Genomic DNA, 45,368 nt, shown 5'->3' with positions numbered 1-45,368 from the left:
GCAGGACCACCAGCTCGGTGTCGTCACCCGTGCCGGCCAGGAAGCCCTCGCCGGGCTGGCCGTCGAGCAGGGCACGTCCGTCGACCAGCAGGACCAGCCGATCGGTGCGCGCCCCGTAGGCGCCGGCGGTCAGGGCGTCGGGGAAGTCCGTGCCCGTCGCGACCAGCAGCTCGGTCAGGTTCGCACCGTTCGCTGCGGCCCACTCGAGGATCGTGACGGCGGTGGCGTACCGCGTCGCGCCGCCGAGTCGTTCGGCGACCTCGACACCGGCCTCGGCCAGGTCCTCCTCCACGCCCTCGTCCACGGCAGCGGTGCCGCCGACGATGATCACGCGGTCCACCCCGTGGGCCGCCAGGGCCTCGGTGGTGGCGCCGCTCAGGCCATCGCCGCCCGTCAGGTAGATGGGCAGCCCTTGCGCCGCCGCGATCGGGGCGATCGCGAGGGCGTCGGCGAACGATCCGCCGGAGGCGATGACGGCGGTGCCGTCAGGTGCGCCACCGATCGCGTCCGCCACCAGGGCCGCGGTCTCGGTCCGGTCGCCACCGCCGATCCGCTCGACGGTGAGGCCCGCCGCGGTCAGCTCGGCGACGACCTCGTCGGACACCGCCGCGCTGCCGCCCATGACGACGACGCGGTCGGCGCCGAGTCGACGGATCTCGTCGAGCACGCGGGCGTCGAGTGCGCCGGACGGGGTCAGGAGCAGCGGGGCGTCGAGCTGGCCGGCCAGCGGCGCGGCCGACAGGGCGTCGGCGAAGCCGTCGGCGGTGGCGAGCACCACGTCGCTGCTCGAGTCCCACCCGGACCGCGAGGTCTGCACCGCGGTGCTGACCCGGTCGGAGCCGGCGATGCGGACCGCACCGTTCGCGACCCGGTAGGCGTAGAGCGTCGCGCCGTCGGTGACGGGGATGGTCAGCTCGCGACCGCCGTCCTGGGCGAAGCTCGTGCCCTCGGCGAAGCACCGCACGGTGAGCGTCGTGCCGTCGGGGGCGACGGCGATCAGGCAGATCCGGCCGTCCAGCTCGGTCGGGAACGTGACCGTCCCGTCTCCGCCGACGGTCCAGGACCCGAGCAGCTCGCCCAGCCCGAGGGGGTCACCCTCGGTGCCGAAGTCGGTCAGCTCCACCTCGCCGCCGGACGGTGTGAGGCTGGGGTCCTCGGGGTCCGGGTCGGGGTCGGGGTCCGGGTCCGGACCGGGGTTGGGGCCAGGGCCGGGGTTGGGACCAGGGCCGGGGCTGGTGTCGTCGGTCGTGATCGTGAACGTCACCGATTCGATGTCGGAGGTGTTGCCCGCGGCATCGGTGCCGCGGAACTCGACGGTGTGCTCGCCCTCGCCTGCGACGTCGAAGGGCTGGTCGTAGGCGACCCAGTCGCCGTCCGGATCGTCGACCCGGTACTCGATGGTGATGCCGTCGTCGTTGCCCGCGGGGGCCGCGACGGTGACCACGCCGTTCTGCGCCTGGCCGCCGGGCAGCGAGTGCAGGCCGCAGAAGTAGGCGTACTCGCCCGGCTCGTCGAACGTCCGGGTGTAGGTGCCCTCCGTCTGGCTCGGGCTGTTGAACAGACCCGTGTCGCTGATGACGTTGTGGGTCTCGGACCCGGTCCAGGTCCACAGGACCGCGTCGCCGGCGGTGATCGCCGTCTCCGACGGGGTGAAGGAGTTGTCCCCGACCTCGACCTCGGCGGTGCCGGGGTCGTTGGCGGAGAGGGTCACGGTGACCGGCCCGTCGACGACCTCGCCGTTCGCATCCGGCGCGGGGTCCAGGCTGGCGGTCACGACCGGTGGGGTCTCGTCGACCGCGGGCTCCTCGGCGATCGAGAAGGTCGCCTCCACCGGCTCGGCGGTGTTGCCCGCCACGTCGGTCGCGCGGGCGCCGACGGTGTGGTCGCCGGGCTCGGAGACGGTGAACGGCTGGTCGTAGGCGACCCAGTCCCCGTCGTCGAGCTGGGACTCGATCGAGTCCACACCCGACCCGTCGCCGTCGTCGGCGGTGATGACCACCGTCTGCGGGCCGTCGGGCGCGAGGTCGACACAGGCGATCGGGGCACCCGGCGCTTGGTGGTCGTGGACCATGATGGACAGCGGCTCGGTGCGGGCGATCCAGGTCGCCGACCCGTTGCCGTTGGCGGTGCCGTTGGAGTTCGCCGCCAGGCCGGCCATCGGGTCCTGGTTCGAGGACAACCAGATCTCGTTGGGCGGTGTCGGGTCCCCGGATGGGTCGTCCATGTAGTGGCCGGTCGCGGTGGTGCAGGTGCCGGCGTGGAGGTGGGAGGGATAGGTGGCGCCGGGCGTCAGGCCGGTGACCTGGATGCTCGCGGTGGTGCCGTCGTCCGTCCGGGACAGGGTCGCCGTGCCGCCGATGCCCTGCGGGCCCTGCGGGAGCGGGGTCACCGCACCTGCGAGGTCACCGCGGAGCTCGATCTCGACCGTGGGCGGGGTGGTGTCCCCGCCGCCCTCACCGAGCAGCCGGAAGTAGTCGAACTCCGCGTCGAAGGAGTCGATCCGCGGGTCGTTGCCCTGGCCTGCGCCCAGCGTGAAGACGCCGAAGGCCGCATCAGGGGACTCCATCACCGCGGTGTTGGTCACGGCCTGGGCGAACGTCGTCCAGGTCTCGCCGCCGTCGAAGGAGTAGCTGCCGTAGAACGAGCCGCCCTCGCGGCGAAGTCGCAGGGTGACCTCGCTGCTGGTGGTGTTGGCCTGGGGCTGCGGGTCCTGGACGACGGCACCCAGCTCGCTGCGGAGCTCCACCCGCGCCGGGCCGGACGTCGCTTGGCCGCCGGCGACGAGGTCGAGCTTCACGTACTGGTCGTCGTCGACGTAGGCCAACAGGCCCGCCTGCTGGTAGCGGCCGACGAGCTCGGCGGTGACGTGGGTCTCGATCTCCCAGTCGCCGTCCGGCATGGGCTGGAGGATGAAGTTCCCCGGCTCACCGTTTGGGGTCTGGTAGATGTCGCCGTCGGGGCTGGTGAGGACCAGGTGCCCGTCGGTGACCTCGTAGCCCTCGGGATCCTCGCGGACGATCGCCGACCAGCGGCACCTGTCGAGGCTGTCGCCGTCGAACTCGTCGCTGACCGAGGGGGCCTCGGTCGCCGGGCCCGTGACGCGGATCCAGTCGAAGGCGGCATCGATCTGCGGGGCGGTGTTGTTCCCCGTCAGGGCGAACGGGCCGATCTGGGGGTTGGCCGGGATCGGCGACGGGTTGCCCACCGTCACCCACGTCTCACCGCTGTCGGTGGAGTAGGAGCCGACCATCTCGGTGCCGTCGCTGGTGATCCGCAGCAGCAGGGTGGTCGAGACCTCGGCCCCCAACGTCGGACCGTTGCCGGCGGTCGGCGTGCCACCGACCTCGCGGAGGAACTCGACGATGCGGTTGCCGTTGTAGACGACATCCAGCTTGGTGTAGTTGTCGTCGTCGCCGTAGACGATGATCCCACCCTGCTGATAGGTCGCCGTCGGGTTGACGGTCACCTGCGTGGTGATCTCGAAGACGTCGCCCGGGGCGGGCTGCAAGATCACGTTCTGGGCGTTGTTGGTGTTCTGGTACAGGTCGCCCTGGCTCGTCGTGAGGATCAGTTGGCCCCCCTCGACCCGGTACAGCCCAGGGTTGTCCCGGACGATGCTCCAGGTGCCGGTGTCCAGCTCCGTGCCCTCGAACTCGTCGGACCCGGGAGCCAGGCAGACGGGGGGTGAGGGGTCGACCTCGACGGTGATCGGGACCTCGTCGTAGCCGGTGGCACCACGGGAGTCGGTGGCGGACAGCCGGGCCGTGTACTCCCCCGGGGTGACGTAGGTGTGCGACGCCTCGGTCCCCTCCGCGGTCGTGCCGTCACCGAAGTCCCACTCGTAGCCCGCGACCGTGTCCTCGGGGTCGGGATCGACCGCGGATCCGTCGAACTCGACCGTGAGCGGCGCGATCCCACTGGTCGGGGTGGCCTCGGCCGTCACCACGGGCGCGGCGTTGGTCGCGCTGCCCCGGCCCTCGAACCGCAGGTTGTCGATGCTCACGTCGGTGCCGGACGCCAGCACCAGGTGGTAGGCGTCCGTGCCGACGGGGTCGGTCACGGTGGCGGGCGCGCTGGTCGCGAACTCGCCGCCGCTGTCGGTCAGCTGCACCGTCGCGGCCGGGGGGCCGTCGACGGCACCCTTGCGCAGCTCGAGCACCGCGTCGCCGGTCGAGCGGTAGCGCACGGCGAGGCTGTCGACGCCCGCCAGGTTCACCGGGTCGTAGCTGAAGGCGTCACCGGCAGAGCCGACCACGACGGCCAGTCCCTCGGCCATCTCGTCGGAGGTGATGACGAACCCGTCGGCGTCGTCGAAGTGCTCCGCCTGCCGGGTCTTGGGCTGGAGCTGGACGATGTCGTTGTCCGACAGGGACGGCGCGTCGCCCTGCGCCTGATCCAGGTAGGTGGCCTCGACCACGAAGAAGAGGTTCTCGGTGACGCCGTGGCCACCGTCACCGCTGGTCGTGAAGGTGCCGTCGCAGCCGGTCGTGTTCTGCAGCGCGTGGGCGTGCTCGTCGTGTCCCAGCAGCAGGCGGACCTGCACGTCGTCGCAGTCGATCGTGTCGGCGGTGCTGCCGTCCTCGGCGTCGGTGACGGTCACCGACCACTCGAACTCGTCACCGAAGTGGACGAACCCACCGGCCGCGGGGGCGGTGACGGTGACGACCGGGCGGGTGTTGCCCGCCGTGATCGTCGTGCTCGCGATGCCCACGGCTCCCAGGGTGTCGGTGACGGTCAGGCTGGCGGTGTACTGGCCGGCCTCGTCGTAGGTGTGCGTGGGGTTCGGGTCGGTCGAGTCGATGGTGCCGTCACCGTCGAAGTCCCACTCCAGGGTGTCGATCTCGGCCTCGGGTGCGATCGCCTCGGTCCCCTCGGAGGAGAACTGCACCTCGAGCGGTGCCGGGCCGTTGTCGGGGGTCGCGCTGATCCTGGCAACCGGGCGGAACGCGCCGCCCGTGTAGCCGATGCGGTACACGCCCGAGTCGGCGTTGTTGCCCCCGAAGCCGGAGCCCCACTCGATCAGGTACATCGCCCCATCTGGGCCGAAGCGCATGTCGTGGGGGCGGCGGAAGGTCTGGTCGTCGAGCCAGGGCGCCACGTGCGTGACGGCCCCGGTGCCGTCGGAGTGCACCTCGTAGATGTCGTTGTTGTTCCACTCCATGAGGAACGCGACGCCGTCGTAGTACTCGGGGAAGGCGTCGGGGCCGGCGTTGGGCGTGTACTCGTAGACCCCGCCGGCCATGGGCGCACCGCCCCGACCGATGACGGGCACGTTGTTGTTGTTGGCGTTGTAGCCCCACCACAGCGTGGCCGGCTGCGCTGGCGGAAGGTTCTCCAGGCCGGTGTTGTTGGGCGAGTCGTTGACGGGTGCGCTGCAGTCGAACTGGTCACCCGAGGTGCTGGTCGCGAAGTCGTAGTCCGTGAAGGCGACGTTCCCGCTCACGCAGTACGGCCACCCCTGGTTGCTGGGGCCGCTGACCGCGAGCCACTCGACCCGACCCTCCGGGCCACGGTTGGGGTTGGCGCTGTTCGCGTCCGGCCCGTACTCGCCGACCATCAGTCGGTCGTGGGTGGAGTCCCAGTTGATCGAGAACGGGTTGCGGAAGCCCATGGCCCAGATCTCGGGGCGGGTGAGCGGGTCGTCGTCCTCGAACAGGTTGCCCGCGGGGATCTCTGGTGGACCGGTGTCCTGGGGCGTGATGCGCAGCACCTTGCCGCGCAGGTCGTTGGTGTTGCCCGAGGTGCGCTGGGCGTCGAAGGACGACCGGCCGTCGCGCTCATCGATGGGGGTGTAGCCGTTGCTCTCGAACGGGTCGGTGTTGTCGCCAGTGGCCAGGTAGAGGTTGCCGGCGTCGTCGAAGGTCAGCGCCCCGCCGGCGTGACAGCAGTTGTTGCGCTGGGTCGTGACGCGGAGCAACTCCACCTCGCTGCCCAGGTCCAGGGTCGGACCGCTGACGTCGAGGTGGAAGCGCGACAGCACGTTCTCGCCGCACGTGGTCGCCGCGGGGTCGCTCTCCGGGCATCCCACCGTCGCGGGGTCGGAGTAGTACAGGTAGATCCAACCGTTCTCGCTGAACTGGGGGTCGGCGACGATGCCGAGCAGCCCGTCCTCGTGGGTCTGGGAGACCTCGAGCTGACCGGCGGTCTGCGGGATCTGGACCTCGGGGTCCCACACCCGGACCCGGCCGTCGCGCTCGATGTACAGCACGGTCCCGTCGTCGGCGATGTCGAGCTTCATCGGGTTGGAGGTCTCGTCGTCGACGACGGTGCGCTCGAACTCGTCCTCCACGGTGGCGCCGCAGTCGGCGATCTGCGCGCCGGCGGCGGTGAGGATCCCGCCCTCGATGTGCTCGAGGAAGTCCGCGTTGGTGAAGCTCGCGGCGGTGTGACCGCCGCCGGTGTACCAGCTGCGCCCGCCATCGAAGTCGTGGCACCACGCGATCGGGTGGTCCGGACCCATGCCGCTGCCGCTGTAGCTCGTCGTGTCCATGCTCGCCAGCACGTGGACGTCGCCGCGGGGGTTGTCCTGGAAGTAGTACCACTCGTCTACTCGCTGCCAGCGGGCCGGCAGGTGCGCGGTCGAGGGGTGGACGTGGTCCGCGACCTCCACGGTCGCCGCGGGCGTCCCCGGCGGGTGGTTCTCGAAGTAGGCACCGACCAGATCGCCGTACCACGCCCACTCGTACTCGGTGTCGGATGCGGCGTGGATGCCCGCGTACCCGCCGCCACCCTGGATGTAGCGCTCGAAGGCGGCCTGCTGGGCGGCATCGAGCACATCCCCCGTCGTGCTCAGGAAGACCACCACGTCGTAGCCCGCCAGGTTCTCGTCGGTGAAGGCGCTGGCGTCTTCGGTAGCGTCGACCGTCCAGCCGTTGTCCTCACCCAGCTGCTCGAGGGCGTCGACAGCTGCGGGGATCGAGTCGTGCCGGAACGCGGCCGTCTTCGAGAAGACCAGGACCGTCGTGCCGGCCCCCTCCTGGGCATCAGCGGCCGGCAGGGGTGGCACCGCGAGCAGCACGGAGGCCACCAGCGCGATGAGCAGCGCACGCATGAGCAGCGCGCGTGACGAGGACGAGGACATGGCAGGGACCTCCGTGGTCGGCTCGGCACCAACTCCGCGACAGCGTGTGCTGTTTGTTGATGCGAACTACAAACTAGGCAGACGCTTGGAGGTCGGTCAAGGAGTTGCCTGCGTCGCCGCCCGAGGACGTCACCCGGGGCTCATCGTCGACGGTCAACCAGACACCTCGACACATGGCCCCGCCCACAGACGCAGGTTCAACGTGATGGCACGACTGCGCGCAGCACCGTGCCGCCGCGCCCCCCGATCGAACGCGGCGGTCAGGACCACCCTCGAATGGTGATCATGTATGTGCTGTGCCTGGACAAACACAACCACGGAGGACGGTGGTTGGCAAGGGAGCGTTCAGGCCAGGATCGCGCCGAACTTCGCCATCAGGCGACGCAGGCCCCGATCGCGCCGAACCTCGGCGCCCGACCTCGGCGCCCCGGCCCCGGACGCACGACGCCCCTCCCGGGCGGCGCCGGGAGGGGCCAGGTGGAGGGAGAGCGGGGCTACGCGCTGCGGTTGCGACCGGCCGTGCCCTCGGCGATGCCGAGCAGGACCACCGCGGCGATCACGGCGACGACGAACCCGAGGATGTTGAGCTCCATGATGTCGCCCGTGCCGAGCAGGCTGGCGATGACGCCGCCGATCACGGACCCGACGACGCCGAGCAGCAGCGTGCCCAGCAAGCCGATCTTCTGACGTCCGGGCTTGAAGAGGCGCGCGAGGGCGCCGATGACCAGTCCGGCGATGATGAACCCGATGATTGCCATGACCTGACCCTCCCCTGACGGCCCGGCCCGGACACACCACCATCTGACGGCACACCCACCCCGGTCACGTGGAAGCGCTCCCACATCTGCCGACGAGCGTGCGCGAAACAGGCCCTTGACCGGCGCCTCCCCGCCGGCCTAGCGTGAGAGCGCTCTCACCGGGAGGAGCCGCCCATGAGCCTGACGCTGGACGATCTGGCGTCCCTGAGCGGGGTGTCGCGCGCGACGATCTCGCGGGTCCTGAACGGCGGACCCGTCGCCGAGGCGACCCGCCAGAAGGTCCTGGCCGTGCTGGCCGAGACCGGCTACTCCCCCAACCGGGCGGCGCGGACGCTCGCCTCGGGCCGGTCCGGCGTCGTCGGCGTCGTGATGCACCTCGAGCCCGCGCTCCTCTTCGGCGATCCCTACTTCAGCGGCCTCCTGCAGGGCATGAGCGACGCCCTCGCCGAGCGGGCCACCGGGATGATGCTGTGGCTGGGCAACCGGTCCAAGCAGGAGACGCTGCAGGACATCGAGCGGATCGGCCTCGTCGACGGCGTGATCGTCACCGCCCACTGGCAGGACGACGCCCTGGTCGACGGCCTCCTCGCCTCGCGCATCCCCACCGTCCTGATCGGCCACCGCCGCGAGGACCGGACCGCCAGCTACGTCGACGTGGACAACGTCGCCGCCGCCGCGATGGTGACCCGGCACCTGATCGACCTCGGCCGCCGCCGGATCGGGCACATCAGCGGACTGGCCGGCAGCGTGGCGGGAGAGGACCGCCTGACCGGGTACACCCAGGCCATGGCCGCCGCGGGCCTGCCCACGGATGCCCTCGTCGTCCGCGGCGACTTCAACCCCGCCGCTGGCCGGGCCGGGGTGCCGCCCCTGCTCGAGGCCGGGGTGGACGCGATCTTCTGCGCCAACGACGCGACGGCCAGCGGGGCGCTCGCGGCGCTGGTCGAGGCCGGCGTCGCGGTCCCCGACGACGTCGCGCTGGCCGGCTTCGACGACCTCGACTTCGCCGCCGGGCTGACCCCGCCCCTCACCACGATCCGCCAGAGCGTCGCCGCCCAGGGCGCGGAGGCGGCGCGGGTCCTCCTGGACCTGCTCGAGGACCCCGACGGCGGGCCCCGGCGCATCCTGCTGCCCACCGAGCTCATCATCCGCCAGTCGACGACAGGAGGGACGCACGGCGCGTGATGACGCGGGGGCCACGTCGCCCCCGAGGTGACCTGCGGAGGTCACCGACCCACAACGCACACGTGGGGCTGCCAGAGGTCCAGTCCGACAGCCCCACCGCCAACCCCACCGCCTGGAAGCAAGAGGAGATGGCATGACCATGGTATTCACGCGCGCCCGCACCACCGTGCTGCTGGCACTGGTGCTGGCCCTCGGCCTGGCCGCCTGCGGCGGCAGCGACCCCGTCGAGGAGGATGCCGGCGCCGGCGGCGACGACCCCACCGAAGCCGCGGCCGACACCACCGACGACACCGGCGAGGCCGACGCCGACGAGACCGACACCGCAGCCGACACCGCCGACGACAGCGCCGACGCGGGCAGCGGCGACGCGGTCGAGATCCGCTGGTTCGTCGGGCTCGGCGCCGGCGGCCAGCCCGAGCAGATCGCGGCCCAGGAGGCGGTGGTCGACGCGTTCAACTCCTCCCACGACGACATCCAGATCGTCCTCGAGGTGGTGGAGAACGACGTCGCCTACGACACCCTCTCCACCCAGATCGCCGGCGGGAACCCGCCGGACATCGTCGGACCCGTCGGCCGGGACGGCGCGAACTCCTACGCCGGGCTGTACCTCGACCTCGAACCGCTGATCGAGCAGACGGGCTACGACACCTCCCGCTGGCCGGAGGAGACGGTCGAGAACTTCCGCGAGGACGACGGGACCCTCCCCGGGCTGCCGTTCGCCTCGTTCCCCTCCTTCATCTACTTCAACACCGAGCTGTTCGACGAGGCCGGCCTCCCGTACCCGCCGCAGAGCTACGGCGACGACGGCACCGCCACCTACGGCGAGGGGACCGAGTACGAGGGTCCCTGGGACTACGCGAAGGTCGCCGAGATCGCCGAGATCCTGACCGTCGACGCGAACGGCACCGACGCGACCAGCCCCGACTTCGACCGCTCCCAGACCGTGCAGTGGGGCTACATCAACCAGTGGACGACGCTGATGTTCGCCCAGGGCACCCACTTCGGCGCCGGCTCGCCCGTCGCCGACGACGGCACCGCCGACATCCCGGCCGCCTGGGAGGAGGAGTGGGCCTGGTACCACGACGCGGTGTGGGAGTCCGGGTTCGCGCCCAGCCAGGAGCAGTTCGACTCCGACCTGCTCGCCGGCAACCCGTTCGCGTCCGGCAACGTGGCGATGGCGAACTCCCACCTCTGGTACACGTGCTGCATCCGCGACGACGACGGCAACGGCTACGACTTCTTCGACATCGCGGTCATGCCCTCCCACGACGGGGTGGTGACGGCCAACATGCACGCGGACACCTTCCGGATCCTCGAGTCCACCGAGCACCCCGAGGAGGCCTTCGAGGTCCTCAGCCACCTGCTGGACGACGCCGCCCTCGAGCTGCTCAACGCCTACGGCGCCGCGCCGGCCGACCCGTCGCTGACGGAGGCGTTCTTCGCCGACCTCGACGAGGTGTTCCCCCAAGGCGTCACCTGGGAGGTCGCGATGGACTCCGCCGCGTACGCCGACGTCCCGAGCGCCGAGCAGGCCGTCCCCGGCTGGGACGAGTACAAGCTGGCACTGGCCGACCTCGAGAGCGCCCAGCTGAGCGACCCCGACCTCGACATGGCGGCCGCCGTCGCCGACCTCGAGGCGGAGCTGACCGACATCTTCGCCGCGAGCGCAGAGTAGGCGTGTCGACCGCGGCACCGGTCCGCGGCGGGGCGGGCCGCCCCGGGCTGTCCGCCCCACCGCCCAAGCCGGCACCACCAGGAGGTCGTGCCTCGCGGCTGCGACGACGCGAGGGGCGGATCGGCCTCGCGTTCGTCGCGCCGTGGATCCTCGGGTTCGCGCTCTGGTACGCGATCCCGATGCTGGCCAGCCTGTGGTTCTCCTTCACCGACTTCAGCCTGACGTCCCCCGAGCCGGCGGAGTTCGTCGGCCTGCGCAACTGGGAGCGGCTCCTCGGCGACCCCGAGGTGATCGACTCGGCGCTCGTCACCGTCAAGTTCGGCGTCCTGTCCCTCCCCCTCACGATCGCGGTCCCCCTCGGCTTCGCGTACCTGCTCACGGCGAAGCAGCTGTGGGGCCGGTCGATCTTCCGCACGCTCTTCTACCTGCCGAGCGTCATCCCCTTCGTCGCCGCCGTGCTGGTGTTCAACGGGGTCCTGAACTCCCAGACGGGGTGGGCGAACCGCGCGCTGGGCGCCATCGGCGTGCCCGGGCCGAACTGGCTCAACTCCGAGGTGTGGATCTACCCGACGCTGACCCTCATCGCCCTGTGGGGGGTCGGCAACGCGATGATCATCTTCATCGCCGGGATCAACTCGGTCCCGACCGACCTGTACGACGCCGCGGACGTCGACGGCGCCTCGTCGTGGCAGGCGTTCCGCCACGTGACCCTGCCGATGATCTCGCCGGTCCTCTTCTACAACGTGGTCGTCGCGCTGATCGGGCTCTTCCAGTACTTCCTGGTGCCGTTCGTGCTGAAGAACGGGTCGGGCGACCCGGGCGGCGCCACGTTCTTCTACTCGATGTACTTCTTCCGGACGCTCTTCCGGCTCCAGGACATGGGGTACGCCGCCACGCTCGCGTGGATGCTGTTCCTGGCCGGCGTGGTCGTGACCGGCCTGCTGTTCTGGTCGGCCCGCTACTGGGTGCACTACGAGTTCGGGGAGCGCTCATGAGCGCGGCAGCGATGAGGGGACGCCGCCTCTTCCGCGAACCGCGACGCCGCCTGCGGGATGCCGACGCGGGCATGAAGCGCCTGCTCGCCGGCGGGATGGTCACGATGGTCGCCACCGGCGTGCTGGTGGTGTACCTGGCCCCGCTGGCGTACATGGGGGCGACGTCGCTCAAGAGCGAGGCGATGATCCAGGACTTCCGCGCGCCGCTGTACCCGGCGGCGCCGGGCACCTTCGCCTGGGAGGGGGAGGAGCACGAGGTGTTCCAGGTCCCGGTGCCCACCGCGGACGGCGGCGAGGAGCTCCGCGAGCTCGCCCTGGTCCGGCCCGGCCGCCAGGTCAGCGAGTTCATCGACCCCGCCGATCCTGCCGCCGGCCCCGTCGAGTGGGAGGGGAACTGGCGCCAGCTCGTCCCCGACTACGACTGGGCGCCGCAGACCTCCAACTACGCCGCGGCCTGGGAGCAGATGGACTTCCTCGTGCTGCTCCGCAACACCGTCGCGATCGCCGTGATCGGCATGCTCGGCACGCTTGTCGCGTCGACGCTGGTCGCCTACGGCCTCAGCCGCTTCGAGCTGCCGTTCAAGCGGACGATCTTCGTGGTGCTGATCGCCACGATCATCCTGCCGAAGTTCGTGACCCTGGTACCGACCTACGCGCTGTTCCACCGGATCGGCTGGGTCGGCACCTGGCTGCCGCTGATCGTCCCGCACTTCTTCGGCAACGCCTACAACGTGTTCCTGCTCCGCCAGTACTTCCTGACCCTCCCGAAGGACCTCGACGAGGCCGCCGCCATCGACGGCGCCGGACCGCTCCGGACCCTCTGGTCGGTCATCCTCCCCCAGGCCCGCCCGGCCCTGGTGGCCGTGGCGATCTTCCACTTCTTCTACGCGTGGAACGACTTCTTCGAGCCGCTCGTGTACCTGTCCACCCGCCGTGACCTGCAGCCGATCGCCGTCGGCCTGCAGATCTTCAACAGCCTGTTCGACACCTCCCCCCACCTGATCCAGGCCGGCGCGCTGCTGGCCATGGGCATCCCGATCATCATCTTCTTCTTCGCCCAACGGGTCTTCCTGAAGGGCATCGACCTCTCCGGAGTGAACAAGTGACCGACACCGCCCCCGCCCCCTCCCCCTCCCCCATCGAGATCGACCTGCCCGCCGGGTTCTCCTGGGGGGTGGCGGCGTCCGCCCACCAGATCGAGGGGGCCGTCGACGAGGGCGGCCGTGCCCCGTCGATCTGGGACACGTTCAGCGCGACCCCCGGCAAGGTGGCCGGGGGCCAGACCGCCGCGGTCGCCTGCGACCACTACCACCGGGTCGCCGAGGACGTGGCGCTGATGGCCGACCTGGGGGTGGACACCTACCGGTTCTCCCTCGCCTGGCCGCGGCTGATCCCGTCCGGGGACGGCGAGGTCAACCCGGACGGGGTCGAGTTCTACCGACGCCTCTGCGAGCTGCTGGCCGACGCGGGCATCCGCCCGCTGGTGGCACTGTTCCACTGGGACCTGCCCCAGGTGCTGCAGGACCGCGGCGGCTGGGCGTCCCCTGAATCCGTCGAGTGGTTCGCCCACTACGCGGGCACGGCCAAGCGCGCGCTCGGCGACCTCGCCTCGGACTGGCTGACGATCAACGAGCCGTACTGCGCGGCGTTCCTCGGCCACGGGTCCGGGCACCACGCCCCGGGGATCGCCGATCCCGGCACGGCGTTCCTCGCCGCCCACCACATGCTGCTGGCCCACCACCGCGCGGTCGCGGTGCTCCGGGAGACCGTCGCCCGGCCCGAGGACACCGTGACGATCGCGTTGAACCTGATCCCCGCCCAGGGCCAGGACCCCGACGGAGCAGACGACGCCGTCGCCGAGGCCGTGGACCTGATCCACAGCCAGATGTGGCTCGACGGCGTGCTCGAGGGTCGGTACCCCGACGCAGTCCTCGCGCTGCACGACCGCTACGGCGTCGCCGACCGGGTCGACGTCGACGAGCTCGCGCGGGTGCACCAGCCGATCGACCACCTGGCGGTGAACTACTACAACATCACCCACGTCCGCCACGTCGAGGGGGCTCCGGCACCCGGCGCCTACCCGGGCGCGGACGGGGCGGTGGAGGTCACCCCGCCCGCCGAGCTGACCGAGATGGGTTGGGGGGTCGAGCCGGAGGGGCTGGCCCGCGTGCTGCGCCGGGTCGGGCAGGCGTACCCGGACCTCCCGCTCGTGGTCAGCGAGAACGGGGCCGCGTTCGCCGACGAGGTGGCGGCTGACGGCGTGGTCCACGACCCGCGTCGCATCGACTACCTGCGCCGGCACCTCGAGGTCATCGCCGAGGCGGTGGCTGACGGGATCGACGTCCGCGGGTACCACGTGTGGTCGCTGCTCGACAACTTCGAGTGGGCGCTGGGCTTCGACAAGCGCTTCGGGCTGATCCGCGTGGACTTCGACACGCTCGAGCGGACCCCGAAGGACAGCGCACGCTGGTACGCCGACGTGATCGCCGCCCACCGTGCGCGCCATGCGGGCTGAGGACGTCGCAGGCTGAGGACGTCGCAGGCTGAGCAGCGCCCTCAGCCGCGCCGCTCCCACAGGCCGCGGACGTACGCGGCCTGCCCGGTGTGCTGCAGGTTGTCGTTGACCACGCTGACCAGGCGCACGCCCGCCGTGACCGGCGGGTCCCAGGACTCGTCGACCACGCGGTCGAGGTCGTCGGGGGTGAGGGTGTCGAGGAACGCCTTGGTCCGGTCGCACACCGCGTCGAGGTAGGCCAACAGCGTGGTCGCGTCCTGAGGGACATGGGCGGCCACGTCGTCGCGGTCGTGCCCGTACCCGATGTCGGACTCGTCGGCCGGCATGCCCAGGCGCTCGGCCCAGCCGTGGGTGACGTACAGCTGCTCGTGGCTGGCGAGCGCGGCGACGTGGTCGTCCTGGATGCGCGCGGTGTGCCAGGCCAGCCAGCCGATCGGGTTGGCCTCGTCGTCGGGGCGGAACGCGAGCGCCTCGGCCTCCAACCCCTCCACCGCGTCGCGGAGGGAGGAACGGATCCGGTCGATCGCGTCGGTCAGCAGTGCGGCGACGTCCATGCCCGCCAGCCTTCCCCGCCACCGGCCGACGGCACACGGTTCCGGCGCACGGAGCGGGGAAGGTCATCCACCCCGGCAGAGGAGGCCGACATGGACAGCACCCAGGCAGTGACCGACCAGGTGGTCCCGGACCCCCAGCTCCCGGACCCCGAGGTCCCGGATCCGCTCCCGGAGCCCGAGCCGACGCCCGTCCCGGACCCGGGCGAGCCGACCCCGGTGCCCGACCCGGGACGCCCCGAGCCGATCCCCGGGCCGGGTGACCCGGACCCTGGGCCCGATCCCCAGCCGTCTCCGGGCACCCCGCTGCGCTGAGGGGCACCCAGGGGGTGGAGCGTCAGAGGAGCGGCCGGACCTCGTCGGTGAAGAACGCGATGGTCCGCTCGACGTCGTCGTTGACGGGGATGAGGGAGAGGTGCTCGAACCCGGCGTCGACGAAGGTCCGGATCGTCTCGGCGTAGCGCTCCGGATCCGGGCCGTAGGGGACGGCGTCGGCCATGTCCTCCGGCGAGGTCATGGCCGTCGCCGCGTCGAAGTTCACGGGGTTCGGCAGCTCCGACATGACCTTCCACCCTGGCAGCGCGAAGCGGAGCCGCTCGTGGGCGAGCGCCAACCCCTCGTCGTCGCTGGGGGCCCACGCCATCGGGATCTCCGACCACGTGTACCCGGCGTCGCCGCCGCGGTCCGCCCACCCGCTGGTCAGGTCCTCCTCGGGATCGGTGGCCATGATCCCATGGGCGCCGACGGCCTTGGCGAGGTCGAGGGAGGACTCGCCGGACACGCCGACGACCAGTCGGATCGGCTCGTCGGGGAGGTCGTAGACGCGCACGTCGTCGGCGGTGAAGTGGTCGCCCCGGTAGGTGTGGAACCCGCCCTGCCACAGCAGGGTCATGATGTCGCACGCCTCGTGGAGCATCTCGTGGCGGACGTCGACGGACGGGAACGGCTTGCCGGTGACGTGCTCGTTGAGCCGCTCCCCCGCGCCGACCGCGAGCGTGAACGGCTTGTCGGACATGCTGGCGACGGTCGCGGCGGCCTGGGCGATGATGACGGGGTGGTAGCGCCCGATCGGGCACGTCAGACCGGTGGCCATCTCGAGGTCGGTGGCGGCGGCCACGCCGCCCAGGACGGACCAGGCGAACGGCGAGTGGTCGTGCTCGGGCAGCCAGGGGTGGATGTGGTCGGAGATGGCCACGAACTCGAGGCCGGCCTCCTCGGCGGCCCGGGCGTGGCGGAGCAGCGTGCGGGCGTCGTAGAGCTCGCACATCAGCTTGAGGCCGAAGCGGGTCACAGGCGCACCTCGCCGTGATCGCCCTCGCGGTCGGTGTCGATGGGCTGGCGGGTCACGACGCTCTTCGCGACCCCGAACGCGAAGGAGGCGAGGTCGGTGCCGCTGACGTCCCACCACTCGCCGCTCTCCAGGTCGACGTCCATGACGCACAGCTGCGGGTCGTCGGGTCCGTCGGGGAACCAGGCGCGCATGGGCTCGGACCACAGGTCGGCGACCGCGCCCCGGTCCTGGTGCACCCTGGCCGAACCCGTCGCGGCCACCCACCGGGTGGAGGACTGGAACGTCAGGACGACCGGGTCCCCGGCGGCGACCTCCTTGACCTTCGCCGCGTCCACCGCGGTCACGAACCGGAGGGTGTCGCCGTCGCGCTCGGCGACGTGCATCGGGCGGCCGTGCGGCGTCCCGTCGCGGGTGAAGGTGGTCATGATGCAGGTGTCGAACTCGTCGAGCACCTCGAGGAACTGGTCGCGATCGCTCATGGGGGGTGTCCTTCCCGACGCGTTCCCCCGGTGAACCCGCGTCCCGCGAACCCGGTCAGGTCAGGACGGCGATCGCGTGGATGACGAGACCCGCCAGGGCACCGACGACGGTGCCGTTGATGCGGATGAACTGGAGGTCCCGTCCCAGCAGCAGCTCCAGGCGGTCGCTGGTCTCCGCGGTGTCCCAGCGCTCGATCGTCCCCGACACCAGGCCGGCGAGCTCCTCGCGGTAGGTCTCGACGCCCGCACGGGCACCCCGCACGATCAGGTCGTCGACCCGGTCGGCGGTGGCGGGATCGGTCAGCAGGCGACGTCCGAGGCCGATGACGGTCCCCTCCAGGCGGGTTCGGAGGACCGACTCCGGCTGGGCGGCCTGGGCCTGGATGCGCTGCTTGAGCTCGTCCCAGATCGAGGAGATCCAGGCGCGCACCCGCTCGCTCTCGAGCAGCTCGCGCTTGAGGTCCTCAGCCCGCTCGGCAAGGACCGGGTCGTACTCGAGCCGGGTGACGAAGTCCTCGATGGCGGCGTGGATCGTGGGTCGCAGCCCGTGGGACTCCGTCGCGGTGCCGCTCGCGTCCGCCAGGATGTTGCGGACCCCCTGGAAGAGGCGCTGGAAGATGGCCTCGTCGACGGGTTCGGGCAGCCACCAGGGGGCCTCGGCGGTGAAGCGGCGGCGGAGGTTGGGCTCGGCGTCGAGGAGGAAGCGGTCGAGGATCTCGAGCAGCTCGTCGAGCAGCTGCTCGTGGTGGCCCTCGACGGTGAGGATCCGCAGGAGCCGGCCGGCCGCCGGCGCGGCGTCGACCTCCTCGACCCGGCGGCGGAGCTCGGACTCGATCAGGCTGATCGCGTCCTCGTCGCGGGCCTCGGCCGCCAGGCGGGCCACCAGCTCGGCGAGGTGGCCGGCCGCCAGCCGGGCGTTCGCCGGCGTGGTCAGCCACCGGCCGGCGCGGCGGGCCAGGTCGGCCTCGCCGAGGCGTTGGCCGACCACGTCGGGGGACAGGAAGTTCTCCTGGACGAACTGCCCGAGCGTCACGCCGAACGCGTCCTTGCGGGAGGCGACCACTGCGGTGTGGGGGATCGGCAGCCCGAGGGGGTGGCGGAACACCGCGGTGACGGCGAACCAGTCGGCCAGCCCGCCGACCATGCCCGCCTCGGCGGCGGCGATGGCGTACCCGGCCCAGGTCTGGTCGCCGGTCCAGACCAGCAGCGCGATCCAGACGAGCGCCACGATGACGAGGAGGCCGGTCGCGCGGGCCTTCATGCGGCGCAGGTCGTCTCGACGCGCCTGCTCGCTCTCGGGCGCGGCGGTCGGGACGGGGGCGGCGGTGGTGGACATCGCTGGGCTCCTACCCCTCCCCCGCGACGAGGGCACGCGAGTAGACGATCGTCGCGACCGCCACCGGCGGGGTGCCGGGGTCGTCGACGAAGACCCGGGCGGCCATGGGCACCTGGGTGCGGCCGAGCTTCAGCAGCTCGACGTCGACGACGAGGTCGCCGGTGGTCGGGCGTCGCAGGAAGTCCATGGACAGGTGGCTGGTGACGGCCAGCGCCGCGGGGCCGAGGTGGCCGAGGACCAGGGCGTACCCGCCCTCATCGACGGCGTGCATCAGCGTCGGCCCCGACACCGTCCCGCCCGGTCGGACGTCCGCCGGCCCGGTGCGGCGGACGAACCGCGCGAACCCCGGCTCCAGCTCGACGAGACCGTCGGCGAAGCTGCCCGCCGCCTCGGGCCAGACCTCCGCCAGGTAGTCGCAGACGCCGTCGCGGTCGAGCGCGAGCGGCGGGTGGGTCATCAACGCGTCGGCCTCCGGGGCGGTCTCGGGGTCGGTCTCGCGGGATCGGCCCCGCGCCGGCGGCGGGGTGGGCGCATCCTACGCGCCGCGTCACAGGGTCGTCGTAGCCTGCCGGGGTGTCACGCAACCGGCCGCCGCTCACCGACGTCCCGATGTTCGCGCCCTGCCCGGCGTGCGCCCAGGTCCTGCGGGCGCGGGTCGACTTCACGCGCTCCCCGTCGCGCGGGTCCCTCGCCTGTCCATGGTGCCGACGCCAGGTGACCGTGACCGCACCCCGGGGCCGCTAGGCTCTGGCGGCGATGACTCCCGCCAAGGTCTGGACGTTCCTCCGCTGGCCGATCGCGATCCTCGGCCTGCTGGCCGTCGTGAACTACGCGCTGCCGCGGCTCGGCGAGGCCGCGTCCGGGATGATCGAGTTCGACGCGAGCGGATCGATCCTGGCACCCGACGAGGGCGCGTCGGAGAGCGAGGACCCCCTCGACATCCCCGTCGCCGACATCCCCCAGTCGACGTTGCAGGCCGGGACCGGGCCGGTCACCGACGGCTCCTCGACCCCGATCGCCGACTTCACCGTCAACGACTCGATCGCCGACATCGACGGGGAGTCGCTCGAGATCTCTGACGACCCCGCTGACGCGATCGTGGTCGCCTTCGACATCCCCCAGGGCGACCCGGCGTGCATGCAGGCGGTGACGCTCAGCATGACCGTCGACGACCTCGCCTCACCGGTCCAGCTGGGCGTGTTCCCCTCCACCGTCGACCAACCCGTCGACGTGGTCGACAACCAGGCGATGGATCCGGAGCTGCGAGCCGGCGACGAGATGGCGGGCACGCTCGTGGACGACGAGGGTGAGGTGACGTTCGACCTCACCGCGGGCTTCCAGGAGTACTTCACCCTCGGGTTCCCGTCGGACAAGCCGTTCGTCCTGACCCTCGGCCCGACGGCGTTCGTCGAGACCCAGGGCGGCGTCAGCTTCGTGGCCGCCAACGCCGAGGTCGAGGGCGAGGTCCCCACGCTGCTGTGGACCGGCACCCCCGGGTGCGGCGGCGCGGACGCCCTCCCCACCGAGGGTGCCTGACCCGGAGGTCGGCCGGAGGGGCGCCGATCAGCGGTCCCGCTCCTCCCAACCCGCGCGGATGGAGACGTCCAGGCGGAGGGGCGTGCCGACGAAGCCGAAGCGCTCGCGGAGGCGGCGTTCGAGGTAGCGGAGGTAGCCCGCCTCGAGCCGCTGGTTGGTGAACAGCTTGAACCGCGGCGGCTGGCTCGACACCTGCGTCACGTAGCGGATCTTGACCGGCCGGTGGTCGCGTCCGAGGGGCGGCGGGCTGGCCGCGACCGCGTCGGCGAGCCACTGGTTGAGCTGGCCGGTCGGCACCCGGGTGCTCCAGGCCTCGTGGACCGCGTCGATGTCGTCGAACAGCTTCACGACCCCGCGACCGGTGAGGGCGGAGATGCGCCGCATCGGCGCGAACGCCATGAACTGCAGCAGTCGGTCGCGCTCCCGGTCGATCTGCTCGCGGCGGTCGTCGTCGGTCAGGTCCCACTTGTTGTGCACGAGCACGACCGCCCGGCCGGCGTCGACGATCTCGCGGGCGAGCTTCTGCTCCTGCTCCCCGATCGGCTCGGCGGAGTCGATCAGCAGCAGCGCGACGTCGGTGCGGTCGAGGCTCTTGCGGGTCCGGACCGTCGAGTAGAACTCCGTCGTGTCCAGCTTGGCCTTCTTCTTGCGCAGGCCGGCCGTGTCGATCAGCCGGTAGGTCCGGGTCGTCCCGTCGTCCCGCTCGACCTCGAGCAGGGTGTCGACCGGGTCCCGCGTCGTGCCCGGCACGTCATCGACGATCACCCGGTCGCTGCCGACCAACTTGTTGAACAGGCTGGACTTCCCGACGTTCGGCCGGCCGATCAGCGCCACGTCGGGGATGCCGTCGTCCTCCTCGTCGGGCCGGTCGAGGGCCCCGAGCCGGCGGAGGCGGCCCATGACGTCGTCGAGCAGGTCACCGGAGCCGCTGCCGTGCAGCGCCGACACCAGCGACGGGTCGCCGACCCCGAGGGCGTACAGCTCGGCGATCTGGCTGGCCCGCTCGACGTCGTTCACCGCATCCGCCTTGTTGGCGACCAGGACGACGGGGATCCCCGCGGTGCGCAGCCACTTGGCGACGGCCTCGTCCTCGGACGTCACGCCGACGGAGGCGTCGACGACGAAGAGGACCACGTCGGCCTCGCGGGTGGCGGCCTCCGCCTGGGCGCTGACCAGCTCGTCCATGACCGTGCGGTCTGGTGCCCAGCCGGGCGTCCACCCGCCGGTGTCGATCAGGGTGAACGCCTGCCCGAGCCACTCCGCCGGGTGGGTGGAGCGGTCGCGGGTGACGCCGGGCAGCTCCTGGACGATCGCGTCGCGGCGCCCGGCGATCCGGTTCACCAGGGTGGACTTGCCCACGTTGGGGCGTCCGACCACGGCGACGCGCGCACCGCCGGTCGACCGCACTTGCCGACGACTCATCGTCCTCGCCTCTCTCGGACCTGGGCCACCACGCTAGCCACGACGTCCTCGAGCGACATGTGGGTCGTGTCGACGACGACCGCGTCGGGGGACCGCGCCATCTGCGCGGCGTCGGCGGCATCGCGGCGGACGAGGTCGGCGACGTGGTGGGCCACCCGGTCCGGCTCGCCGGCCTGGGCGGCGCGGCGACGGGCCCGCTCCTCGACCTCGGCGTCGAGCCACACCTTCACCTGGGCCCACGGCGCGACGGCGGTGGCGGCGTCCCGCCCCTCGATCACCCCGCCGTCGCGGGCCACGCCCTCGCGCTGGGCGGCCAGCAGGTGGGTGCGGACGGCCGCCTGGGCCGCGACGGCGCTGACGTGGGCCGTGACCGCCGGCCCGCGGATCTCCGCCTCGACGTCCTCGCCGTCCAGGTCGGTCCTGCCGGCCACCCGGTCGATGCGGGCCTGCGCGACCACCGTCGGGACCGCCTCGGTGTCGGTCGGGTCGACCCCGGCCCGCAGCACCGCGAGCGTGGCCGCCCGGTAGTAGGCGCCGGTGTCGACGTGGGGCAGGCCGAGGGCCCGCGCGACGGCCTGGGCGACGGTCGACTTGCCCGATCCGGCCGGACCGTCGATGGCCACGACGAGCGGCGCGGGCAACGCACCCGACGGTTGCGCGCGAGGATCGCGCCGAACCTCGCCGTCAGGCGAGGGAGGCCCCGATCGCGCCGACGGTCGCGCGCTCATCGGCCGGCCCGCACCTCCCCGCCGACGCGGACCAGGGCCTTCCAGAAGTCCGGGAACGTCTTGGCGACGCAGCCGGGCTGGTCGACCACGACGCCGGGCAGGCGGGTGCCGATCGCCGCGAACGCCATGGCCAGGCGGTGGTCGTGGTAGGTGTCGAGCACCGCGTGGCCCGTCGCGCCGGTGCCGTCGACGACCAGCCCGTCGGGCCGCTCCTCGACGTCGGCGCCGACCTTCCGCAGCTCGGTGGCGAGGGCGGCGATCCGGTCGGTCTCGTGGCCGCGCGCGACGGCCACGCCGGTGATCGTCGTCGGCCCCTCGGCCAGAGCCGCGAGGGCGGCGACGGTCGTCACCTGGTCCGGCATCCGCGACAGGTCCACGACGCCGGCGGGCACCGGGCGGTCCGGGCCGGTCACGGTCACGTGGTCGCCCTCCGCGGCCAGGGTCGCCCCGAACGCGGCGAGCACGTCGACGACGTCGGCGTCGGGCTGGATCGTGTCGGTGACGTTGGCGACCGTGACCGTCCCGCCGGACGCGACTGCGAGCGCGAAGAGGTGCGCGGCGGCGGACGCGTCGTACTCGACGGTCAGGTCGCACGGCCGGTAGCCGACCCCGGCGGTGACCCGCCACGCCGACGGGCCGACCGTCGCCACCTCGGCACCCCAGGCGTCCATCGCGGCGACGGTCAGCTCGACGTAGGCGGCCGCGTGGCCACCGGTGGCGGAGACCTGCACGTCGGCGGCGGCGTAGGGGGCGGCCATGAGCACGGCCGAGGCGTACTGGCTTGACCCGGTGACGTCGATGAGGACCTCGCCGCCGTCGAGGCCGCCGCCGACGGTCACCGGCGGGAACCCGTCGGCGTCGACCGCGGTGGCGCCGAGCGTCCGCAGCGCCTCGGTCAGCGGGCCGATCGGACGGCGCCGGAGCGGCGCCTCGCCGGTCAGGGTGACCTGACCATCAGCCAGTGAACCGATGGCGGTGCCGAACCGGATCGTCGTGCCCGACAGGCGGCAGTCGAGGGCGTGCGGCACGGGGCTGATCCGCCCGCCGGTCCCGGCGATCTGCCAGCGGTGGGCGTCACCATCGGGGTCGCCGACCGGCCGGACGGCGGCGCCCAGCCCCTCGATGAGGTCGCGCATCGCGGCGGAGTCGTCACTGATCAGGGGACGGCGCAGCACCGACGTGCCGTCGGCCAAGGCCGCCATCACCAGCAGCCTGTTGGTGACGCTCTTCGACGCGGGGGCGACGACCGCTCCGCGGAGCGGGCCGGTGGGCACGACCTCGAACGCGTCGGGGATCCTCATCGACGGCTCCTCACGGCATCCGCTCCACGACGGTGTACCCGCGCTGGGCCAGCGCGTCGCCAGCCGTGGTCGCGGCATCGGTGCCGTTGACCGCCAGGCGCATGGTCCCGCCGCGCCCGTCGGGGGCGTGCTCGATGCCGAGGTCCTCGATGTTCACGCCCAGCTCGGACACCGTGGTGGTGATCTCGGCGATCGCGCCGGGTCGGTCCGGGATGGGGATGCGCAGCTCGACGAGCTGCCCGGTCGCGGTCTCCTTGCCCGGCAGCGACCGGCGGGCCTCCCTCGCGTCGGTCAGCAGCTGGGTCAGGCGGGCCTCGTCGCCCTCGAACAGCATCATGCGCAGCTGGCCGATCCGGGCGGCGTACTCGTCGAGGACCGCGACGATGGCCTCGCGGTTCTCCCGGCAGATGTCGAGCCACATCTGCGGGTTCGAGGCGGCCACGCGGGTGGCGTCCCGGAACCCGCCACCGGCGAGGAGCAGCAGGCGGGCGTCCTGGCGGCGGGCGCGCTCGGCCGCGAGGCTCATCAGCGTCGTCGCGGTCAGCTGCGGCAGGTGGCTGACGATGGCGACCAGCGTGTCGTGGGCTGCGGTGTCGACGATGACGACCCGCGCGCCGATGGCGGTCAGCAGCCCGTTGAGCAGCTGGACGGCGTCGGCGTCGGTCCGCGGCGTCGGCGTCAGCAGCCAGGTGGCGCCCACGAACATGTCCTTGGCCGCGTGCGCCGCGCCGTGCTCGTGGGACCCGGCCATCGGGTGCCCGCCGACCACCCGCACCCCCGGCGGCACGGCCGCCTCCATCGCGGCGACCACGTCGGCCTTCACGCTGCCGACGTCGGTCAGGACCGTGCCGTCGCGCAGGTGCGGGGCGATCTCCCGGGCCACCGACGGGATGGCCGACGGCGGGGCGGCGAGCACGACGACGTCGGCGTCGGCGACCGCGTCGGCGGCATCGGCGGCCACGTGGTCGACCGCACCGCGGTGCAGGGCGGTGTCCAGCCCGACCGCGTCGGTGTCGTAGCCGATCACCTCGGCGACGGTCGCGACCTCGCGCAGGCTCATGCCGAGCGACGCGCCGATCAGCCCCGTGCCGAGGATCGCGACGCGCAGGCCGGCCTCCCGGCCGGCGGGGATGAGGGAGGTCATGACGCGGGATCCGGCGGGGTCGGCTCGTCGGGGGCGCTGCCCATGCCGACGGCGGCGGAGAGCTCGCGGATCTCCTTGCCGTTCAGCGGGCGGACCTTGGACGGCTTGATGTCGCCGAGGTGGATAGGGCCGACGCGGGTGCGGACCAGGGCCTCGAGCTCGAGGCCGACGGCGGCGATCATCCGCCGCACCTCACGCTTGCGGCCCTCGGTCAGGACCAGCTCGATCAGCGAGCGGGTCTGGTCGGCGACCTTCAGGTCGGCCCGCTTCGCCCGGGCCGGCCCGTCCTCGAGCTCGACGCCCTGGGTCAGCGCCCGCAGCGCCCGCTTCGGCACCGGCCCGCGGATCTGGGCCATGTAGGTCTTCGGGACCTCGTAGCGGGGGTGGGCGACCCGGTTCGCCAGCTCGCCGTCGTTGGTCAGCAGGATCAGCCCGGAGGTGTCCTGGTCGAGCCGGCCGATGGGGAACACCCGCGGCGTGGGCGGGACCAGGTCCATCACGGTCGGGCGGCCCTCGGGGTCGTTCGCGGTGGTGACCACGCCGATCGGCTTGTTGAGCAGGAGGTAGACGAGATCGGTGTTCGTGTGGATCCGCTCGCCGTCGACGGCGATCACGTCGCTCGCGGGATCGGCTCGGTCCCCCAGCGTGGCGACCGTGCCGTTGACGGTGACCCGCCCCTCGGCGATCAGGCCCTCCGAGACTCTGCGGCTGCCCTGGCCGGCGGCGGCGAGGACCTTCTGCAGACGCTCACGTGCCATCGTCGTCACCCCCGTCGGGGGCACCGTCCGCGGTCTCGTCCGCCCACGGGTCGTCGAGCAGCGCGCTCAGCCTTGCGCCGGGCTTCGGCGTCGGCTTGGCGAGCACCTCCTCGATCTCCGCGTCGAGCTCGGCGTCGTCCTCGGCCAGCATGTCGAGCTCCTTGCGGGCCGCCTTGTAGCCACCGGGTCGCGGCTCCGGCGGCGGCGGACCGGTGGGGCTGAGGTCGGGCAGCGCCGGCAGCTCGTCCAGGCCGTCGACCCCGAGCTTCTCGAGGAACGCGCTGGTCGTCCCGTACAGCAGCGGCTGGCCGGGGGTCTCCTCCCGCCCGACCTCCTCCACCAGGCCGCGGCTGACCAGGTTGCGCACGCCGGCGTCGGCGTCGACGCCGCGGATCTCCGAGATCGCCGCCCGGGTGACCGGCTGCTTGTAGGCGATGATCGCCAGCGTCTCGAGCGCGGCCTGGCTGAGCCGCCCGGACCGGCCGTGGAGGACGAAGCGCTCCACGTAGGCGGCGGCGCCGGGGTCGGTGTACATGCGCCAGCCGCCGCCGACGCGCCGCAGGACGAACCCCCGGCCCTGCTCGACGTACTCGGTCGCGAGCGCCAGCAGCCCGTCCTCCACCTCGTCGGCGGCGACCTCGAGGACCTGGGCGAGGGTCTCCACGTCCACGGGCTCGTCGACCACCAGCAGGATGGCTTCGAGCGCCTTGCGCAGCTCGGGCTGCAGGCGGAGCTCGGTCGACCCGGTGGCATCGCTCACGGCTGCTCCACCTCGACGTCGCCGTCGCCAGACGCGTCGTCCGACGCGTCGCCAGACGCGTCGTCCGCAGCCATGCCCTCGTAGGCGTCGAGCAGGAACGACGTGGGGGTCAGGTCGGCGCCCTCCGGCGTCCAGGTGACCGACAGGGCCCCGAAGTTCGACGGCTGCGCGAGGTCGACGTGATCGAGCTTGTACAGCTCGAGGCAGGCGAGGAAGTGCACGACCACCTCGGCCACGTGGCGGCAGCCGGCGGTCAGCTCCTCGAACGTCAGCGGCCCCTCGGACCGGGAGAGCTCGTCGAGGATCATCCCGGCGGCCTCGCGGACCGTCATCCGGACCGGCTGGATGTGGGACAGGTCGATCGCGCCGCTCGGCTGGTCGGCGAAGGCACGCGCAGCCAGCCGGGCCAGCGCCTCCGGGGTGATGCCGAGCGACGCCTCGGGCCGCAACCGCGCGAACTGCGGCTCCATCGCAACCTCGCGGGGGACGTAGCCGTCGAGCGCCTCGAGCCGCTCACGCAGGTGCGCCGCGGCCTCGCGGAACACCCGGTAGTCGAGGAGCCGGGCGTACAGGAGGTCCCTCGCCTCGAGGGCCAGCTCGTCGAGCTCGGGATCCTCGTCGGTCGGCAGCAGCCGGGCGGCCTTCAGCTCGATCAGGGTGGCGGCGACGACCAGGAACTCCGTCGTCACCTCGAGGTCCAGCTCCTCGAGCTGACCGAGCACCGCCAGGTAGTCGTCGGTGATCTCCGCGATCGAGACCTCGTAGATGTCGACCTTCCGCCGCGCGATCAGGTGCAGCAGCAGGTCGAAGGGGCCCTCGAAGGCCGAGACGGAGACGTGGTAGGTGGCCGGCATCGCTCCCCGGCAGTCTATCGGCGCCCCCCGCCCGGCCCCGGGACCGCGCACGCCGGCGAGGCGCCGGCCCTAGATCACCTCGAGGACCGTCGGTGCCGGCTGCCCCTCGGGACCGACCACGATCAGCTCACCCAGCCGGGCCACGGCGGCGTCGGCGTCGGCGTCGGTCCGGGCGTGGACGCGGGCGAGGGGCTGCCCGGGCTCGACGTCGTCCCCCTCCCCCACCAGGAGGTCGACGCCGACCGCCGGATCGACCTCGTCCCCGGAGTGCTGGCGCCCGGCCCCGAGCCCCATGGACACCAGGCCGATGGCCCGGGCGGGGATGCGGCTGACGCACCCCTCCCCCGGGGCCGGCACGTCGACGACGACCGGCGCGGCGGGCAGGACCTCCCGCGGGCGCTCGCACACCGCCGGATCGCCACCCTGCGCGGCGATCATCGCCTGGAGGGACGCGAGGGCCGACCCGTCCTCCCACAGCCGGGTGACCGTCGCCCGGGCGTCGTCGACGTCGCTGCCGGTGGCCTCGGACAGCGCCAGCGAGGCGAGGGTCAGGCACACGTCGGCGAACCGCCCGGACGGGGGCACCTGCAGGGTCTCGACGACCTCGGCGACCTCCAGCGCGTTCCCGATCCCGCGGCCGAGCGGGGTGTCCATCGACGACACGATCGCGCGCGTCCGCCGGCCGGCGTCGGCGCCGATCTGGGTGCACAGGTCCGCGAGGCCCCGGGCCGCCTCGAGGGTCTGCATGAACGCCCCGTCGCCCACCTTCACGTCGAGGACGATGGTCCCCGCGCCGCTCGCGAGCTTCTTCGACATCACCGACGACGCCACCAGCGCGTCGGACGGGACGGTGCCGGTCACGTCCCGCAGCCCGTACAGCGCCTTGTCGGCCGGCACCAGGTCGGCGGTCTGGGCCGCGACGACGCAGCCGACGTCCTCAGCGATCGCCATGATCCGCTCCTGCGGGAGGCTGACGGTCAGGCCGGGGATGGACTCGAGCTTGTCGAGCGTCCCACCGGTGTGGCCGAGCCCGCGGCCGCTGAGCTTGACGACCTGCGCGCCGGCGGCGGCCAGGACCGGGGCGACCACCAGCGTCGTGCCGTCACCCACGCCGCCGGTCGAGTGCTTGTCGACCGTCGGACCCCGCAGGCCGGACAGGTCGAGCTGGTCGCCGGACTCGAGCAGGACGGTCGTCAGGCTCAGCGCCTCTGCGCGGGAGAACCCCCGGAGCAGCCCCGCCATCAGGAAGGCCGCCATCTGGCCCTCCTGGACCCGGCCGTCACCGGCCAGGTAGGCGGTGACGAACCAGCGGTACTCGTCCAGCTCGAGCGCGCCGCCGTCGCGCTTGCGCTCGATCAGCTCGACGGGGTTCGGGCCTCGGGCCACGTGTGCCTCCTGGGTGGTGCGGGGTTCGCCCGGACGCGGGTCAACCGGAGGTCCGGCCGGCGGCGGGTGCGACATCGAAGTCTGCCCGAGGGTGCGCCTGGTCGTACAACGCCCGCAGCCGGGCCTGGCTCGTGTGGGTGTACACCTGGGTGGTGTTGACGCTCGCGTGGCCGAGGAGCTCCTGGACCACGCGGAGGTCGGCGCCCCCCTCGACCAGGTGGGTCGCGAAGGAGTGGCGCAGCGTGTGCGGGCTGACCGCGTCGCCGAGACCGGCCGCGTCCGCGTGCCGCTTGACGATCTTCCACCCCCCCTGCCGGGTCAGCCGGCCCCCGCGGGCGTTGCAGAACAGCATCGGGCCGCGGGGCTCGAGGGCCGGTCGCCCGTCGGACAGCCAGCGGCGCAGCGCGCCGGCGGCCATGCGGCCGAGCGGGACGACCCGCTCCCGCGATCCCTTCCCGACGCAGCGCACGGTCAGGTCGATGAGGTCGACGTCGTCGACGTCGAGGCCGATGAGCTCGGAGATCCGCAGCCCGGCGGAGTACAGCAGCTCGAGCATCGCGGTGTCCCGCTGGTGGGCCGGCGTCGACCCCTCCGCCTGGCGGAGCAGCTGGTCGACCTGGGCCTGGCTCAGCGTGTCAGGTAGCGAGCGGCCCGGCCGCGGGGCGGCCAGCTCGGTCGAGGTGTCGACGTCGACGACGCCGTCGCGCACCAGGTGGCGGTGCAACCCGCGGACGGCCACGAGGGTCCGCGCGATCGACGACTTCGCATAGGGGCGTCCCCGTGCGGTCCGCTGCCCCCGCAGCCACGCCGCGAAGGCCGCCACCTGCTCGGCATCCGCATCGACGGGGGACGCCAGGCCGATGGCCTCGAGGTACGTGCCGTACAGGTTCAGGTCGCGGCGGTAGGCCGCGAGGCTGTGGTCGCTGAGGCCCCGCTCGACCGCGAGGTGGTCGAGGTAGGCCTCGGCGTGGAGGGGAAGGGCCACAGGCGGCAGTGTAGCGCAGCTGTTGACATAACCGTCGCCTGGGAGGGGTGGGTCAGCGACGTCGGCGGTCGGCCACGGCGAGCAGCCCGATCACGGTCTTCGAGTCGACGATCTCACCGGCGTGGACCATGGCCACCGCCTCGTCGAGGGGGATGCGGACCACCTCCATGTCCGCCTCCTCGTGGGTCAGGTCGAAGTCGTCGGGACGGGGCTCGGCGGACAGGCCGGTGGCCAGGTAGACCGTCGTCTGCTCGGTCGTCCAGCCGGCGGAGTTGGTGAAGGTGACCAGGGTCTCGAGGTCCGCGGCCGCAAGCTCGACCTCCTCGGCCAGCTCACGGCGCATCGCGGCCGCCGGGTCCTCCCCGTCGACGTCGAGCTTCCCCGCGGGGATCTCGAGGTAGTGGCGTCCGAAGGCGTGGCGGTACTGGCGCACCAGGACGACCCGGTCATCGGCGTCGAGGGGCACCGCGCCCACCGCCGACAGGTGCTCGGCGATCTCCCGCTCGGTCACGTCGCCGTCGGGCATGCGGATGCGGTCGCGCCGGATGGTCGTGAACGACGACCGGAAGACGGTCTCGGATCCCACCAGGTCGAACCCGTCGGGGAGGGGCCCCACCGATGAGCTCGCGGGGCCGGTGCCGTCTGACGTGTCGTCTGACCAGGTGCCGTCTGACATGGTGCGAACGTCTCCTCCACGCCGTCGTCTGCCGTGATCGGGAAGCCTAGGGTGATCCCCGGAGTTGTCCCCGATGTTGGCCGATCGGCCTGTTCCCGGCCTCACCAGGGAGCCATGATCTCCTCATGACCCACCCCGACCCCCACCGCGGGCAGCGAACCCTCAGCCGGTGGGTCGGGCTCGCGCTGCGCCGCACGGTCGTCACCGTCGTGGGCGCGGTCGTGCTGGCCGCCGGCATCGTCATGATCCTGACGCCCGGACCCGGCCTGGTCGGGATCATCGCCGGCCTCGCCATCCTCGGCACGGAGTACGACTGGGCCGCCCGCGCGCGGGACGCGGCCCGACGCCGGTCGAAGGCGGCGTACGCGCAGGCGCGCTCGAAGGTCCAGCAGCGTCGTGACCGGCGCGCCGGCGACGGCACCCCGCGGGGGACGGGTCTCAGCTGAGGGCGTGCTGGGGCAGACGCCCCTGGCGTGCCAGCCGCCGCTCCAGCGCGGCGCCGACGAAGTCCCGGAAGAGGGGATGCGGGCGGTTCGGGCGCGACTTGAATTCCGGGTGGGCCTGGGTCGCGACGAACCACGGGTGGTCGGCCAGCTCGACCATCTCCACGAGGCGCTCGTCGGGCGACATGCCGGAGATCCGCATCCCGGCGCTCTCGAGGCGCGACCGGTAGCGGTTCGACACCTCGTAGCGGTGGCGGTGCCGCTCGTAGACGAACGGCTCGTCGTAGGCCTCCGCCCCCCGGGTCCCGGGGACCAGCCGGCACGGGTAGACCCCGAGCCGCATGGTGCCGCCCAGGTCGGTCACGTCGCGCTGGTCGGCCATCAGGTCGATCACCGGATCGGGGGTGTCGGGGTCGAACTCCGCGGAGTGGGCCTCCGGCAGGTTCAACACGTTGCGGGCGAACTCGATGACCGCGGTCTGCAGGCCGAGGCAGATGCCGAGGTACGGCATGAGCCGCTCGCGGGCGTACCGGCCGGCGTTGATCTTGCCCTCGACGCCACGGACCCCGAAGCCGCCGGGGATGAGGACGCCGTCGACGTCGCTGAGCTGCTCCTCGGCGACGCCTCGACGGGCCAGGTCGTCGGACTGGACCCACTTGATGTCGACCGACACCTCGTGGTGGATGCCGGCGTGGTCGAGGGACTCGACGACCGACAGGTAGGCGTCGGGGAGGGACACGTACTTGCCGACCAGCGCGATGGTCACGGTCTCGCGCGGGTTCTCGAGGCGGCGGACCATCGCGTCCCACTCGGCCATGTCGGGCTCGACGACCGGGTCGAGGCGCAGGCGGTTGACGACGAAGCGGTCCAACCCCTCCTCCGCCAGCACCTGGGGCACCGCGTAGATCGAGTGGGCGTCGTGGCAGCTGACGACGCCCTCGAGGTCGATGTCGGACATCATCGCGATCTTGCGCTTGAGCTCGAGCGGGATCGGCCGGTCGGCGCGGCAGACCAGCGCGTCCGGCTGGATCCCGATCGACCGCAGCTCGCGGACCGAGTGCTGGGCGGGCTTGGTCTTCAGCTCCTTGGTCGGTCCGATGAAGGGGACCAGCGCGCAGTGCACGTAGCAGATGTTCTCGCGGCCGACGTCGTAGCGGATCTGGCGGATCGCCTCGAGGAACGGCAGGCCCTCGATGTCGCCGACCGTGCCGCCGACCTCGCTGATGACGACGTCGATGTCGTCGGTGGCCGCCTCGAGGATCCGCTTCTTGATCTCGTTGGTGATGTGGGGGACGACCTGGACGGTCTCACCCATGTAGTCGCCCTTGCGCTCCTTGGCGATCACCGTCGAGTAGATCTGGCCGGTCGACACGCTCGCCTCGCGGGGGAGCTGGACGTCGATGAACCGCTCGTAGTGGCCGAGGTCGAGGTCGGTCTCACCGCCGTCGTGGGTGACGAAGACCTCGCCGTGCTGGAACGGGTTCATGGTCCCGGGGTCCACGTTCACGTAGGGGTCCAGCTTCTGCATGGTCACCCGCAGGCCCCTGGCCGTCAGCAGGCGTCCGAGCGAGGCCGCGGTGATCCCCTTGCCGAGCGAGGACGACACACCCCCGGTGACCAGGATGTGCTTTGCCATGGGGCCTCCTCGTTGACCGTGCGCGACCGCTGGGACGCGCTGATCTGATCGGGTGGGCCTCTGGCGTGTGCGGCCTGGGCCAACGTAGCAGCCGGTCCGCGGCGGGGACACGACCCCCCACCGTCCGACGGGCCGGATCAGCTGGGGGCGCCGGCGTCGACGCCGACCGCGGGCTGGACGTGGACCAGCGCCGCCGGCAGCGACAACGGGTTCGCCGGCCCCTCGATGCTGGCCTGGGCGCGGAGGAGGCCGAGCTCGGTGCGCCCGACGGTCACCTCGTCCCCGGCGGAGACGAAGGGCGTCTCGATGCCGCGGACGACGACGTGGAGGTCGCTGCGGTCGCGGGGCTGGAGGACGAGGCGCCACGCCTGGGTGCCCTGCGCGGTCTCGTAGCTCGTGACGGACGCGACGGTGCCCTGGACGGGGGCGCGCAACGCCGTGCCGGGAGCGGCGAGGACCGCTGCCATGCCGGTGGCGGGGCGGACGCCGGAGATCGGCTCGTCGACGGTGTACTCCGCGGGGCCAGACAGTGCCCGATCGGCGGTGTACCCGGCGGGGTTCGCGTTCTCGGTCATCGTCCCGACGGGCGCGAGGGGCAGGGCCGCCGCGATGTCGGCCTCCCTGAACACGATCCCCCCGGCGCCCTGCGCCGGCAGGTGCAGCGCGACGTCCTGGACCGCGGCGAAGGCCGGTGGGGCCTCGATCAGGCTGGCGGCCGACCCCCCGCCGGGCACCAGGGCGAGGCTGCCGGTGTCGACCATCTGCTGACCGGCTGCGAGCTCGGCTTCGAGGACCGGGTCGACCTCCGGGGTCGACAGGGTGACCGCGGACATCGCCGACGTCTGGCCGCCGACGACGGCACCGAGGATCCACAGCAGGACGATGACCACCGCGGCGGCGGCGCCGATGAGACGTGGCAGGCCCACCACCTCGACCGCGCCGGGCAGCCGACGGCGGCGGCGCCGCGTCCGCGCGGGCCCGGACGTCGGACGGGGCGTCGGGCGCGGGGTGGGACGACGTCGGCGACGACGGGGAGACGCGCCGTCGGACGTGCCGAGGCGACCCAGCGTGCTGAAGTCTGTGGTGGAGGTCAACGTTCCTCGAGGGACGTGCGTGACCGGGCGTGCACGAGATACGCCATCCGGTCACGCCTGCTCAGGACGGGAGAACGGTACCAACGCGCACCGCTGCGCTGTCCCAGGCCACCCCGGACGGCCGGACAGGTCCAGGCCCCTGGACGTGCAGGGGTTCTGGGGGTTCAGCCCCGCGCCGCGCTGGCCAGCAGCTCGCGGGCGTGGGAGAGCGCGGCGTCGCTCTCGGTGGCGCCGGACAGCATGCGGGACAGCTCGACGGCCCGGTCCTCGTCGGACAGGCGGTCCACCCGCGTCACGGTGGTGTCGCCCTGGGCGGCCTTCGTCACCACGAAGTGCGCGTCGGCGAAGGCGGCGAGCTGCGCCAGGTGGGTCACGCACAGGACCTGGCGGCCCTCGGCCAGGCGGGCCAGCTTCCGCCCGACCGCGAGCGCCGTCTCGCCGCCGATGCCGGCGTCGACCTCGTCGAACACCATGACGGGCGTGTCGTCGGCGTCGGCCAGGGCGACCTTGACAGCCAGGGCGACGCGGCTGCGCTCACCGCCGCTGGCCGCCCGCCCGAGCGCCAGCGGCGGCTGGCCCCGGTTCGCCGCCAGGAGGAACTCCACACGATCGGCGCCGTCGGGACCCGGCGACGCGTCCTCGACGGCGATCGTGGTCCTCGCGTCCGGCATGGACAGCTCGGCCAGGTGCCCGTCCACGATCCGCGCCAGCGCCGCCGCGGCGGTGCGGCGCGCCGCGGTCAGGGCCGCGCCGGCACCGGTGACCGCCTCCTCGCCCGCCTCCGCCTCCGCGCGCAGGCGGGCGAGGCGCTCGTCGCCGCCGTCGACCAGGGCCAACCGGTCCGAGGCCTGGGCCAGGTGGGCGATGACGTCACCGGTCGTGGGGCCGTACTTGCGCAACAGCCCACCGATGGCGGCGCGGCGTCCGAGCGCGCGGTCCAGGGACTCGGGGTCCGCGTCGAGCCCCTCGGCGTAGGCGTCGAGCTCGAACGCGACGTCCTGCGCCTCGGCCAGGGCCCCCTCGAGCCGTGCGAGCGGCTCGGCGAGCTGCGGGTCGTGGTCGACGACGTCGCGGACGGCGGCCACGGCGGCGCCGAGCGCGTCGCGTGCCCCGTCGTCACCGGTCAGCGCAGCGGTCGCGACGACCGCCGCCCGGCGGAGCGACTCCGCGTGCTCGAGGCGGCCGATCTCGGCGTCGAGGGCGTCCTCCTCCCCCTCCGCGGGGTCGACCGCAGCGATCTCGTCGACCTCGGCCCGCAGGTGGTCGGCCATGCTGGCGTCGTCACGCGACGACCGCTCGGCCTGGTCGAGGACCCGGACGGCCTCGCGCCAGGCGGCGTACGCCGCGTCGTACGCCGCGCGGGCGGTCGCGACCGCCGTCCCGCCGAACCGGTCGAGGAGCCGGCGTTGGAGGGACGGATCCGCCAGCCGGACCGATTCGTGCTGGGAGTGGATCTCGACCACCGGTTCGAGGACCTCCGACAGGGTCGCCACGGGGGCGAGCCGACCGGCGATGCGGGCGCGGGAGCGGCCGGCCGCGGTGGCGTCGTCGCCGCGGGCGCCGACCTCACGGGTGACGAGCAGCTCGCCGTCCTCGGGATCGACCCAGTCGCCCGCGGACCGCGGGACGCCGTCGAAGCGGGCCTGGACCACGGCGGCCCGCTCGCCCGCGCGGACCTTGTCCCTGTCCGCCCGGGCGCCGAGCAGCCACTGCAGGCCGGTGACCACCATGGTCTTGCCCGCGCCGGTCTCGCCCGTCAGGACGTTGAGGCCGGGGGCGAGGGAGAGAGCGATCTCGTCGATGATCCCGAGCCCGGCGATCTCGAGGTCGGTCAGCACCGGCGGCGGTCGGTCCGCCGTGGTCGGCACCACGCTCACCGGTCCTGGACGAGCCCGTCGAGGAGCGCCGCGACGGTCCGGGCCGCGTCGTCCGGGCGGATGCTGCCGACGAGCACGACCTCGTCGGCCAGGGCGTCGACGAGCACCCGTAGGGTCGTGGCGATCGCCGGGGAGGGCAGGTCGAGGTCGGCCACGTCCGGGGAGTCGCGCAGGGTGTCGACGAGCTCGGTGAGCGCGGCATCCCACTCGACGTCGATGCGCCGCTGGACCTCCGCCACCTCGGGATCGGTCAGGGCCAGCCGCAACCAGGTGCGTCGGAGCCACGGGACGCGACGTCGATCGCTGATGACGGACCCGACGATCTGCTCCGCGACCGAGGCGATGTCGCTGCCGGCGGTCAGCTCGGCGCTGATCGTCTCGAGCGTGGGCGCGATCGCCGTCTCGTGGCGGCCGGCGACCATCAGGAACGCCTGGGTCTTGTTCGTGAAGTAGTTGTAGAAGGTGCCGGTCCCGAACCCCGCGTCGGCGGCGATGTCGTCAGCGGTCACGTGCTCGAAGCCGGGCTCGGCGAAGAGCCGCTCGGCCGACGCCATGAGGGCGGTCTGCTTCCGGCGGCTGCGCTCCTGCTTGGGCTCACGCGGGAGCGTGACGCCGGCGGTCACTCGGGAACGTCTCATGTCGCGTCCCCCAATCTACGCAGGGGGGCTGACGTGGTGCGGGTGGTGGTGCACAGGCGCGTCAGCCGTCCCGCAGTCGGCGGCCGGCGGCGACCGCTCCGGCGATGACGGCCTCCGCGTCGGCAGCGGCCCGACCGCGGCGCAGGTGGAGGAAGAACTCCACGTTGCCCGCGGGCCCGGGCGCCGGTGACGGCACCGCCCCGACCAGGTCGAGGCCCAGGTCGGCGGCGACGGCGACGACGCCGGCCATCGCGTCGGACCAGACCTGGGGGTCTCGGACCACGCCCCCCTTGCCGACCCGCGCCGGGCCGGCCTCGAACTGGGGCTTCACCATGGGCAGCAGGTCGGCATCGGGGGCGGCGGCGCGCACCAGGGCCGGGAGGACCTTCTGCAGCGAGATGAAGGACAGGTCGGCGACGACCACGGAGGGGCTGCGGCCGGCCAGGTCCGCCGCCGTGAGCTCCCGCACGTTGGTGCGCTCGAGCAGGGTGACGCGCTCGTCGGTGCGGAGGGCCCACGCGAGCTGCCCGTACGCGACGTCGACGGCGACGACGTGCGCCGCGCCGCGGCGGAGGAGGACGTCGGTGAACCCGCCGTGGGCAGCCCCGGCGTCGAGGGCGACCCGACCGGCGGGGTCCACGTCGAGGGCGTCGAGGGCCCCGGCCAGCTTGAGCCCGCCTCGGCTGGCGTAGCGGGGGCCGGTGCTGACCACCTCCACCGGGTCGTCGGGGGTGATCTGGGTGGCGGGCTTGGGTGCGGGCACGCCGCCGACGCGCACCTCACCGGCGGCGATCATCGCCTGGGCGGCGCTCCGCGAGGGTGCGAGGCCCCGGCGGACGACCTCCGCGTCGAGGCGGGCTCGCCGTCCGGCCACGTCGCGCCGGCTACCGGGCGGGCGGGATGCTGCGCGCCAGCTCGTCGAGCTCGCGGACGATGACGTCGAGGGACCGTCCGAGCGCCTCCACGTGCTCGGCCACCGGCCTCGCGTGGAGGTCGCTGACCGCGGACCGGACGTCCTCGAGCGGATCGGTGCCGTGCACGGTCAGCTCTCGTCGCCGCGGTCAGGGGAGCCGGAGGCCCCGGCGCCGGAGTCCGACGAGGCGCTCGAGCCCTGCCCGCTCGACGACGGCGGCATGGCCGTCTTCTTGGCGGGGCTGGCCTTCTTGGCCGTGCTCGTCTTCTTGGCCGTGCTGGCCTTCTTCGCCGTGCTCGTCTTCTTCGCCGTGCTGGTCTTCTTCGCCGTGCTGGTCTTCTTCGCAGCCGCGGCGGTCGTCTTGGCAGCGGTCGACTTCGCGGATGACGCCGTCTTCGCCGTCGCCTTCTTCGCGCCCGTCGACTTCTTGGCCGCCGTCGACTTCTTGGCCGCGGCGGCGGTGGTCTTGGCAGCCGTGGACTTCGCCGTGGACGCGGTGTCGGCGCTGCCGCTCGCGGCGGCGGGCGGCGCAGCAGATGACGCCGACTCGGCGGTCGCCGCGGCGGCGGTGGCGGTGACCGACCGCGTGCTGGCCTTCTTGGTCGCCTTCTTCGTCGCCGCCTTCTTGGTGGCCTTCTTCGCCGCAGTCTTCTTCGCCGCGGACCGCTTCGTCGCCTTCTTGGTGGCATTCTTCGCGGTGGCCTTCTTGACCGGGGCGGGCGCGTCCTCCGACCCCTCGTCGTCCCCGCCGCGGAGGCGCTCGAGCAGGCTGATGCGGCTCTCCAGCGCCTCGATCGCGCTGGTGCGCACGACGTCGACGCCGGCGAGGGCGCGCTCGACCTCCTTCGACACGATCTCCTGGATCGCCTTGCGGTTGCGGTCGACCTGCCCGATCAGCGCCTCGACCATGTTCTCGCTGGCGTTGGCCGCGATCTCGCCCCTCGAGACCAGGGCCTTGACCGCATCCTCTGCCTTGCGTCGCGGCACCTCGGCCAGGCCGCTGGCCATGTCGAGGTACTTCCTCCAAGCGGGTTCCACTGGTTCGACTCCGGTTCGCTCGCGGACGGTCGACTGCTGCCGACGTGGGCTGTGGGGTGCAGGATAACGCCCTGATGGCGTGCGAACGGCTGACCGTCCGTCGGGGGCCCCCCGGCGCGCGGCAGCCGTGGGACGCCTGACGTGCGGCTCCTCCCCTTCCGCGCGCTGCGGTACGACTCGGCGGTCGCTGGCCCGCCGGAGGAGACCTCGGCGCCGCCCTACGACGCGTTCGACCCCCTGCAGTACCTCCAGCACCGGACCGCGAACCCCTACACGGTGCTCGAGCTCCAGGCGGGTGAGGCCGACGGCGGACCCGGCGGGTTCCAGGCCGCGCGGGCGACCCTCGCCCGCTGGCGCCGCACCGGCGTGCTGGTCGAGGACGCGCAGCCCGCGCTCTACCTCTACGAGGAGCACGAGCTGCGCCGCGGGGTCCCGACCGTGCAGCGCGGCATCGTCGGGGCCGTCGACCTCACCGAGATCGAGCGGGGACGCCTGCTGCTCCACGAGCACGTCGACGACGCCCGGACGGCGCTGCGCGCCGAGCGCATGCGGCAGGTGCCGGTCGACCTGACGCCCGTCGTCGCCCTCCACATGGCCCCCGGCGTGCCGGACCTGGGCGCGACCACGGCAGGGCGCCCCCCGGTCGCGGCGTTCACCGACGAGGCGAACGTCGACCACCGGCTGTGGCGGATCGACGAGCCGGCCCTCGTGTCGTCGATCACGGCCGCGCACGCCGACGTCACCGCGGTGCTCGCCGACGGCCACCACCGCGTCGCCGCGGCCCGGCAGCTGGCCGCAGAGGCCGGCGCCCGGTGGGGACGCGTGACCGTGTGGCTCGTCGACGCCCGGGCCCACGGTCCGGAGCTCCGCGCCGTCCACCGCCTGGTGCCCGGCACGCCGCCCACCGGACCCGACGGCACGCCGCGGATCCCGGGCTTCCGTGCGCTCGCCTGGCGGGACGGGGTGGTCGAGCTCGAGCGGGCGATCGGCGAGATGCCCGGCGTCGCCTTCGGGGTGGTGACGCCCGATGGCCGGTGGGTGCTGCGTGCCGACGACCCGCGACGCCTGCGCACGAGTGCGGCGCCGGACCAGCCCAGCCTCCAGCAGCTCGACGCACAGGTCGCGGCGACCCACGTCCTGCCCCTGATCGCACCCGAGACAGCCGCGCGAGCGGTGTTCGACGCCGGGGAGGCGGCGGACGAGGTCGCGCGGTCCTCCGCCGCGACGCTCCTGCTGCTGGCGCCCCCCACCGCGCAGCAGGTGCTGGACGTCGCGGCGTCCGGGTTGCGGATGCCCGCCAAGACCACGTGGTTCCGCCCGAAGCCGCGCGCGGGGCTCGTCATGCGCGCCCTCGACGCGCAGGCGTGATCCGGGACTGGCGCCCGACCCGCTGCGGTACGTTGCGCGCCGGATGAGCGACGAGACGCCCGCACCCGAGACCACCGGTCGGCCGACGCCCGGCCGGGCGGTCCCGACGGGCCGTGCCGCACGCGGCCGTCGGGCCAGCGATCGGTTCGGCCGGTGGCCCGAGAGCGCGCTGCCCAGCCCCGCCCAGCTCGTCGGTCTCATCGTCGTGCTGGTGCTGACCTACGCCACGGTGATCGTCATCCGGTCGTTGCGGTCGGTGCTGGTGATGCTGCTCGTGTCGCTGTTCATCGCCTTCGCCGTCGAGCCGGCCGTCCAGTGGCTGGGACGGCACGGCTGGCGCCGGGGTCCCGCGACCGCCGTCGTGTTCCTCGGTGCGATCCTCGCGCTGGTGGCGAGCTTCGGCTCGATCATCCCGCTGCTGGTCGACCAGGTCAGCGACCTGCTGCGGACCATCCCGCGGTCGGTGGACGAGCTGAACTCCCTCCTCAGCCGGATCCCCTACGTGGACCTCCAGCTCGACCCGGACGCGAACCTGAACCAGGAGCTCATCCGCATCGGCCGCGAGCTGAGCAGCGGCGGGATCGCCCAGTTCGCGACCGGCAACGTGCTGGGCGCCGCGGGGAGCGTCGTCGGCATCGGCGCCACGGCCCTGGGGGTGATCTTCCAGGGCCTCACGGTGCTGCTGGTGTCGTTCTACATGGTGGCGGACGGGCCGCGGTTCCGCGCCGCGCTGGCTCGCCCCCTCCCCCCGCACCGGCAGCGCGAGATGCTGGCGATCTGGGAGATCGCCGTGGCCAAGACCGGCGGGTACATCTACTCACGGGTGCTGATCGCCGCCGTGGCCGCGACCGTGACGGCCGTCTTCCTGCTGGTCATCGGCGTCCCCTACCCCCTCCCCCTCGGCCTCTGGGTGGGGGTGACCGGGGCGTTCGTCCCCGTCGTCGGGACCTACCTCGGCGGGGTCCTCATCGTCATCGTGGCCCTGATCCACGACCCGATCCTCGCGATCTGGGTGCTGATCTTCCTGGCCGTCTACCAGCAGATCGAGAACTACCTGATCGCCCCCCGCCTGCAGGCGGCGACGATGGACATCCACCCCGCCGTGGCGTTCGTCAGCGTGATCATCGGCGCCACCCTCCTCGGCGCCGTCGGGGCGCTGCTCGCCCTGCCTGCGACCGCGATCATCCAGGCCGTCTCGTCGACCTACATGCAGCGGCACGCGCTGATCGACGAGCTCAGCGAGATCTCCGACCAGCTCCACGCGGACGACGACCACCCCGCCCGCGACCCACGCACCCCCGACCTGCAGAGGTGACCCCCCGGATGCCCACCGCAGACGACCACCCGCACGACGTCCGCCCCTCCCCCGCCGAGGACCTGGACGGCGGCGTCATCGCACTCGACACGCTGACCGCCGGGATGACGAAGGTCACCGCCGGGTACCTGCTGACGGCGCCGCGGCCGACCCTGGTCGAGTGCGGGCCGGCGATCTCGATCGAGTCGGTCATCGCGGGCTTGCGCGAGCTGGGGATGGACCCCGACGACCTCGCCTACCTGGTGCTCAGCCACATCCACCTCGACCACGCCGGCGGGGCCGGCGACATCGCCGCCGCGTTCCCGAACGCGACGATCGTGTGCAGCGACATCGGCGTGCGGCACATGGTCGATCCCGAGCGGTTGAACGCGAGCTCCCGCCGGGTGTACGGCGACCTGTTCGACACCGTGTACGGGGCGTGCACGCCGATCGACGCCGACCGGCTCCTCGGGGTCGACGCCGACCTCGAGCTGGACCTGGGCGGTGGTCGCCGCCTCGAGCTGTTCGCCGCGCCCGGCCACGCCAAGCACCACATCGGCGTGTTCGACCCGGACTCCGGCGACCTCTTCGTGGGCGACTCGGTCGGGGTCAAGATGCCGGGCATGGACGTCATCCGTCCGGCGACCCCTCCACCGGACTTCGACTTCGTCCTGGCCGAGCGCACCCTCCAGCGCTACCGCGACCTCGGGCCCGCACGCGTGCACCTCGCCCACTACGGGCCCGTCGACCCTCCGCACGAGGCGCTCGTCGAGGCGAGCGATCGCCTCGCGGAGTGGGTTCGGGTCGCCGACCGGGCCTGGTCGGAGGACGCCGACCTCGACCACGTGGTGGAGACGCTCGGCCGCCGCTTCGCCGACGAGGTGCAGGCCGTGCCCGGCGACCCCGACGCGGAGGGACGGGTGGAGCTCCTGAGCGGCATCCGGTCCAACGCGATGGGGTTGACCCGCTACTTCGACCTGCGCGACCAGGGACGCGTCGAGCCGGAGGCCTAGCCCCCGTCCGCGCCCCTACTCCTCCGAGCCGCCGAGCGCGGCGAGGCGTTCGGCCGCGTCGAGGAAGTCCTCCTCGACGGTGAGGACGGCATCGAAGTACTCCCGTGCGCGCTGGGTGTCCCCCATCCGCTCGGCGATGTCGCCGGCGGCGTACCAGGTGCGCCCGTGGGGGGTGCCGAGCTCGGCCGGCAGCGGCGCACGGTCGAGGGTCGCGAGCGCGCCCTCGTAATCGCCCCCGTCGGCGCGGATCGCCGCCTGGACGATCACCGCCTCGACGACGCGGTCGACCGGCACCTTGCCGGCCTGGTGGGCGGCCAGCATCTCATCGACCAGCTCGAGCACCCGGTCGGTCCTGCCGACCGCGCGCGCTGAGTCGGCGAGCAGGTGGTTCTGGTCCGCCCGCCCCGACATGCGCCGGTACGCGAGCAGCTCGCGCTGGGCCTCCTCGAACTGCCCGGACAGGTAGTAGGCGACGCCGAGCCCCTCCCGGATCGACGTGCTCCGCGGCGCCCGGCTGCTGGCCCACGCCAGCAGCTCCACCGCGCGATCGAGGTCGCCGTCCTCGATGGCCTCGCCCGCGGCCCCGACCGCCGCGGCGACGTCGTCGACCTCGTCCTGCCGGGTGGTCCGCCGGATGTCGCGGTACACCCCGCCGGGGAGCTGGGGCCGCTCGGTCGGCAGCGTCGGCTTGGGGACGCGGCGCTTCTGCCCGCCCCCCGGCGTGCGAGGGGGTGGGGCCTTGCCCGACAGGCTCCGCCGCGCCGGCGGCTCGCGCCGGGCGGGCGCGTCCCGCCGCGGATCTCGGTCACGGCCGCCTGAGGGACCGCGGCCGCCGCGACCGGCGCGGTCCGGCTTGGGCGTGTGGGGCATGGCGCAACCGCCTTCGAGGTCGAAAACAACAACAGCCGCTCTACACGAAGGTAGAGCGGCTGTTTGTGGTGGTCCGCGACGTCCTACTCTCCCACGCAGTCTCCCGCGCAGTACCATCGGCGCTGGAGGGCTTAACTTCCGGGTTCGGAATGTGACCGGGTGTACCCCCTCCGCAATGACCACGGAACTCTATGGAGTTCTTGTTTGCGTTCTCTGATGAACGACATAGCGAGCGCGAGCATCACGACAAGTGATCGGCTAATTAGTACCGGTCAGCTGCAGACATTACTGCCCTTCCACATCCGGCCTATCAACCCAGTCGTCTACTGGGAGCCTAAGAGAAACCTCATCTTGAAGCAGGCTTCGCGCTTAGATGCTTTCAGCGCTTATCCCTTCCGCACGTAGCCAACCGGCCATGCCCTTGGCAGGACAACCGGCACACTAGAGGTGCGTCCACCCCGGTCCTCTCGTACTAGGGGCAGCTCTTCTCAAGTTTCTTACGCGCGCAGCGGATAGGGACCGAACTGTCTCACGACGTTCTAAACCCAGCTCGCGTGCCGCTTTAATGGGCGAACAGCCCAACCCTTGGGACCTGCTCCAGCCCCAGGATGCGACGAGCCGACATCGAGGTGCCAAACCTTTCCGTCGATATGGACTCTTGGGAAAGATAAGCCTGTTATCCCCGGGGTACCTTTTAGCCGTTGAGCGCCATCTCTCCCACTTGAAGATGGCGGATCACTAGGTCCTGCTTTCGCAACTGCTTGACCTGTCAGTCTCGCAGTAAAGCTCCCTTGTGCCCTTACACTCGAAGGCCGATTACCGACCGGCCTGAGGGAACCTTTGAGCGCCTCCGTTACTGTTTAGGAGGCAACCGCCCCAGTTAAACTGCCCACCAGACGATGTCCCTGATCCAGATGATGGATCGAGGTTAGAAGCCCAATGCTACCAGGGTGGTATTCCAAGGTCGGCTCCACGAGCACTAGCGTGCCCGCTTCAAAGCCTCCCACCTATCCTGCACAGATAGCACCGAACTCCAACATCAAGTTGCAGTAAAGGTCCCGGGGTCTTTCCGTCCTGCTGCGCGAAACGAGCATCTTTACTCGTATTGCAATTTCACCGAGTCTCTAGTGGAGACAGTGCTCAAGTCGTTACGCCATTCGTGCAGGTCGGAACTTACCCGACAAGGAATTTCGCTACCTTAGGACCGTTATAGTTACGGCCGCCGTTTACTGGCGCTTAGATTCAAGGCTTCGCCGAAGCTAACCTCTCCTCGTAACGTTCCAGCACCGGGCAGGCGTCAGTACATATACGTCGCCTTACGGCTTAGCATGCACCTGTGTTTTTAGTAAACAGTCGCTTGAGCCTAGTCACTGCGGCCTGCTCTCGCAGGCACCCCTTCTCCCGAAGTTACGGGGCCATTTTGCCGAGTTCCTTCACTAGAGTTCTCTCGATCGCCTCGGTATTCTCTACCTGTCCACCTGAGTTGGTTTGGGGTACGGGCAGCCTGTGACCTCACTAGATGCTTTTCTTGGCAGCATGGTATTTCGCACTTCCCCTTTCCGGGTCGGCGTCGTGTTTCAGCCTTGTGCAGCCCGGATTTGCCTGGTCTGCAGCCTACGCACTTACCCGGGCACTACCATCGGCCCGGATGCGATAACCTCCTGCGTCACACCATCGTTCAAACGGTCATAAGCTGGTACAGGAATATCAACCTGTTGCCCATCGACTACGCCTCTCGGCCTCGCCTTAGGTCCCGACTTACCCTGGGCGGATGAACCTTCCCCAGGAACCCTTGGACATTCGGCGGAGGGGTTCCTCCCCCCTCTTTCGTTACTCATGCCGGCATTCGCACTTGAGAACGCTCCACGGTCGGTCACCCTTCCGCTTCTCAGCAGACTCAACGCTCCCCTACCCATCTATAAGATGCCGCAGCTTCGGTATCAGGCTTAGCCCCGTTACATTGTCGGCGCAGGACTTCTTGACCAGTGAGCTATTACGCACTCTTTCAAGGGTGGCTGCTTCTAAGCCAACCTCCTGGTTGTCTATGACGTCCCACATCCTTTACCACTTAGCCTGAATTTAGGGACCTTAGCTGGCGATCTGGGTTGTTTCCCTCTCGACTACGGAGCTTATCCCCCGCAGACTCACTGCCGCGCTGTGGCGTACTGGCATTCGGAGTTTGACTGATGTTGGTAAGCTTGTAGGCCCCCGCGACCAATCAGTGCTCTACCTCCAATACGGAACACGCGACGCTGCACCTAAATGCATTTCGGGGAGAACCAGCTATCACGGTGTTTGATTGGCCTTTCACCCCTATCCACAGCTCATCCCCCCAGTTTTCAACCTAGGTGGGTTCGGCCCTCCACGCGGTCTTACCCGCGCTTCAGCCTGGCCATGGATAGATCACACCGCTTCGGGTCTAGGACCAGCTACTCGACGCCCTGTTCAGACTCGCTTTCGCTTCGGCTTCCCGTCGTCCGGTTAACCTCGCAACTGATCGCTAACTCGCCGGCTCATTCTTCAAAAGGCACGCTGTCACCCCGAAGGGCTCCAACTGCTTGTAGGCACGCGGTTTCAGGTACTATTTCACTCCCCTCCCGGGGTACTTTTCACCTTTCCCTCACGGTACTGGTTCGCTATCGGTCGCTAGAGAGTGTTTAGCCTTATGGGGTGGTCCCCACGGATTCACACGGGATTTCACGGGTCCCGCGCTACTTGGGATGACTGACGGGCTGCATGCAGATTTCACCTACGGGCCTGTTACCCTCTGTGGGAGAACTTTCCTGAACTCTTCGGTTATCCGCACGCATCGACCCTGATCACATGACAGTGTGATCTGCCAGGTCCCTCTACCCCTACATGGCAACGGCTGTCACCTTGACACCATGTAGGTTTGGGCTGTACCCCTTTCGCTCGCCACTACTCGGGGCATCACTGTTGTTTTCTCTTCCTCCGGTTACTGAGATGTTTCACTTCACCGGGTTCCCTTCCACTGCCCTATGTGTTCAGGCAGGGATGACGAGGCATGACCCTCGCCAGGTTGTCCTATTCGGCCATCCGCGGATCGAAGCTTGCTTGGCAGCTCCCCGCGGCTTATCGCAGCCTGCAACGGCCTTCATCGGCTTCTAGCGCCTAGGCATCCACCGGGTGCCCTTACTAACTTGCCGAGACGATGCTCGCGCTCGCTATGGAGTTCTCAAAGAACGCGGTTCGCCGTCTACTGGACGCTTTCCTGCTCGTGGTCCTCACGGACCCGCGAACGGGGAGTTCGTCGTCGACGGCTGAGAAGGAGCTTGACCGCAACCTTCAAAGCTACACAGTGTGCCCACTCCTCCGTCCCGACGTGACAGGCCCCGGTCATGACCGAGCGACCACCTTGGCGGTCGCGGTCCCCCCGGGGTGCACGTGGTGCGGTGGGGGTGAGTAGTCAGTGATCCACAGAAGCTCGGACGCGCTGTACGTGCGCGGCTCCTTGTTGAGCCGTGCATCTGATGGCGTCCCTCGCTCCTTAGAAAGGAGGTGATCCAGCCGCACCTTCCGGTACGGCTACCTTGTTACGACTTCGTCCCAATCGCCGATCCCACCTTCGGCAGCTCCCTCCTTGCGGTTGGGCCACTGACTTCGGGTGTTACCGACTTTCATGACGTGACGGGCGGTGTGTACAAGGCCCGGGAACGTATTCACCGCAGCGTTGCTGATCTGCGATTACTAGCGACTCCGACTTCATGGGGTCGAGTTGCAGACCCCAATCCGAACTGAGACCGGCTT

The 45,368-nt window shown here is 71.6% G+C and carries 36 protein-coding genes and 3 rRNA genes; 11 read left to right on the top strand and 28 right to left on the bottom strand.

Annotated features, from left to right (window positions below; genetic code table 11):
* Together ACEQ2X_RS06560 and ACEQ2X_RS06555 are read right to left on the bottom strand one after the other, a co-directional pair.
* A partial coding sequence (locus ACEQ2X_RS06560) for a ThuA domain-containing protein (protein ID WP_370324990.1) occupies positions 1-7,081 on the bottom strand: 7,081 nt, incomplete at its 3' end.
* A gap of 494 nt (positions 7,082-7,575) precedes the next feature.
* Positions 7,576-7,833 carry a GlsB/YeaQ/YmgE family stress response membrane protein gene (locus ACEQ2X_RS06555; RefSeq protein ID WP_370324991.1) on the bottom strand — a complete coding sequence of 86 codons (258 nt, stop codon included), beginning with the start codon at positions 7,831-7,833 and terminating at the stop codon, positions 7,576-7,578.
* 180 nt (positions 7,834-8,013) lie between these two features.
* Between ACEQ2X_RS06555 and ACEQ2X_RS06550 the strand changes: the two genes are divergently transcribed.
* The 5 genes from ACEQ2X_RS06550 to ACEQ2X_RS06530 all read left to right on the top strand — a co-directional run bounded on the left by ACEQ2X_RS06550 (position 8,014) and on the right by ACEQ2X_RS06530 (position 14,209).
* The gene (locus ACEQ2X_RS06550) at positions 8,014-9,024 is read left to right on the top strand and encodes a LacI family DNA-binding transcriptional regulator (RefSeq protein WP_370324989.1); all 1,011 of its coding nucleotides are present in this window, start codon (positions 8,014-8,016) and stop codon (positions 9,022-9,024) included.
* Between the two features lie 133 nt (positions 9,025-9,157).
* Positions 9,158-10,699 carry an ABC transporter substrate-binding protein gene (locus tag ACEQ2X_RS06545; RefSeq protein WP_370324988.1) on the top strand — a complete coding sequence of 514 codons (1,542 nt, stop codon included), beginning with the start codon at positions 9,158-9,160 and terminating at the stop codon, positions 10,697-10,699.
* 2 nt (positions 10,700-10,701) lie between these two features.
* Positions 10,702-11,694 carry a carbohydrate ABC transporter permease gene (locus ACEQ2X_RS06540; RefSeq protein WP_370324987.1) on the top strand — a complete coding sequence of 331 codons (993 nt, stop codon included), beginning with the start codon at positions 10,702-10,704 and terminating at the stop codon, positions 11,692-11,694.
* A gap of 11 nt (positions 11,695-11,705) precedes the next feature.
* Positions 11,706-12,800: a carbohydrate ABC transporter permease gene (locus ACEQ2X_RS06535; RefSeq protein WP_372530545.1), complete on the top strand. Its 1,095-nt coding sequence runs from the start codon at positions 11,706-11,708 to the stop codon at positions 12,798-12,800.
* Positions 12,797-14,209: a GH1 family beta-glucosidase gene (locus ACEQ2X_RS06530; protein WP_370324985.1), complete on the top strand. Its 1,413-nt coding sequence runs from the start codon at positions 12,797-12,799 to the stop codon at positions 14,207-14,209. The genes ACEQ2X_RS06535 and ACEQ2X_RS06530 overlap by 4 nt, the downstream gene beginning before the upstream one ends.
* Positions 14,210-14,250: 41 nt before the next feature.
* On the opposite strand, the gene ACEQ2X_RS06525 is transcribed toward ACEQ2X_RS06530, so the two are convergent.
* Positions 14,251-14,763, bottom strand: coding sequence for a DinB family protein (locus ACEQ2X_RS06525; RefSeq protein ID WP_370324984.1), 513 nt, complete (start codon positions 14,761-14,763; stop codon positions 14,251-14,253).
* Positions 14,764-14,853: 90 nt separating this feature from the next.
* Here ACEQ2X_RS06525 and ACEQ2X_RS06520 point away from each other — a divergent pair, with 90 nt between their 5' ends.
* Positions 14,854-15,075, top strand: coding sequence for a hypothetical protein (locus ACEQ2X_RS06520; RefSeq protein ID WP_370324983.1), 222 nt, complete (start codon positions 14,854-14,856; stop codon positions 15,073-15,075).
* A gap of 22 nt (positions 15,076-15,097) precedes the next feature.
* Here ACEQ2X_RS06520 and ACEQ2X_RS06515 read toward each other — a convergent pair whose 3' ends face one another.
* From ACEQ2X_RS06515 to ACEQ2X_RS06500, 4 genes are read right to left on the bottom strand one after another with little or no spacing between them, the layout of a single operon-like run.
* Positions 15,098-16,051, bottom strand: a complete 954-nt coding sequence (locus tag ACEQ2X_RS06515; protein WP_370324982.1) for a TIGR03557 family F420-dependent LLM class oxidoreductase — start codon at positions 16,049-16,051, stop codon at positions 15,098-15,100.
* Positions 16,048-16,530, bottom strand: a complete 483-nt coding sequence (locus tag ACEQ2X_RS06510; protein WP_370324981.1) for a pyridoxamine 5'-phosphate oxidase family protein — start codon at positions 16,528-16,530, stop codon at positions 16,048-16,050. The genes ACEQ2X_RS06515 and ACEQ2X_RS06510 overlap by 4 nt, the downstream gene beginning before the upstream one ends.
* Positions 16,531-16,585: 55 nt before the next feature.
* On the bottom strand, positions 16,586-17,866 hold the full coding sequence (locus ACEQ2X_RS06505) for a DUF445 domain-containing protein (RefSeq protein WP_370324980.1): 1,281 nt from the start codon (positions 17,864-17,866) through the stop codon (positions 16,586-16,588).
* 10 nt (positions 17,867-17,876) lie between these two features.
* Entirely contained in the window at positions 17,877-18,323 is a 447-nt protein-coding gene (locus ACEQ2X_RS06500; RefSeq protein WP_370324979.1) for a PaaI family thioesterase, read from the bottom strand.
* 299 nt (positions 18,324-18,622) lie between these two features.
* Here ACEQ2X_RS06500 and ACEQ2X_RS06495 point away from each other — a divergent pair, with 299 nt between their 5' ends.
* Positions 18,623-19,402, top strand: a complete 780-nt coding sequence (locus ACEQ2X_RS06495) for a hypothetical protein (RefSeq protein WP_370324978.1) — start codon at positions 18,623-18,625, stop codon at positions 19,400-19,402.
* Between the two features lie 27 nt (positions 19,403-19,429).
* Here ACEQ2X_RS06495 and der read toward each other — a convergent pair whose 3' ends face one another.
* The 10 genes from der to ACEQ2X_RS06445 all read right to left on the bottom strand — a co-directional run bounded on the left by der (position 19,430) and on the right by ACEQ2X_RS06445 (position 29,416).
* Complete coding sequence (der, locus tag ACEQ2X_RS06490; RefSeq protein WP_370324977.1) at positions 19,430-20,824, bottom strand: ribosome biogenesis GTPase Der; 1,395 nt, start codon at positions 20,822-20,824, stop codon at positions 19,430-19,432.
* Positions 20,821-21,465 (bottom strand): (d)CMP kinase, encoded by a 645-nt coding sequence (cmk, locus tag ACEQ2X_RS06485; protein WP_370324976.1) that lies wholly within the window; start codon positions 21,463-21,465, stop codon positions 20,821-20,823. The genes der and cmk overlap by 4 nt, the downstream gene beginning before the upstream one ends.
* 83 nt (positions 21,466-21,548) lie before the next feature.
* Positions 21,549-22,853, bottom strand: a complete 1,305-nt coding sequence (gene aroA / locus ACEQ2X_RS06480; protein WP_370324975.1) for a 3-phosphoshikimate 1-carboxyvinyltransferase — start codon at positions 22,851-22,853, stop codon at positions 21,549-21,551.
* A 10-nt stretch (positions 22,854-22,863) separates the two neighbouring features.
* Entirely contained in the window at positions 22,864-23,997 is a 1,134-nt protein-coding gene (locus ACEQ2X_RS06475; protein ID WP_370324974.1) for a prephenate dehydrogenase/arogenate dehydrogenase family protein, read from the bottom strand.
* Complete coding sequence (locus ACEQ2X_RS06470; RefSeq protein WP_370324973.1) at positions 23,994-24,755, bottom strand: pseudouridine synthase; 762 nt, start codon at positions 24,753-24,755, stop codon at positions 23,994-23,996. The genes ACEQ2X_RS06475 and ACEQ2X_RS06470 overlap by 4 nt, the downstream gene beginning before the upstream one ends.
* Positions 24,745-25,515, bottom strand: coding sequence for an SMC-Scp complex subunit ScpB (gene scpB / locus ACEQ2X_RS06465; protein WP_370324972.1), 771 nt, complete (start codon positions 25,513-25,515; stop codon positions 24,745-24,747). Before scpB ends, ACEQ2X_RS06470 begins: the two co-directional genes overlap by 11 nt.
* Positions 25,512-26,369 (bottom strand): ScpA family protein, encoded by an 858-nt coding sequence (locus tag ACEQ2X_RS06460; RefSeq protein ID WP_370324971.1) that lies wholly within the window; start codon positions 26,367-26,369, stop codon positions 25,512-25,514. Before ACEQ2X_RS06460 ends, scpB begins: the two co-directional genes overlap by 4 nt.
* Before the next feature lie 69 nt (positions 26,370-26,438).
* The gene (locus ACEQ2X_RS06455) at positions 26,439-27,755 is read right to left on the bottom strand and encodes a thymidine phosphorylase (protein WP_370324970.1); all 1,317 of its coding nucleotides are present in this window, start codon (positions 27,753-27,755) and stop codon (positions 26,439-26,441) included.
* Positions 27,756-27,795: 40 nt separating this feature from the next.
* The gene (xerD, locus tag ACEQ2X_RS06450) at positions 27,796-28,740 is read right to left on the bottom strand and encodes a site-specific tyrosine recombinase XerD (RefSeq protein WP_370324969.1); all 945 of its coding nucleotides are present in this window, start codon (positions 28,738-28,740) and stop codon (positions 27,796-27,798) included.
* 52 nt (positions 28,741-28,792) lie between these two features.
* The gene (locus tag ACEQ2X_RS06445; protein WP_370324968.1) at positions 28,793-29,416 is read right to left on the bottom strand and encodes an NUDIX domain-containing protein; all 624 of its coding nucleotides are present in this window, start codon (positions 29,414-29,416) and stop codon (positions 28,793-28,795) included.
* 125 nt (positions 29,417-29,541) lie between these two features.
* Here ACEQ2X_RS06445 and ACEQ2X_RS06440 point away from each other — a divergent pair, with 125 nt between their 5' ends.
* Positions 29,542-29,862, top strand: coding sequence for a PGPGW domain-containing protein (locus tag ACEQ2X_RS06440; RefSeq protein ID WP_370324967.1), 321 nt, complete (start codon positions 29,542-29,544; stop codon positions 29,860-29,862).
* Here ACEQ2X_RS06440 and ACEQ2X_RS06435 read toward each other — a convergent pair.
* The 7 genes from ACEQ2X_RS06435 to ACEQ2X_RS06405 all read right to left on the bottom strand — a co-directional run bounded on the left by ACEQ2X_RS06435 (position 29,855) and on the right by ACEQ2X_RS06405 (position 37,025).
* Positions 29,855-31,495, bottom strand: a complete 1,641-nt coding sequence (locus ACEQ2X_RS06435) for a CTP synthase (protein ID WP_370324966.1) — start codon at positions 31,493-31,495, stop codon at positions 29,855-29,857. The genes ACEQ2X_RS06440 and ACEQ2X_RS06435 overlap by 8 nt on opposite strands.
* A 137-nt stretch (positions 31,496-31,632) precedes the next feature.
* Positions 31,633-32,421 carry a hypothetical protein gene (locus tag ACEQ2X_RS06430; RefSeq protein ID WP_370324965.1) on the bottom strand — a complete coding sequence of 263 codons (789 nt, stop codon included), beginning with the start codon at positions 32,419-32,421 and terminating at the stop codon, positions 31,633-31,635.
* 332 nt (positions 32,422-32,753) lie between these two features.
* Complete coding sequence (gene recN / locus ACEQ2X_RS06425; RefSeq protein WP_370324964.1) at positions 32,754-34,466, bottom strand: DNA repair protein RecN; 1,713 nt, start codon at positions 34,464-34,466, stop codon at positions 32,754-32,756.
* A complete protein-coding gene (locus tag ACEQ2X_RS06420) occupies positions 34,463-35,104 on the bottom strand; it encodes a TetR/AcrR family transcriptional regulator (RefSeq protein ID WP_370324963.1) in 642 nt (213 codons plus the stop codon). Before ACEQ2X_RS06420 ends, recN begins: the two co-directional genes overlap by 4 nt.
* A gap of 61 nt (positions 35,105-35,165) precedes the next feature.
* Positions 35,166-35,978, bottom strand: a complete 813-nt coding sequence (locus tag ACEQ2X_RS06415) for a TlyA family RNA methyltransferase (protein ID WP_370324962.1) — start codon at positions 35,976-35,978, stop codon at positions 35,166-35,168.
* A 10-nt stretch (positions 35,979-35,988) separates the two neighbouring features.
* The gene (locus tag ACEQ2X_RS06410; protein ID WP_370324961.1) at positions 35,989-36,144 is read right to left on the bottom strand and encodes a hypothetical protein; all 156 of its coding nucleotides are present in this window, start codon (positions 36,142-36,144) and stop codon (positions 35,989-35,991) included.
* Positions 36,145-36,146: 2 nt separating this feature from the next.
* Positions 36,147-37,025, bottom strand: coding sequence for a phasin family protein (locus ACEQ2X_RS06405; RefSeq protein ID WP_370324960.1), 879 nt, complete (start codon positions 37,023-37,025; stop codon positions 36,147-36,149).
* 171 nt (positions 37,026-37,196) lie between these two features.
* On the opposite strand from ACEQ2X_RS06405, the gene ACEQ2X_RS06400 reads away from it, so the two are divergent.
* The 3 genes from ACEQ2X_RS06400 to ACEQ2X_RS06390 are packed head-to-tail and all read left to right on the top strand — an operon-like array spanning position 37,197 to position 40,730.
* Entirely contained in the window at positions 37,197-38,423 is a 1,227-nt protein-coding gene (locus ACEQ2X_RS06400) for a DUF1015 family protein (protein WP_370324959.1), read from the top strand.
* 43 nt (positions 38,424-38,466) lie between these two features.
* The gene (locus ACEQ2X_RS06395; protein ID WP_370324958.1) at positions 38,467-39,738 is read left to right on the top strand and encodes an AI-2E family transporter; all 1,272 of its coding nucleotides are present in this window, start codon (positions 38,467-38,469) and stop codon (positions 39,736-39,738) included.
* 8 nt (positions 39,739-39,746) lie between these two features.
* Entirely contained in the window at positions 39,747-40,730 is a 984-nt protein-coding gene (locus ACEQ2X_RS06390) for an MBL fold metallo-hydrolase (protein WP_370324957.1), read from the top strand.
* 15 nt (positions 40,731-40,745) lie between these two features.
* Here the strand turns inward: ACEQ2X_RS06390 and ACEQ2X_RS06385 are convergent, their stop codons facing one another.
* From ACEQ2X_RS06385 to ACEQ2X_RS06370, 4 genes are all read right to left on the bottom strand, one after another.
* Entirely contained in the window at positions 40,746-41,600 is an 855-nt protein-coding gene (locus ACEQ2X_RS06385; RefSeq protein WP_370324956.1) for a tetratricopeptide repeat protein, read from the bottom strand.
* A gap of 70 nt (positions 41,601-41,670) precedes the next feature.
* Positions 41,671-41,787: ribosomal RNA gene (gene rrf, locus ACEQ2X_RS06380) — 5S ribosomal RNA — on the bottom strand.
* A gap of 55 nt (positions 41,788-41,842) precedes the next feature.
* Positions 41,843-44,767 (bottom strand): 23S ribosomal RNA (locus tag ACEQ2X_RS06375).
* Between the two features lie 345 nt (positions 44,768-45,112).
* Positions 45,113-45,368: ribosomal RNA gene (locus ACEQ2X_RS06370) — 16S ribosomal RNA — on the bottom strand; the annotation flags it as partial.

Source organism: Euzebya sp. (assembly GCF_964222135.1).
Lineage (GTDB): Bacteria > Actinomycetota > Nitriliruptoria > Euzebyales > Euzebyaceae > Euzebya.
Note: the sequence above shows the minus strand (reverse complement) of the source record. Positions and strands in the feature narration are given on the sequence as shown.

Bases quoted from the DNA above. Each gene is read 5' to 3' on its own strand.
- ACEQ2X_RS06460 (WP_370324971.1), bottom strand. From the start codon at position 26,369: ATGCCGGCCACCTACCACGTCTCCGTCTCGGCCTTCGAGGGCCCCTTC.
- ACEQ2X_RS06495 (WP_370324978.1), top strand. From the start codon at position 18,623: ATGACTCCCGCCAAGGTCTGGACGTTCCTCCGCTGGCCGATCGCGATC.
- ACEQ2X_RS06520 (WP_370324983.1), top strand. From the start codon at position 14,854: ATGGACAGCACCCAGGCAGTGACCGACCAGGTGGTCCCGGACCCCCAG.
- ACEQ2X_RS06395 (WP_370324958.1), top strand. From the start codon at position 38,467: ATGAGCGACGAGACGCCCGCACCCGAGACCACCGGTCGGCCGACGCCC.
- ACEQ2X_RS06545 (WP_370324988.1), top strand. From the start codon at position 9,158: ATGACCATGGTATTCACGCGCGCCCGCACCACCGTGCTGCTGGCACTG.
- ACEQ2X_RS06405 (WP_370324960.1), bottom strand. From the start codon at position 37,025: ATGGCCAGCGGCCTGGCCGAGGTGCCGCGACGCAAGGCAGAGGATGCG.
- ACEQ2X_RS06390 (WP_370324957.1), top strand. From the start codon at position 39,747: ATGCCCACCGCAGACGACCACCCGCACGACGTCCGCCCCTCCCCCGCC.
- ACEQ2X_RS06475 (WP_370324974.1), bottom strand. From the start codon at position 23,997: ATGACCTCCCTCATCCCCGCCGGCCGGGAGGCCGGCCTGCGCGTCGCG.
- ACEQ2X_RS06525 (WP_370324984.1), bottom strand. From the start codon at position 14,763: ATGGACGTCGCCGCACTGCTGACCGACGCGATCGACCGGATCCGTTCC.
- ACEQ2X_RS06420 (WP_370324963.1), bottom strand. From the start codon at position 35,104: ATGAGACGTTCCCGAGTGACCGCCGGCGTCACGCTCCCGCGTGAGCCC.
- ACEQ2X_RS06445 (WP_370324968.1), bottom strand. From the start codon at position 29,416: ATGTCAGACGGCACCTGGTCAGACGACACGTCAGACGGCACCGGCCCC.
- ACEQ2X_RS06550 (WP_370324989.1), top strand. From the start codon at position 8,014: ATGAGCCTGACGCTGGACGATCTGGCGTCCCTGAGCGGGGTGTCGCGC.
- der (WP_370324977.1), bottom strand. From the start codon at position 20,824: ATGAGTCGTCGGCAAGTGCGGTCGACCGGCGGTGCGCGCGTCGCCGTG.
- ACEQ2X_RS06510 (WP_370324981.1), bottom strand. From the start codon at position 16,530: ATGAGCGATCGCGACCAGTTCCTCGAGGTGCTCGACGAGTTCGACACC.
- ACEQ2X_RS06440 (WP_370324967.1), top strand. From the start codon at position 29,542: ATGACCCACCCCGACCCCCACCGCGGGCAGCGAACCCTCAGCCGGTGG.
- ACEQ2X_RS06535 (WP_372530545.1), top strand. From the start codon at position 11,706: ATGAGGGGACGCCGCCTCTTCCGCGAACCGCGACGCCGCCTGCGGGAT.
- ACEQ2X_RS06385 (WP_370324956.1), bottom strand. From the start codon at position 41,600: ATGCCCCACACGCCCAAGCCGGACCGCGCCGGTCGCGGCGGCCGCGGT.
- ACEQ2X_RS06500 (WP_370324979.1), bottom strand. From the start codon at position 18,323: ATGACCCACCCGCCGCTCGCGCTCGACCGCGACGGCGTCTGCGACTAC.
- ACEQ2X_RS06470 (WP_370324973.1), bottom strand. From the start codon at position 24,755: ATGGCACGTGAGCGTCTGCAGAAGGTCCTCGCCGCCGCCGGCCAGGGC.
- aroA (WP_370324975.1), bottom strand. From the start codon at position 22,853: ATGAGGATCCCCGACGCGTTCGAGGTCGTGCCCACCGGCCCGCTCCGC.
- ACEQ2X_RS06435 (WP_370324966.1), bottom strand. From the start codon at position 31,495: ATGGCAAAGCACATCCTGGTCACCGGGGGTGTGTCGTCCTCGCTCGGC.
- ACEQ2X_RS06505 (WP_370324980.1), bottom strand. From the start codon at position 17,866: ATGTCCACCACCGCCGCCCCCGTCCCGACCGCCGCGCCCGAGAGCGAG.